The organism is Microbacterium sp. A93 (assembly GCF_051842835.1).
In genome coordinates, this window is record NZ_JBPXMT010000003.1 from 461374 (window position 1) to 519044 (window position 57671).

At 70.5% G+C, this 57671-nt stretch carries 47 protein-coding genes (2 of these 47 only partly in view); 19 read left to right on the top strand and 28 right to left on the bottom strand.

Features of this window, described 5'->3' with window-relative positions:
* Both ACSU1G_RS10175 and ACSU1G_RS10180 read left to right on the top strand, forming a co-directional pair.
* Positions 1–816 carry the final stretch of a DUF349 domain-containing protein gene (locus tag ACSU1G_RS10175; protein ID WP_439279803.1) on the top strand. It extends 903 nt beyond the left edge of the window, so only the last 816 of its 1719 coding nucleotides appear in the window; its start codon lies beyond the left edge, outside the window; it ends in the stop codon at positions 814–816.
* A 92-nt stretch (positions 817–908) separates the two neighbouring features.
* Positions 909–1511, top strand: coding sequence for a hypothetical protein (locus tag ACSU1G_RS10180; protein ID WP_439279804.1), 603 nt, complete (start codon positions 909–911; stop codon positions 1509–1511).
* A 31-nt stretch (positions 1512–1542) separates the two neighbouring features.
* On the opposite strand, the gene ACSU1G_RS10185 is transcribed toward ACSU1G_RS10180, so the two are convergent.
* The 8 genes from ACSU1G_RS10185 to ACSU1G_RS10220 all read right to left on the bottom strand — a co-directional run bounded on the left by ACSU1G_RS10185 (position 1543) and on the right by ACSU1G_RS10220 (position 10802).
* Positions 1543–4002 carry a RelA/SpoT family protein gene (locus ACSU1G_RS10185; RefSeq protein WP_439279805.1) on the bottom strand — a complete coding sequence of 820 codons (2460 nt, stop codon included), beginning with the start codon at positions 4000–4002 and terminating at the stop codon, positions 1543–1545.
* Positions 4003–4141: 139 nt separating this feature from the next.
* On the bottom strand, positions 4142–5137 hold the full coding sequence (secF, locus tag ACSU1G_RS10190) for a protein translocase subunit SecF (RefSeq protein ID WP_439279806.1): 996 nt from the start codon (positions 5135–5137) through the stop codon (positions 4142–4144).
* Positions 5134–6897, bottom strand: coding sequence for a protein translocase subunit SecD (gene secD / locus ACSU1G_RS10195; protein WP_439279807.1), 1764 nt, complete (start codon positions 6895–6897; stop codon positions 5134–5136). Before secD ends, secF begins: the two co-directional genes overlap by 4 nt.
* Positions 6898–6954: 57 nt before the next feature.
* Entirely contained in the window at positions 6955–7413 is a 459-nt protein-coding gene (gene yajC / locus ACSU1G_RS10200; protein ID WP_439279808.1) for a preprotein translocase subunit YajC, read from the bottom strand.
* Positions 7414–7462: 49 nt separating this feature from the next.
* Positions 7463–8596: a Holliday junction branch migration DNA helicase RuvB gene (ruvB, locus tag ACSU1G_RS10205; protein WP_439279809.1), complete on the bottom strand. Its 1134-nt coding sequence runs from the start codon at positions 8594–8596 to the stop codon at positions 7463–7465.
* A gap of 18 nt (positions 8597–8614) precedes the next feature.
* Positions 8615–9256, bottom strand: a complete 642-nt coding sequence (ruvA, locus tag ACSU1G_RS10210; protein ID WP_439279810.1) for a Holliday junction branch migration protein RuvA — start codon at positions 9254–9256, stop codon at positions 8615–8617.
* An 83-nt stretch (positions 9257–9339) separates the two neighbouring features.
* Positions 9340–10038: a crossover junction endodeoxyribonuclease RuvC gene (gene ruvC, locus ACSU1G_RS10215; protein ID WP_439279811.1), complete on the bottom strand. Its 699-nt coding sequence runs from the start codon at positions 10036–10038 to the stop codon at positions 9340–9342.
* Between the two features lie 8 nt (positions 10039–10046).
* Positions 10047–10802, bottom strand: coding sequence for a YebC/PmpR family DNA-binding transcriptional regulator (locus ACSU1G_RS10220; protein WP_439279812.1), 756 nt, complete (start codon positions 10800–10802; stop codon positions 10047–10049).
* A 193-nt stretch (positions 10803–10995) separates the two neighbouring features.
* On the opposite strand from ACSU1G_RS10220, the gene ACSU1G_RS10225 reads away from it, so the two are divergent.
* Positions 10996–13056, top strand: a complete 2061-nt coding sequence (locus ACSU1G_RS10225; protein ID WP_439279813.1) for a M3 family metallopeptidase — start codon at positions 10996–10998, stop codon at positions 13054–13056.
* A gap of 15 nt (positions 13057–13071) precedes the next feature.
* On the opposite strand, the gene ACSU1G_RS10230 is transcribed toward ACSU1G_RS10225, so the two are convergent.
* Complete coding sequence (locus ACSU1G_RS10230) at positions 13072–14421, bottom strand: alpha/beta hydrolase family protein (RefSeq protein ID WP_439279814.1); 1350 nt, start codon at positions 14419–14421, stop codon at positions 13072–13074.
* A gap of 97 nt (positions 14422–14518) precedes the next feature.
* Here ACSU1G_RS10230 and msrB point away from each other — a divergent pair, with 97 nt between their 5' ends.
* From msrB to ACSU1G_RS10260, 6 genes are all read left to right on the top strand, one after another.
* Complete coding sequence (gene msrB / locus ACSU1G_RS10235; RefSeq protein ID WP_439279815.1) at positions 14519–14980, top strand: peptide-methionine (R)-S-oxide reductase MsrB; 462 nt, start codon at positions 14519–14521, stop codon at positions 14978–14980.
* The gene (locus tag ACSU1G_RS10240; RefSeq protein ID WP_439279816.1) at positions 14977–16044 is read left to right on the top strand and encodes a threonine aldolase family protein; all 1068 of its coding nucleotides are present in this window, start codon (positions 14977–14979) and stop codon (positions 16042–16044) included. The genes msrB and ACSU1G_RS10240 overlap by 4 nt, the downstream gene beginning before the upstream one ends.
* 90 nt (positions 16045–16134) lie before the next feature.
* Entirely contained in the window at positions 16135–16707 is a 573-nt protein-coding gene (locus ACSU1G_RS10245) for a DUF3000 domain-containing protein (protein ID WP_439279957.1), read from the top strand.
* Between the two features lies 1 nt (position 16708).
* Positions 16709–17962, top strand: coding sequence for an HRDC domain-containing protein (locus tag ACSU1G_RS10250; protein WP_439279958.1), 1254 nt, complete (start codon positions 16709–16711; stop codon positions 17960–17962).
* Positions 17963–18050: 88 nt separating this feature from the next.
* A complete protein-coding gene (locus tag ACSU1G_RS10255) occupies positions 18051–20195 on the top strand; it encodes a 3-hydroxyacyl-CoA dehydrogenase NAD-binding domain-containing protein (RefSeq protein ID WP_439279817.1) in 2145 nt (714 codons plus the stop codon).
* A gap of 156 nt (positions 20196–20351) precedes the next feature.
* A complete protein-coding gene (locus tag ACSU1G_RS10260; RefSeq protein ID WP_439279818.1) occupies positions 20352–20909 on the top strand; it encodes an aminotransferase class V-fold PLP-dependent enzyme in 558 nt (185 codons plus the stop codon).
* A gap of 24 nt (positions 20910–20933) precedes the next feature.
* Here the strand turns inward: ACSU1G_RS10260 and ACSU1G_RS10265 are convergent, their stop codons facing one another.
* On the bottom strand, positions 20934–21854 hold the full coding sequence (locus tag ACSU1G_RS10265; protein ID WP_439279819.1) for a cation diffusion facilitator family transporter: 921 nt from the start codon (positions 21852–21854) through the stop codon (positions 20934–20936).
* Positions 21855–21953: 99 nt separating this feature from the next.
* On the opposite strand from ACSU1G_RS10265, the gene ACSU1G_RS10270 reads away from it, so the two are divergent.
* Positions 21954–22469, top strand: coding sequence for a ubiquinol-cytochrome c reductase iron-sulfur subunit (locus ACSU1G_RS10270; protein WP_439279820.1), 516 nt, complete (start codon positions 21954–21956; stop codon positions 22467–22469).
* Here the strand turns inward: ACSU1G_RS10270 and ACSU1G_RS10275 are convergent.
* The 7 genes from ACSU1G_RS10275 to ACSU1G_RS10305 all read right to left on the bottom strand — a co-directional run bounded on the left by ACSU1G_RS10275 (position 22459) and on the right by ACSU1G_RS10305 (position 32881).
* Complete coding sequence (locus ACSU1G_RS10275) at positions 22459–22749, bottom strand: PLD nuclease N-terminal domain-containing protein (protein WP_439279821.1); 291 nt, start codon at positions 22747–22749, stop codon at positions 22459–22461. The genes ACSU1G_RS10270 and ACSU1G_RS10275 overlap by 11 nt on opposite strands.
* Positions 22749–23723 carry an aldo/keto reductase gene (locus ACSU1G_RS10280; protein ID WP_439279822.1) on the bottom strand — a complete coding sequence of 325 codons (975 nt, stop codon included), beginning with the start codon at positions 23721–23723 and terminating at the stop codon, positions 22749–22751. Before ACSU1G_RS10280 ends, ACSU1G_RS10275 begins: the two co-directional genes overlap by 1 nt.
* 2 nt (positions 23724–23725) lie before the next feature.
* Complete coding sequence (locus ACSU1G_RS10285; RefSeq protein ID WP_439279823.1) at positions 23726–24223, bottom strand: hypothetical protein; 498 nt, start codon at positions 24221–24223, stop codon at positions 23726–23728.
* Positions 24220–26217 carry a 1-deoxy-D-xylulose-5-phosphate synthase gene (dxs, locus tag ACSU1G_RS10290; RefSeq protein WP_439279824.1) on the bottom strand — a complete coding sequence of 666 codons (1998 nt, stop codon included), beginning with the start codon at positions 26215–26217 and terminating at the stop codon, positions 24220–24222. Before dxs ends, ACSU1G_RS10285 begins: the two co-directional genes overlap by 4 nt.
* Before the next feature lie 150 nt (positions 26218–26367).
* Positions 26368–29070 carry an aconitate hydratase AcnA gene (gene acnA / locus ACSU1G_RS10295; protein ID WP_439279825.1) on the bottom strand — a complete coding sequence of 901 codons (2703 nt, stop codon included), beginning with the start codon at positions 29068–29070 and terminating at the stop codon, positions 26368–26370.
* A 257-nt stretch (positions 29071–29327) separates the two neighbouring features.
* Positions 29328–30785, bottom strand: a complete 1458-nt coding sequence (locus ACSU1G_RS10300) for a class I SAM-dependent RNA methyltransferase (RefSeq protein WP_439279826.1) — start codon at positions 30783–30785, stop codon at positions 29328–29330.
* An 89-nt stretch (positions 30786–30874) separates the two neighbouring features.
* On the bottom strand, positions 30875–32881 hold the full coding sequence (locus ACSU1G_RS10305) for an APC family permease (protein ID WP_439279827.1): 2007 nt from the start codon (positions 32879–32881) through the stop codon (positions 30875–30877).
* 128 nt (positions 32882–33009) lie between these two features.
* Here ACSU1G_RS10305 and ACSU1G_RS10310 point away from each other — a divergent pair, with 128 nt between their 5' ends.
* From ACSU1G_RS10310 to ACSU1G_RS10320, 3 genes are all read left to right on the top strand, one after another.
* Positions 33010–33738: a potassium channel family protein gene (locus ACSU1G_RS10310; protein WP_439279828.1), complete on the top strand. Its 729-nt coding sequence runs from the start codon at positions 33010–33012 to the stop codon at positions 33736–33738.
* Complete coding sequence (locus ACSU1G_RS10315; RefSeq protein ID WP_439279829.1) at positions 33735–34403, top strand: potassium channel family protein; 669 nt, start codon at positions 33735–33737, stop codon at positions 34401–34403. Before ACSU1G_RS10310 ends, ACSU1G_RS10315 begins: the two co-directional genes overlap by 4 nt.
* Positions 34404–34551: 148 nt before the next feature.
* Positions 34552–36492 carry a DUF222 domain-containing protein gene (locus tag ACSU1G_RS10320; RefSeq protein WP_439279830.1) on the top strand — a complete coding sequence of 647 codons (1941 nt, stop codon included), beginning with the start codon at positions 34552–34554 and terminating at the stop codon, positions 36490–36492.
* A 110-nt stretch (positions 36493–36602) separates the two neighbouring features.
* Here ACSU1G_RS10320 and ACSU1G_RS10325 read toward each other — a convergent pair whose 3' ends face one another.
* From ACSU1G_RS10325 to dut, 4 genes are all read right to left on the bottom strand, one after another.
* Complete coding sequence (locus tag ACSU1G_RS10325) at positions 36603–37313, bottom strand: DUF3159 domain-containing protein (protein ID WP_439279831.1); 711 nt, start codon at positions 37311–37313, stop codon at positions 36603–36605.
* The gene (locus tag ACSU1G_RS10330) at positions 37297–37644 is read right to left on the bottom strand and encodes a hypothetical protein (protein ID WP_439279832.1); all 348 of its coding nucleotides are present in this window, start codon (positions 37642–37644) and stop codon (positions 37297–37299) included. The genes ACSU1G_RS10325 and ACSU1G_RS10330 overlap by 17 nt, the downstream gene beginning before the upstream one ends.
* A 7-nt stretch (positions 37645–37651) precedes the next feature.
* Entirely contained in the window at positions 37652–38428 is a 777-nt protein-coding gene (locus tag ACSU1G_RS10335) for a DUF3710 domain-containing protein (protein ID WP_439279833.1), read from the bottom strand.
* Positions 38429–38504: 76 nt separating this feature from the next.
* Complete coding sequence (dut, locus tag ACSU1G_RS10340) at positions 38505–38957, bottom strand: dUTP diphosphatase (RefSeq protein ID WP_439279959.1); 453 nt, start codon at positions 38955–38957, stop codon at positions 38505–38507.
* 169 nt (positions 38958–39126) lie between these two features.
* Between dut and ACSU1G_RS10345 the strand changes: the two genes are divergently transcribed.
* A complete protein-coding gene (locus ACSU1G_RS10345) occupies positions 39127–39639 on the top strand; it encodes a DUF3093 domain-containing protein (RefSeq protein WP_439279834.1) in 513 nt (170 codons plus the stop codon).
* 122 nt (positions 39640–39761) lie between these two features.
* Here ACSU1G_RS10345 and ACSU1G_RS10350 read toward each other — a convergent pair whose 3' ends face one another.
* Positions 39762–40061, bottom strand: a complete 300-nt coding sequence (locus tag ACSU1G_RS10350) for a DUF4193 domain-containing protein (RefSeq protein ID WP_439279960.1) — start codon at positions 40059–40061, stop codon at positions 39762–39764.
* A 323-nt stretch (positions 40062–40384) separates the two neighbouring features.
* On the opposite strand from ACSU1G_RS10350, the gene sepH reads away from it, so the two are divergent.
* On the top strand, positions 40385–41695 hold the full coding sequence (gene sepH / locus ACSU1G_RS10355; protein WP_439279835.1) for a septation protein SepH: 1311 nt from the start codon (positions 40385–40387) through the stop codon (positions 41693–41695).
* A 27-nt stretch (positions 41696–41722) separates the two neighbouring features.
* Here the strand turns inward: sepH and ACSU1G_RS10360 are convergent, their stop codons facing one another.
* From ACSU1G_RS10360 to ACSU1G_RS10370, 3 genes are read right to left on the bottom strand one after another with little or no spacing between them, the layout of a single operon-like run.
* Positions 41723–42943, bottom strand: coding sequence for an alkaline phosphatase family protein (locus tag ACSU1G_RS10360; RefSeq protein WP_439279836.1), 1221 nt, complete (start codon positions 42941–42943; stop codon positions 41723–41725).
* On the bottom strand, positions 42940–43665 hold the full coding sequence (locus ACSU1G_RS10365) for a DUF5998 family protein (protein ID WP_439279837.1): 726 nt from the start codon (positions 43663–43665) through the stop codon (positions 42940–42942). The genes ACSU1G_RS10360 and ACSU1G_RS10365 overlap by 4 nt, the downstream gene beginning before the upstream one ends.
* A 22-nt stretch (positions 43666–43687) precedes the next feature.
* Positions 43688–46411: a bifunctional acetate--CoA ligase family protein/GNAT family N-acetyltransferase gene (locus ACSU1G_RS10370; protein WP_439279838.1), complete on the bottom strand. Its 2724-nt coding sequence runs from the start codon at positions 46409–46411 to the stop codon at positions 43688–43690.
* A gap of 51 nt (positions 46412–46462) precedes the next feature.
* On the opposite strand from ACSU1G_RS10370, the gene ACSU1G_RS10375 reads away from it, so the two are divergent.
* Complete coding sequence (locus ACSU1G_RS10375) at positions 46463–49108, top strand: DNA gyrase/topoisomerase IV subunit A (protein WP_439279839.1); 2646 nt, start codon at positions 46463–46465, stop codon at positions 49106–49108.
* Here the strand turns inward: ACSU1G_RS10375 and cydC are convergent.
* From cydC to ACSU1G_RS10390, 3 genes are all read right to left on the bottom strand, one after another.
* A complete protein-coding gene (gene cydC / locus ACSU1G_RS10380; RefSeq protein WP_439279840.1) occupies positions 49095–52373 on the bottom strand; it encodes a thiol reductant ABC exporter subunit CydC in 3279 nt (1092 codons plus the stop codon). The two genes, ACSU1G_RS10375 and cydC, sit on opposite strands and share 14 nt — an antisense overlap.
* A 203-nt stretch (positions 52374–52576) precedes the next feature.
* Positions 52577–53614 (bottom strand): cytochrome d ubiquinol oxidase subunit II, encoded by a 1038-nt coding sequence (cydB, locus tag ACSU1G_RS10385; protein WP_439279841.1) that lies wholly within the window; start codon positions 53612–53614, stop codon positions 52577–52579.
* Positions 53615–53628: 14 nt separating this feature from the next.
* Complete coding sequence (locus tag ACSU1G_RS10390) at positions 53629–55224, bottom strand: cytochrome ubiquinol oxidase subunit I (RefSeq protein ID WP_439279842.1); 1596 nt, start codon at positions 55222–55224, stop codon at positions 53629–53631.
* 138 nt (positions 55225–55362) lie between these two features.
* Between ACSU1G_RS10390 and ACSU1G_RS10395 the strand changes: the two genes are divergently transcribed.
* From ACSU1G_RS10395 to ACSU1G_RS10405, 3 genes are all read left to right on the top strand, one after another.
* Positions 55363–55701 carry a BlaI/MecI/CopY family transcriptional regulator gene (locus ACSU1G_RS10395; RefSeq protein ID WP_439279843.1) on the top strand — a complete coding sequence of 113 codons (339 nt, stop codon included), beginning with the start codon at positions 55363–55365 and terminating at the stop codon, positions 55699–55701.
* Positions 55702–55757: 56 nt separating this feature from the next.
* The gene (locus tag ACSU1G_RS10400; protein ID WP_439279844.1) at positions 55758–56735 is read left to right on the top strand and encodes a M56 family metallopeptidase; all 978 of its coding nucleotides are present in this window, start codon (positions 55758–55760) and stop codon (positions 56733–56735) included.
* Between the two features lie 176 nt (positions 56736–56911).
* Positions 56912–57671: the 5' portion of a 3-oxoacyl-ACP synthase III gene (locus tag ACSU1G_RS10405; RefSeq protein ID WP_439279845.1), read on the top strand. The gene runs 263 nt beyond the window's last position; the window shows 760 of its 1023 coding nt (coding positions 1–760); it begins with the start codon at positions 56912–56914; its stop codon lies off the right edge, out of view.

A 57671-nucleotide genomic window follows, 5' to 3' on the forward strand; every position in this document is an offset into this window, starting at 1 on the left:
AAGCACGCCAGCGCCCGCATGGCCGAGCTCTTCGAGAACTGGAAGGCCGCCCAGAAGGCCGGTCCGCGGCTGGGCAAGTCGGTGGAGGACGGGCTGTGGAAGCGCTTCCGCACCGCCCGCACCACCCATGACAAGCACCGCCGCGCCTTCTTCTCGCAGCTGGACGCCACCAACGCGACGGCCAAGCAGGCCAAGGAGAAGCTGATCGCCCGCGCCGAGGCGCTGTCCTCCTCCACGGACTGGGGACCGACCGCCGGTGCCTACCGGGACCTGATGGACGAGTGGAAGGCCGCCCCGCGCGCCTCCCGCAAGGAGGACGACGCCCTCTGGGCCCGCTTCCGGGCCGCCCAGGACGTGTTCTTCAACGCCCGCAAGTCCCAGAACGAGGAGATCGACCGGGAGTACGGCGAGAACCTCAAGGTCAAGGAGGAGATCCTGGCCGAGGGGCAGAAGCTGCTACCGGTGAAGGACGTCAAGGCGGCCCGCAAGGTCCTCAACGACCTCCGCGGACGGTGGGAGGACGCCGGCCGGGTTCCGCGCAAGGACGTTTCCCGGATGGAGGCGGCCTTCCGCAAGCTGGAGGACGGCCTGAAGTCCGCCGAGGACGACCACTGGCGCCAGACCAACCCCGAGACCAAGGCCCGGACGAACTCCGCCCTCAGCCAGCTCGAGGACAAGGTCGCCGAGCTCGCGGACGCTCTCGCCAAGGCCCAGGCCCAGGGGAACGCATCGTCCATCGCCAAGGCCCAGGAGGCCCTGGAGGCCCGCAAGATGTGGCTCGAGACGCTGCAGAAATCAGCTCAGGGACTGCGCTGACCCCTGCACCGGACCCCCAGCGGTCCTGAGGTTGTCCACAGCAGTGGCCCGGCCGGGTGCCGGCCCACTGCTGTCTCTGCCACGCTGGGACGGTGACCGCCGCCCCGACCACTTCCCCTGCCGATGACACCGTGGAGTTCCTGGTGCCCGGGCTGCCCTACTCAGCGCCGGAGTTGCGGGGCATGGAGATCGCCGGGCTGGTGGACCACGTGATCGGGGACCTGTACCTTCCGGCCGACCACGGCACGGATCCCGCCCGGCTGCGCGCGGCAGCCGTCCACCGGCTGGCGGCCCCCGTGCTCACGGGACGCTGGACGATCATGGGGCTGACGGCTGCGTGGATCCTGGCGGGCGGGCCAGCACCCCCGGTGCTCGAGGCCGCGGTGGACCGATACCACCGGATGCCGTTGCGGCCGCTGTCCGTCCGGTTGAGCCTGGAACAGACGGACGTGGTGGACGTCCCGGATGATGTCATCCGGCTCGGGGGGTTGCCGTGCACCGGGCCGGCCCGGACGGTGGAGGACCTGCTGCGCCGTGCCGAGGACCCCGCCCGGGCCGCGCCGGCCCTGGCGGCGGCGGCCCGCCTGCTGCCGCTGACCCCCGCGGCGCACCTGCGGGACCGCTTCGAGCGGAACCGCAGACGGCCCGGCATGGCCGGTGCCCGCCGGGCCCTGGAGAGGCTGCTGACCGGCTAGCCGCTGGCCCGCAGCCGGCAGCCGTCAGTCGTCAGTCATCCGCCGGGACGGCGTTGCGGCCGCCGGCCGTGCGGTACACGTCATAGACCCCGTCGATGCGGCGGACCGAGGACAGCACGTGGCTGAGGTACTTCGGGTCCCCCATCTCGAACACGAACTTGCTGATGGCCACGCGGCTGCGGGAGGTGTTCACCGAGGCGGAGAGGATGTTCACGTGGTGCTCGGCCAGCACCCGCGTCACGTCCGAGAGCAGGGACTTGCGGTCCAAGGCCTCGACCTGGATCTCCACCAGGAACACGGAGGACTGCGTGGGTGCCCAGGAGACCTGGACCATCCGGTCCGGCTCCGCCTTCAGGTGATCGATGTTGCGGCAGTCCTTGCGGTGCACGGAGACCCCGGATCCCCGGGTGACGAATCCGATGATCTCGTCCGGGGGCACGGGGGTGCAGCAGCGGGCCAGCTTGGCCATGACGTCCCCGGAGCCCTGGACCATGACCCCGGAGTCCGAGGTCCGGGTGGGGGTGGCGATGCTGGTGATCGGGATCGAGGCGGTGTCCAGCGAACCGTCATCCGCGGACGGCGCCGCGTGCAGCCGCTCGAGGTGCTCGATGACGTTCTGCACCGAGACGTTGCTGTCCCCGATCGAGGCGTACAGGGTGGTGATGTCCGGCAGGCTCAGCTCGGTGGCCACGGCGGTGAGCGAGTCCGGTCCCATCATCTGCTGCAGGGGCAGGTTCATCTTGCGCAGCTGGCGCGTCAGCTGCTCCTTGCCCTTCTCGATGGACTCCTCGCGGCGTTCCTTCGAGAACCAGTGCCGGATCTTGTTGCGGGCCCGCGGGCTGCGGACGAAGCCGAGCCAGTCCTGGCTGGGACCGGCGCTCTCGGTCTTCGAGGTGAAGATCTCCACCCAGTCCCCGTGGTGCAGCTCGGAGTTCAGTGGCACCAGCTTCCCGTTCACGCGCGCGCCGATGGTCCGGTGGCCCACCTCGGTGTGGACCGCATAGGCGAAGTCCACCGGGGTGGAGCCGGCGGGCAGCGCCATGACCTCACCCTTGGGGGTGAACACGAAGACCTCGGCGGCGTCGATCTCGGCCCGCAGCGAGTCCAGGAACTCGTTCGGGTCCGTGGTGTCCTTCTGCCAGTCCATGACGGACCGCAGCCAACCGGGCGTCTGGTCCCCCGCACCGGCGGCGCCCTGGGCGGCCTGGTCCTTGTACTTCCAGTGCGCGGCCACGCCGTACTCGGCCCGGCGGTGCATCTCATAGGTGCGCAGCTGGATCTCCACGGGCTTGCCCCCGGGGCCGATCACCGTGGTGTGCAGGGACTGGTACATGTTCAGCTTGGGCATGGCGATGTAGTCCTTGAAGCGGCCCGGCAACGGGCTCCACTTCGAGTGCAGCACGCCCAAGGCCCCGTAGCAGTCCCGGACCGAGTCCACGAGCACACGCACGCCCGTCAGGTCATGGATCTCGTCGAAGTCCTTACCCCGCACGATCATCTTCTGGTAGATCGAGTAGAAGTGCTTCGGGCGGCCCGTCACCGTGGCCCGCACCTTGGCGTCCTTGAGGTCCTTCTCGATCTGCCCGCGCAGCATGGCGAGGTTCTTCTCCCGCTCGGGCGTCCGCTCCCCCACCAGCCGGACGATCTCCGCATACACCTTGGGGTACAACGCCGCGAAGGACAGGTCCTCCAGCTCCCACTTGATGGTGTTCATGCCGAGCCGGTGGGCCAGGGGCGCGTAGATCTCCAGCGTCTCCTTGGCCTTGCGCGCACTGGACTCGGGGGCCACATAACGCCAGGTCCGCGCATTGTGCAGCCGGTCGGCGAGCTTGATGACCAGCACCCGCACGTCGTCCGCCATGGCCAGCACCATCTTGCGGACCGTCTCGGCCTGGGCGGCGTCCCCGAACTTCACCTTGTCCAGCTTGGTGACCCCGTCCACCAGCAGGGCCACCTCATCGCCGAAGTCACGCCGCAGCTGCTCCAGGGAGTAGCTCGTGTCCTCCACCGTGTCATGCAGCAGGGCCCCGGCCAGGGTGGTCCCGGTCATCCCCAGCTCGGCGAGGATGGTGGCCACGGCCACGGGGTGGGTGATGTACGGATCGCCGCTCTTGCGCTTCTGCCCGGCATGGGCCTTCTCGGCGACCTCGAAGGCCCGGATGATCAGGTCGAGGTCTTCCCTGGCGTCCTTGGGCTGGCGGACCTTCAGCGTGCGGACGAGCGGTTCCAGGATCGGCGAGTAGTCGTTGGCCACCCGGCCGGTCAGCCGGGCCAGCCGGCTCCGCGGGCGCCGGGAGACGATCGCGGTACCCGAGGGGGTGCGGGCCGAAGTGACGGGCGCCGGAGGTACCGGGGCCGCGGCAGGTGCGGGGGCCGGCGTCGTGCCCGTCTTCTCCTCGCCGGGCACCGAGGACGAGTAGGTCCGGTTGGGCGTGGCCGCCGGGACGGCATCCGCGTCTGAGGTCTGCCTCACGCGGGGATCCTCACCCATGGTTGCCGTCCTTCCCACGGTCCGCGCCGACCGTGGCGCTGCGCCGTTGTCCTGCCACCCGCACGGGAGGTAGTGGTTCATTCTACTGCCGCCGGCACGCCGGCCGGCGCCGCCCGGATCAGAGAAGCGCCGGTCCGGCTCAGGCGGTGGCGGAGACCTCGTCCTCGCGGCGTTCCAGCACCGTGGTGTCCGCCTCCTTCACGGCCGGCTCGTTGCGCCGCAGTAGCGCGTAGAGCGGGGCCTGGATGAAGATCGTCGCCAGGGTGCCCACGATGATGCCCACGAACAGGGCCAGGGCGATGTCCTGCAGGGTGCCCGCCCCGAGGAGGAAGGCGCCGATGAACAAGATGGAGCCCACGGGCAGGATGCCCACCATGGAGGTGTTGATGGAGCGCACCAGGGTCTGGTTGATGGCCAGGTTGACCATCTCGCTGAAGGTCCTGGTCGAATCGCCCTTGAGGTCCTGCGCGTTCTCCCGGATCTTGTCGAACACCACCACCGTGTCATAGAGCGAATAGCTCAGGATGGTCAAGAAGCCGATGATGGCGCTGGGGGTGACCTCGAAGCCGGTGGAGCCGTAGATCCCGGCCGTCAGGGCCACCACGTAGAACAGCCCGATCACGGCGGCCACGGACATCTTCCACGTCCGGAAGTACAGGGCCATCAGCAGCGTCACGAGCACGATGAAGATGACCAGGCCCAGGCCCATCTGCTGGGAGATGTTCTGCCCCCAGGTGGGTCCCACGAAGTTGGAGGTCACCCGGTCCTGTTCCACCTCATAGGCGGACTGCAGGTTCTCGGCCACCGCGAGGGTCTGGGTGTCGTCCAGCCGGTCCGTCTGGACCCGCATGGTGCCCGGGGCGATGTTCGTGACGGTGGCCACGGCCTCCGGGACGGCATCCGTCACGGCCTGCTCGCCGGGCGCCACGTCCGTGTTCTGCACGGCGGACACGGTGAACTCGGAGCCGCCGCGGAAGTCGATGCCGAGGTTGAAGCCGCCCCGGGCCATGGTCAGCCCGCCGGCGATCACCAACAGGATGGCGGCGATGGAGAACCAGAGCTTCCACTTCTCCACGAAGGGGTAGGACGTCTTGCCGGTGTAGAGCCGGTTGCCCCACTGGGCCAGTGCACTCACTTCTGCTCCTCCGTCCGGTCCGGACCGGCCTGGTCGCCGGTGGACAGGCCGACGGCGGCCATCCGCTCCTCGCGGCGCCGCTCGGCGATCGTCTGGCGCTTCACCGCCTCCATGGATGACTTCTGGTTCTTCTTGGCGCGGACCACCGTGGGCTCGGCCTTGAACTCCCGGACGCGCCCGGCCCCCTTGTAGAGCGGCTCCACCCCCAGCAGTGACGGGTCCAGCCCGGAGAGCTTGTGCCCGCCCCCGAAGAACCGGGTGTGGGCCAGCATCTGCATGACCGGGTGGGTGAACATGAACACGATGATGAGGTCCGCCACGGCGGTCAGGCCGAGGGTGAAGGCGAAGCCGCGCACGTTGCCCACCGCCACGAAATACAGCACGACGGCGGCCAGCAGGTTCACTGCCTTGGAGGCCGTGATGGTGCGCTTGGCCCGGGCCCAGCCGTACTCCACGGCCTCCGGCAGCGGGCGCCCCGACCGCAGCTCGTCCTTGATGCGTTCGAAGTACACGATGAACGAGTCCGCCGTGAGCCCGATCGCCACGATCAACCCGGCGATGCCCGCCAGGGAGAGCCGGTAGTTGTCCGACCACCCCAGCAACACGATCGCCAGATAGGTCAGGACACCGGCCACCACCAGGGACGCCATGGTCACCAGGCCGAGCACGCGGTACTGGAAGAAGGAGTACAAGGTCACGAGGGCCAGGCCGATGAGGCCGGCGATCAGTCCCAGGCGCAGCTGGTCGGCGCCGAGGGTGGCGGAGATCTGCTGCTCGGACTCGATCGAGAAGCTGATCGGCAGCGCGCCGTACTTCAGCTGTTCGGCCAGGGCCGCCGCGGTGACCTCCGTGAAGTTGCCGGAGATCTGCGCGCGGCCGTCCGTGATGACGGCGTTGGAGTTCGGTGCGGAGACCACCTGGCCGTCCAGCACGATGGCGAACTGTTTGCGCGGATCGCCCTCCTGGAACGGCGTCAGGCGCTGGGTGACCTCGCGGAACTTCTCCGCGCCGTCACCGTTGAAGGACAGGTTGACGGCCCACTGGTTCGTGGACACGCCGGTCGCCGTGTTGACCATGCCGTAGTCCGCGCCGGAGATGTCCGTGCCGGGCACTTCCACGGGGCCGACGATGTACTTCGTGCCGGGCTGGCCCGTCTCCTCATCCCCCGGCTCGCACACGATCACGGCCTCGTCCTGCGGCAGCGCCTCCCGGTTCGGGTCGCTCAGCACGGCAGGACAGTCATAGGCCTCGAACTCGGCGGCCAGCTCGGGGCTGATCCAGGTCGGATCGGAGCCGTTCTCCGGTTCCGCGGTGGGTTCGGGGAACTCCTCCACCGGGGTGCGCTGATCCTCCGGGAGGGCCTCGAAGGGCCCCCGGGTGATGACCGGCCGGAACTCCATGTTGGCGGAGGCCTGGATCAGGGCGCGGGTCTCCTCGTCCGGGATGCCCGGCAGGGAGACCACCACGTTGGACCCGCCCTGCGTGGTGATCTCGGCCTCGGCCACGCCGGAGCCGTCCACCCGCTGGCGGATGATCTCGACCGCCTGGTCCAGCTGCTCCGCGGAGACCTGTTGGCCACCGGTCGCCTCGGGGGTGAGCACCATCTGCGTGCCACCCTCCAGGTCGAGGGCGAGTTTGGGGGCCAGTTGGGCCTGTCCGGTGAACACGCCCACGCCCAGGATCGCCGCAAGGGCGATGGTCAGGCCGGCGAGCCACCAGAGGCTGCGTTTCGCACGTCCCCGGGGGGTCTTATCTGCCATGGAGGATTTGGCTTTCCGTCAGTCGGAGATCCGGAGATCAGGAGGGGTCAGCGGGGCTCAGGCGCGCCCGGTGCCGGGGCGCTGATCGTCCGGACCGTTCTCGTCCCGCAGGGTCGGGTCCTCGTCCAGGCCGGCCGGGGAGTCCGGCACCGTCGGTTCGGACGCCGCGTCGGCGGCCGGGGGGTTCACGGCCTTGCCGATGGCCTGCAGGTGCACCGTGGCGGTGTTCCCCGGGGAGATCTCGATGACGGCCTTGTTCTCGTCCTTGTCAACGGACAGGATGGTGCCGAACAGGCCCATGGTGGTCATGACCTCCACGCCGGGGGCCAGGGTGTCATGCAGCTGGCGCTGCTGCTGCTGTGTCTTCTTGCTGCGGCGGAACATGCTGAAGATCAGGAAGCCGAAGACCACCAGCATGATCAGCAGGAAGGGATCGAAGGGCAGTCCGCCACCGCCTTCCGCGTTCGCGCCTTCGGCAACGATCGAGACGGTGGTCGGGGCATTCAGCTGGGTCACGTCGGGGACACCACATTCCAGGTTCGGGGCACAGGGCAACCCGGCCAGTCTAAGGGGTGCCCGGACCGAACAGCGTGTCCGCCTCCCCGGCCGCGTCGTCGCGCGGCGCGGACGCCGGCTGGGCGGCGGATGCGGCGGGTGCGGCGACCGTCCAGAAGGCCGCGCCCGGTGACTCCGGCGGGGGCGTGAGCCCCAGGTGCTCCCAGGCTGCGGGCATGGCGATGCGTCCGCGGGGGGTGCGTCCGAGCAGGCCCTCGCGGACCAGGAAGGGCTCGGCCACGGTCTCCACCGTCTCGGTCTCCTCCCCCACCGCGATCGCCAGCGTGGACAGGCCCACCGGTCCACCGGCGAACTTGGAGCACAGCGCCTGGAGCACGGAGCGGTCCAGGCGGTCCAGCCCTCTCGCGTCCACCTCGTACATCTCCAGGGCGGCGGAGGCGGCCCGGGAGTCCACCTGGTCCAGCCCGCCGACCAGGGCCCAGTCCCGCACCCTGCGCAGCAGCCGGTTGGCGATGCGCGGGGTACCCCGGGACCGGCTGGCGATCTGGGTGAAGCCGGCAGAGTTCACCTTCATGTCCAGCAGCAGGGCCGAGCGGCGCAGCACCAGCTCGAGCTCCTCCGTGCTGTAGAACTCGAGGTGCCCGGTGAAGCCGAAACGGTCCCGCAGCGGCCCCGGCAGCAGCCCGGCCCGCGTGGTCGCGCCGACGAGGGTGAAGGGTGGGATCTCCAGGGGGATGGACGTGGCGCCGGCCCCCTTGCCCACCACGATGTCCACGCGGAAGTCCTCCATGGCCATGTAGAGCATCTCCTCGGCCGGGCGGGACATCCGGTGGATCTCGTCCAGGAACAACACCTCCCCCTCGGTCAGGGAGGAGAGGATGGCGGCGAGGTCACCGGAGTGCTGGATGGCCGGTCCGGAGGAGATCCGCAGCGGTGCGTTCATCTCACCGGCGATGATCATGGCCAGGGTGGTCTTGCCCAGGCCGGGCGGGCCGGACATCAGGACGTGGTCCGCGCTGCGTCCGCGGATCCGGGCCGCCTCCAGCATCAGGGAGAGCTGCCGGCGGACGCGCTGCTGGCCCACGAAGTCGTGCAGGTTCTTCGGCCGCAGGGCCGCCTCGAGCTCCCGCTCCTCGCCCTCGGCTGCGCCGGCTACGATCCGGCCGTCTGGTGGTTCGGTCATGCGCTGATCCCCCGCGTCCTAGCGTCCCGACCGGGAGGAGTGCCCCTGGCCCAGATGCCGCAGCGTCGCCTTCAGCACGCTGGCCACGTCACCGGACTCCTCCAGTTCTGGCTCGTGCCGGAGGGTGTCCCGCACCGCCTTCTCGGCATCCTTCTCGGTCCAGCCCAGGCTGGTGAGGGCCTCGAGGACCTGCTCCATCCACGGTTGTCCCACGGCGGAGGACACGCCTCCGTCCGCGCCGGCGGCCACCGGGGCCCCGGTGGGGACCAGCTTGTCCGTCAGCTCCAACACGATGCGCCGGGCCCCCTTGGGTCCGATGCCCGGCACCTTGGTGAAGGCCTTGTCATCCCCCGTGGAGGCGGCCACCCGCACGGCTTCGGGCTCGTACACGGCCAGCACGGCCAGGGCCAGCCGCGGCCCCACGCCGGAGACCCCGAGCAGCACGTCGAAGACCTCCCGCTCGTCCTCGGTGGCGAAGCCGAAGAGCGTCATCGAGTCCTCCCGCACCACCATGGAGGTCGAGACCCGGCCCGACTCCCCCCGCCGGAGCCCCGCGAGGGTCTGCGGGGTGGCGGAGAACCGCATGCCGAATCCGGACACCGTGATGACGGCGTGGTTCAACCCCACGGATTCGACCGTGCCGGTCAGGGACGAAATCATGCTCAACTCGCTCAGGTCGGGTACCGGGCAGGCCCGGTCAGAAGTTCGAACGTATCTACGAAGACCCTAGCCCATGGCCGGGCTCAGATGCGGGACCCGCCGCCCCACCCGTTGGACCCCTTGGCGCCGCGGCTGCGCTGTTCGGCGGCCAGCCAGGCCTTCTGGGCCGCGGTCGCCGAGGTGCCCGGCGCACCCTGGCGCCCGGCCGCCGTCGGGAACCGGGACGCGCGCTGCGGGCTGGTGAGGTTGCCGGTCTCCAGTCCGCGGCCCATCAGTCCGCCGCGCCACGCGTGGGTGATGGCCAGCGCCAGGGCGTCGGCGGCGTCCGCGGGCCTCGGGGGCGCCTCGAGGCGCAGGATGCGGGTGACCATGGCCGTGACCTGGTCCTTGCCGGCGGTGCCACTGCCCGTGACCGCGGCCTTGACCTCGGAGGGGGTGTGCAGGGCCACGGGGATACCGCGCCGGGCCGCCGCCGCGATCGCCACGCCCGAGGCCTGTGCGGTGCCCATGATGGTGGGCGTGTTGTGCTGGGCGAACATGCGCTCCACCGCCACGTGGTCCGGGGTGTGGCGATCGAGCCACTCGTTGATGGCCTCATCGATCGCCAGCAGGCGCCGGTCCAGGGACTGCTCGGCCCCCGTCCCGACCACGGTCACCCCCACGAGCGTGGCGGTGCGGTTGGGGGCCACGTCCACCACGGCGATGCCGCAGCGGGTCAGCCCGGGGTCCACCCCGAGCACCCGCAGCGGCCCCGGCTCGCGGCGCGCCGTCCGGCCGGTCACGGAGACGGTCAGTCCTCGTCCAGCTGGGCGAGGACCTCGGGGGCGATGTCCACGTTGGAGTACACGTTCTGCACGTCCTCCAAGTCCTCGAGCGCGTCCTCAAGCCCGAAGTACGTCTTGGCACCCTTGACGTCCAGGTCCACCTTCATGGTGGCCACGAACTCCATCTCATCCGTGTCGTACTCGATGCCGGCCTCCTCCAGGGCGGCGCCCACGGCACGCAGGTCCGAGGGATCGCACATCACCTCGAAGACACCGCCGGACTGCACCACCTCATCGGCGCCGGCATCCAGCACGGCCATCAGGATGTCGTCCTCGGTGTGGCCCTCGGCCGGCAGACGGACCAACCCGGTGCGGTTGAACAGGAACGCCACCGAACCACTGTCCGCCATGGTGCCGCCGTGCCGGGTGACGGCCGTGCGGACATCCGCCGCGGCACGGTTCTTGTTGTCCGTCAGACACTCGACCATCAGGGCCGAGCCCTGGGGACCGCGGACCTCATAGATGATCTCGGTGTACTCGATGACCTCGCCGGTCAGTCCCGCCCCGCGCTTGATGGCGCGGTCGATGTTGTCATTGGGCACGGACTGCTTCTTGGCCTTGGTCACCGCAACCTCGAGGGCCGGGTTGCCGTCCAGATCGGCCCCGCCGGCGCGGGCGGCCACCTCGATGCCTTTGACGTACTTGGCGAAGGCCTTGGCCCGCCGCGAGTCGATGATGGCCTTCTTGTGCTTGGTGGTCGCCCACTTGGAATGCCCTGCCACGTGTTCTCCTCCCCTCGCCCGCCGCGGTGTTCCCGCGCGCCGGCGCTGGCTGTTGGTGATGATCGGGTGGTCCCAGCCCGGCCAGCAACCACCGGGCCCTGCCGGTGACGGCAGAAGTCTGGTGCCGATTCTACCGGGACCGCCATCCGGCACCCCTGTCCCCCGCCCGCGGATTGTGAAACAGTTGCTGACTATGACCGAGAACCCCCTGCTGACGCCGTCCACCCTGCCGTACGGCCTCCCCGATTTCGCCGTGATCGAGGACGATCACTTCCTGCCCGCCTTCCGCTCCGGCATGGCCCGGCACCGGGCCGAGCTGCAGGCGATCGCGGCCGACCCCGCCGAGGCCACCTTCGAGAACACCTTCCAGGCCTTCGAACGCTCCGGGGCGTTGTTGCGGTGGGTCCAGATGGTCTTCTCGAACCTCGTGCCCGCCGACGGGACCGAGGTGCGCCACGCGATCGATGAGGAGATCAGCCCGGAGTTGGCGGCGCACGCCGATTCGATCTACCTCGATGAGGACCTCTACCGCCGCCTGGCCGGGGTGGATCTGGATGCAGTGGAGGTCACCGCCGGTCACCGGCTGGACGCCGAGGACCGCCGGCTGGCCGAGGAGACGCTGAAGTCCTTCCGGCTGCTCGGCGCGGACCTGGACGCGGATTCCAAGGAGCGGCTGGCCGCACTCAACGAGCGGCTGGCCGTGCTGTCCTCCCAGTACGGCCGGCGGATGGTGGCGGAGAACGCGGCCTCGGCCGTCTGGTTCGCCACCGCCGGGGAACTGGCCGGGCTCTCGGAGCAGGACCTCGCCTCGGCCGCGGCGGCGGCGCGGGAGTCGGGCCACACCACGGGGCACGACGGCGGCTACCTCCTGACGCTGTCCATGTTCACCTCCCAGCCCTGGCTGGAAGTCCTCGAGCACCGCGACTCACGCCGGCGCGTCCACGAGGCGGCGTGGCGCCGGGGCACGGTCCCCGGTGGGAACTACGCCCTGGACCTCGCCGTGGAACAGGCCACCCTGCGCGCCGAGAAGGCGGCCCTGCTGGGGTACTCCAGCTGGGCCGAGTACGCCCTGGTGGACCGCACCGCCCCGGACCTCGCAGCCGTCCGCGGACTCCTGGACCGGGTCATCCCCGCCGCCACCGCGAATGCCCGGCGCGAGCGCGAGACCGTCGAGGCCTTGGCCGGCCACCCCATCGAGCCGTGGGACTGGCCCTTCTACGCCGCCCGCGTGGAGCGGGAACAGTACCGCGTGGATGCCGCCGCACTGCGGTCCTACTTCGAGTTGGACCGCGTGCTCGAGGACGGCGTGTTCGCCGCCGCCGGCGCGCTCTACGGGCTCTCCTTCCGCGAGCGTGACGACCTGCCGGGGTATGCCCCGGGGGTGCGCGTCTGGGAGGTGTTCGACGACGGCCCGTCCGGTTCCCCGGACGGCCTGGGCCTGTTCGTGGGAGACTTCTTCACCCGCCCCACGAAGTCCGGCGGTGCGTGGATGAACTCCTTCCGCGAGGCCTCGACCTTCCTGGACGAACGGCCCGTGGTCAGCAACAACCTGAACATCCCGCAGCCGGCGGACGGGGAGCCGGCCCTGCTGACCGTGGACCAGGTGAACACCCTGTTCCACGAGTTCGGCCACGCCCTGCACGCACTGCTGTCCACGGCCCGGTACGCCACCCTGTCCGGCACCGCCGTACCCCGGGACTTCGTGGAGTTCCCGTCCCAGGTCAACGAGATGTGGATGTACTGGCCCGAGATCGTCACCGGCTACGCGCGGCATGTCCAGACCGGAGAGGTGATCGATCCGGACCTGCTGGAGGCGATCGAGGCGTCCTCCCTGTGGGGTGAGGGCCACCGCACCACGGAGTACCTGGGTGCCGCCCTGCTGGACCTGGCGTGGCATGCGCTGGCCCCGGGCACCACGGTGGCGGATCCCCTGGCCTTCGAGGCCGAGCACCTCGCGGCGGCCGGGCTGGACCCGGAGCTGGTGCCGCCGCGCTACCGTTCGAGCTACTTCAAGCACATCTTCGCCGGCGGCTATGCGGCCGGGTACTACTCCTACCTGTGGTCCGAGGTGCTGGACGCGGATACCGTGCAGTGGTTCCGAGCGCACGGTGGGCTGACCCGCCAGAACGGCGAGCGCTTCCGCACCGAGCTGCTCGCCCGGGGCAACACGAGGGACCCGTTGGAGTCCTACCGTGCCTTCCGGGGGCAGGATGCCGATCCGGAGCACCTGCTGCGGAGGCGGGGCCTGCTCTAGGACTCCCGCTCCGCCCTAGGACGTCAGCTGTGCCAGCCCCGGCCGGGGTGAGGTGAGCACGGCGTGCAGCCACACCCGCACGGCGCGGTCCCACTTCACCGGGTCCACGTTGTACTCGCGGGTGTGGCGGGCCAGGTGGAACCGGACGAAGCTCACGAGCTGGGGGACCTTGGCGGCCAGTTCCATGGAGGGACCGACCGGGACGAAATCGTCGTCCTCGGAGTGCAGGATCAGGGTGGGCACCCGCAGCTGGTCGGCCCGGGTCAGCCAGTCCATGGCCTTCAGGTCCACGGGGGCGGCCAGCCCCGTGGCCCACCGTCCGGCCTTGTTGCTCATGAGCCACTGGCCCAGCTGGCCGATGGCGTCCGGCAGCCGGTTGAGCTTGGCCTGGTGGGCCAGCACGTCGATCCAGTTGATGACCGGGCCGTCCAGCACCATGGCGGCGACCATGGAGGACAGCTCGGAGCGGTCAGCCATCTGCAGGCATACCGCCCCGCCCATCGACCAGCCGAACAGGACCACCTCGCGCGCCCCCTGTTCGAGGGCATAGGCCACGGCGGCCTCCACGTCCTTCCACTCGGTGCTGCCCAGTCCGTAGCGGCCGTCCCCGGCGGCCGGGGCCTCACCGTCATTGCGGTAGGAGATCAGCAGGGAGGTCATCCCGAGGGCCTGTGCCGTGGCGATGGCCCGGATCCCCTCGGTGCGTTTGGAGCCACGGCCGTGCACCATCACGGCCCACACGCCCTGCCCGGCGGGTGCGGGGGTGGTCTCCTCCTCACCCGGACGGATGAGCCAGGCCGGCGCCGAACCGTTCTCCACCGGGATCCGCACATCCTCGGTCTCATAGCCCAGGGTGCGGGGGCTGGGGTAGATGAACCCGGTCCACCGGCCGCGGATGACCCCCCGCAGCTCGCCGGTGTAGACCTCCTCGACCTCACGCTGGACGGTCCCGTCCCGCGGGTCGAACGAGGTCACCGCGCCGATCCGCGCGAGTCCCGCGCCGCCGTCGAACACCAGGGAGTACGTCCCGGGCACGGTGGTCTCCTCGGTCACGGGCAGGATGACCTCGGCCCCGGACTCCCCCTGCACCACGGCGAGGATCTCGAGCTCCTCGGCCGGCGTCCGCACGGGGGTGACCACCGTGCGGGCGAAGAGCCCCGCCAGCCCGGAGACGGTGCCCGCCGCCACCGAGCCGACCACGATCCCGCCGACCGCGGCGAAGGAGGACCACCGCATCACCGGTTCGGCCTGGCCGATGGACTTCTTGAGCCGCGCGCGGCGGTTGCCGTCGCGCGAAGAACGCGAAGAACGCGAAGAACGGGGAAGGCGGGGTGAACGGGAGGTTCGGGACGGACGAGAGGTCATGCCCCATTCTGTCCATGTCCCTGCCGAGTTCGCCAGCGGCGGGCACGGAAGGCGCGGCGTGGGAATCATCACGGTGGTCCGTGGTGTTATGGCTGTCATGAGTGAAATCCCCTCCCCCTCCTCCCCGTCAGAGCAGCCCAGCACCACCGATCCAGCCGTCCGCGGCCGTTCCGAGGCCGAATGGCGCGAGCGGCTGAGCCCCGAGGAGTTCCAGGTCCTGCGCCAGGCCGGCACCGAACGCCCCTTCACCGGCGAGTACTGGGACGCACAGACCGAGGGCGTCTACGCCTGCCGCGCCTGCGGCTCCGAGCTGTTCCGCTCGGACACGAAGTTCGACGCCCAGTGCGGTTGGCCCTCCTTCTTCGCCCCGCTGGCCGAGGACCGGGTGGAGTACATCCGGGACACCGACCTGGGCATGGAGCGGATCGAGGTGCGTTGCGCCAACTGCGGCTCGCACATGGGCCACGTCTTCCAGGGTGAAGGCTTCGACACCCCCACGGACCTGCGCTACTGCATGAACTCCCTGTCCCTGACCCTGGCCCCGAAGGCCGGCGCGTGAGGGGCTTCGCCTCAGACAACTACGCCGGCGTCCACCCCGAGGTCCTGGCCGCACTGGCCGAGGCCAACACGGGACACCAGCCGGCCTACGGCGACGACTCCTGGACCGCCCGGCTCCAGGACCTGGTCCGCACCGAGTTCGGCGCGGCGGCGGAGGGCTTCCCGGTCTTCAACGGCACCGGCGCCAACGTGGTGGCCCTGCAGTCCCTGCTGCCGCCGTGGGGTGCCGTGATCTGCGCCGAGTCCGCGCACATCCACCAGGACGAGGGCGGGGCCCCGGAGCGGATCGCCCACACCAAGCTCCTCACCGTGCCCACCCCGGATGGCAAGCTGACCCCCGAGCTGATCGACCGCCAGGCCCACGGTGTCGGCTTCGTGCACCGGGCCCAGCCCGCCGTCGTCGAGATCGCCCAGGTCACCGAACTCGGGACGGTCTACACCCCGGACGAGATCAGGGCCGTCACCGAACACGCCCATGCCCTGGGCATGGGCGTCTACCTGGACGGGGCCCGGTTGGCGAACGCGGCCGCCGCCCTGGGGACTGACCTGCGGTCCTTCACGGCCGACGTCGGGGTGGATGTGGTGTCCTTCGGCGGCACGAAGAACGGCGCCCTGGGTGCCGAGCTGGTGGTGGTGCTGGACCCCGACGCCGTGGCGTCCGGTCCCGGAGGCCGGCGCGCCGAGGGTGCATCCCAGGCGGTGGGCTACCTGCGGAAGTCCTCCATGCAGCTGGCCTCCAAGATGCGCTTCCTCTCCGCCCAGCTGGTGGCCCTGCTCACGGACGGGCTGTGGCTGCGATCCGCCCAGCACGCCAATGCGATGGCGGCCCGGCTGGCAGCGGGGGCCCGCACCCTGGACGGCGTCACGCTCACCCAAGAGCCGCAGGCCAACCAGGTCCTGGCCGTCCTCGATCCGGCCGTGGCCCAGGCCGTGCGTGCCGACTATGCCTTCTACGACTGGGACGTGGCGCGGCATGAGGTGCGCTGGATGACCTCCTGGGACACCACCGAACAGGATGTGGACGGCTTCGTGGCGGCCCTGGGCGCGGCACTCAGGAACCTCTGATAGGAGCCCCCACGGCGCGCCGTCCCGGTATCCACCGGGCGCGCCTTTAACCTTGAGTCTGTGACTGCGCTTGGCCACCACCCCCCAGAGATGCAGCGCCTTCCCGGAGAGTTCCGCGAGGCGCTGGCTGGGTTGCGCCGGGCGCGGCATCGGCAGGAGATCACGCTCGACGAGATCCCCGCCCCCGGTCGCCTCGCACCCTTCGCCGTGGCACTGGCCGCAGAGGTCCGCGATCCCACAGCTGAGGACGATCAGGAGCTCGCCACCGGACGGTTCATCCTGCTCCACGATCCGGCCGGCTCACCGGTCTGGAAGGGCACGTTCCGGGTGGTGACGTACATCCGCGCCTCCCTGGAGTCAGACCTCGGCAACGACCCGATGGTCGGCGCCGTGGCGTGGACCTGGCTCGTGGAGGCCCTGGAGAATCACCGGGCCGGCTACGCCGAGGCCGGCGGGACCGCCACCCGGGTGCTCTCGGAGAGCTTCGGGGGGCTGGCAGGACGTCCGGACACCATCGACATCGAACTACGGGCCTCGTGGACACCGACCGGCCCGGACAGCACCGACCACCTGGAGGCGTGGGCCGACATGGTCTGTGCCTTCGCCGGCCTGCCACCGGTCCCGGAGGGCGTCACGCCCTTGCCCCGCATCAGGAGGAACTGACATCACAGCGGACACCACCGCCACCCCGGACCTGACCGACTCCGAACCACCCCGACTCCTCACCGAGCCGGAGGGCGGCGTCCCCTTCGTCACGAACTCCCGCCAGGAACTCGAGCGCTGCGCCCGACTGCTGGCGGCGGGCAGCGGGCCGGTGGCCGTGGACGCCGAGCGGGCCTCCGGGTTCCGGTACGGCCAGCGGGCGTTCCTGGTCCAGATCAAGCGCGAGGGCGCCGGGATCTGGCTGATCGACCCGGAGGCCTTCGAGGACCTGGCCATCATCCAACAGGCCCTGAGCGGCGTGGAGTGGATCCTGCACGCCTCCACCCAGGACCTGCCCTGCCTCTCCGAGCTCGGGCTGTGGCCGGACCGGCTCTTCGACACGGAGCTGGCGGGCCGGCTGCTGGGACTGCCCCGCGTGGGGCTGGCCTCCGTGCTGGAGCAGCTGCTCGGGGTCACCCTGGCCAAGGAACACTCCGCGGCGGACTGGTCCACCCGCCCGCTGCCCGAGGACTGGCTGCGGTATGCGGCGCTGGACGTCGAACTGCTCGTGGAGCTGCGGGCCGCCATGCTCGAACTGTTGGCGGAGGCCGAGAAGCTGGAATGGGCCGAGCAGGAGTTCGAGGCGATCCGCACCGCCCCGGCCCCCGGGCCCCGCAAGGACCCGTGGCGGCGGACCTCCGGCATGCACCGGCTGCGCAAGCCCCAGCAGCTGGCCGTGGTCCGTGAGCTCTGGGAGACCCGTGAGGCGCTGGCCCGGAACCGTGATGTGGCCCCGGGGCGGTTGATCCCGGACTCCGCCATCGTGGCCGCCGCCACCTCCCAGCCGAGCACCGTGCCGGCCCTGTTGAAGACCCAGGGCTTCCACGGGCGCGCCGCCAGCAAGGAGGGCCCCCGCTGGGTCCGCGCCATCCAGGCCGGCCAGGCGGCCGCCCAGACCCGGGAGGGCCTGCCGCCACTGCACCTGCCCCTGGACGGTCCCCCGCCCCCGCGGGCCTGGCGGGACCGCAACCCCCTGGCCGACCGGCGGCTGAAGACGGCCAAGGCCTGGATCGGCAACAAGGCCGAGGAGCTCTCCGTGCCCCTGGAGAACCTGCTGACCCCGGACACCCTGCGGCGCCTGTGCTGGACCCCGCCGGAGCAGATCGACCCGGACTCGGTCGCCGAAGCCCTCACCGGGCTCGGTGCCCGCCCCTGGCAGGTCTCCATCGCGGCCCCCATCCTCACCGTGGCGCTGCTGGACCCCGACCCCGCCTGACACTAAGTTCCTGGCCTACTGATCACGAGTTCCGGGACTGTCGGTTATCGTGGGATTCGTCTCCACCCGAAACCTATCCAGGAGCACCATGACCGACCGCTTTGCCCCGTACCGCGACCTCGCCGCCCTGTTCCCGGATGAGGTCATCACCCAGGCCGAGGTGACCGACGTCGAGCTGCCCGGCGGGGCCGGGACCCTGGCGCTGGTCACCCTGGACAACCACGCGGGGCCGAAGCGGCCCACCACGCTGGGACCGAACACGCTCATCGGCCTGGGCCGGGTGCTGGACGCCCAGGCCGAGCGCGCGCGCTCAGGCCAGCTGGCCGGCGTCGCGATCACCGGGAAGCCGGGCTTCCTGGTGGCCGGGGCGGACCTGGGGTCCGTGAGCAGTCTGAAGGAGGGCGCCGAGGGCTCGCTGCTCGCCCGGCTGGGCCACGACGTCTACAACGTGCTGAGCGATTTCCCGGTCCCGTCCTTCGCCTTCATCAACGGCCTGGCGCTCGGCGGGGGCCTGGAGATCGCCCTGGCCACCCACTACCGCACGGTGTCCTCCCGGGCGAAGGGGCTCGGCCTCCCGGAGGCCCACCTGGGTCTGGTGCCCGGCTGGGGTGGGGTGTGGAAGACCCCGCGGATCATCGGTCCGCGGGACGCCATGACGCTGATGATCAAGAACCCGCTGGCCAACAACCGCACCATCGACGGCCGCACCGCCTACTCGATCGGCCTGGCGGATGCGATCCTCGATCCGGCCCAGGACCCCGCGGACACCGGCGTCTTCGTCCAGGCCAGCCTGGACTGGGCCGCCCGGGTGATCACCGGCGACACCGAGACGGTCTCCGCGCTGGCCACCCAGCGAGAGCGCGACACCTCCGAGACGGCCTGGGACGAGGCCATCGCCGAGGGCCGGGCGATCGTGGCGGCCAAGACCGGCGGTCAGGTCCCGGCCCCGACCACCGTCATGGACCTCTTCGAGGCCGGGCGCCACCGGACGCGGGAGGAATCCGCCGCCGCCGAGTGTGAGGCCTTGGCCGAGTTGATGCTGACGCACGAGTTCGCCAACACCGTCTACGCGTTCCTGGACGTGGTGCAGAAGCGCTCGAAGAACCCCGCCGGGGCGCCGTCGGCCGAGCTGGCCCGCCCGGTGCAGAAGGTCGGCGTGGTGGGCGCCGGGCTGATGGCCGGGCAGCTGGCCCTGGTCTACGCGCAGAAGCTGACCGTGCCCGTGGTGATGACGGACATCGACCAGGAGCGGGTGGACCGCGGCGTGGGCCTCGTCCACGCCCAGGTGGACCGGCTCGCCGCCAAGGGCAGGCTGAGCGCCGAGTCCGGCGAGCAGCTGAAGGCGCTGGTGACCGGCTCCGTGTCCAAGGACGTGTACGCGGACGCCGACTTCGTGATCGAGGCCGTCTTCGAGGAGATGGGCGTCAAGAAGACCGTGCTGGCCGAACTGGAGCAGATCGTCTCCCCCGAGTGCATCCTGGCCACCAACACCTCCTCCCTGTCCGTCACCGAGATGGCCTCGGACCTGCAGCACCCGGAGCGGCTGGTCGGATTCCACTTCTTCAACCCGGTGGCCGTGATGCCGCTGGTGGAGATCGTGCGGGGGCCCTCCACCATGGACGAGGTGCTGGCCACGGCCTTCGCGGTGGCCGCGGGCCTGGGCAAGACCGCCGTGCTGGTCCAGGACGCCGCCGCCTTCGTGGTGAACCGGATCCTGCTGCGCATGATGGGCGAGGTGCAGCACTCCTTCGACTCCGGCACCGACGCCGAGGTGGCCGACCACGCGTTGGACCCGATGGCCCTGCCGATGACCCCGTTCACCCTGTTGGCCATGGTGGGCATCCCGGTGGCCCAGCACGTCACCGAGTCGCTCAACGCGGCGTTCGGGGACGAGCGGTTCCCGGTCTCGGCGAACCTGCAGCGCCTGATCGATGCCGGGATCACCTCGATCTGGGCGCAGGACGGGAGTCGGGGTATTCCGGCCGAGACCCGCGCGGTGCTCGAGTCCGGGAACGCCCCCGAGACCTCCGAGCAGCTGCTGGTGCGGGTCCAGGACGCCCTGGCCCAGGAGATCGGTCTGATGCTGGAGGAGGGGGTGGTGGCTGATGCGCAGGACATCGACCTGTGCATGATCCTCGGCGCCGGCTGGCCCCTGCACCTGGGCGGCATCACCCCGTACCTGGACCAGGTGGGCGCCTCCGAGCGCGTCAACGGCAGGCCCTTCCACGGCTGAGGGCTGAGCACCACCAGAACCTGGGGCCCGACGGCGGCCCGCACCTGCCCGGTGCGGGCCGCCGTCGCGCTGTGGCCGGAGGCCTTCGCCACGCACCGTCCACCGTCCGGCCACCCGCAGGGCACGAGGTGCTCTCCCGGTCAGCTCGACTTCACCGTGACGGATCTGGCCAGCCCGTTCGTCGGGTTCAACCTCCACAAGTGGATGGGCGCACCACTGGGCTGCGGTTTCATGTATATCCGGAAGGACCGCCTGGCCAGCATCGACCGCCACTTCGGGGACCGGGACTACGGCGCGGAGGACGTCCGCTCCCGGATCCACACGGGGACGGCGAACTCGGCCAACTACCTGGCCGTCCCCGCCGCCCTGGACTTCCACGTGGCCCTGGGCATCCAGAACAAGCAGGCCCGGCTGCGCCTGTTGCGGGACCGCTGGGTGCAGCAGGTCCTGGACGTGCCGAACCTGCAGATCCTCACGCCGGAGGACCCGCTGACCTACGGGGCGATCACCGCCTTCCGCCTCGACGGGAACAACACCTCACAGCAGACCACGGCCATCACGGACTACCTGCTGGCGGAGTGGGGTGTCTTCACCGTCCGCCGCGGCGGCGTGGGGGCCGGCGAGGTCATCCGTGTCTCCCCGGCGCTGTACAACGACGTGCGGGACGCCGACCTGGTGGCCCGGGCCGTCCGAGCGGCCGCCCGGCGCTTCTGAGTGCGTGGTGGACGGCTCCGTGCCTCAACGGGCGGTCCTCTCGATGTCGGGTTCGATGTAGATGAGGCGGGCCCACGGCACCGTGGCGCGGATCCGGCGTTCCGCCTCGTTGATCCGGTCCACGAGGTCCTGTGCCTGCGTGCACTCGTCCACGCTGATCTTGGCGGCCACGAGGATCTCCTCCGGGCCCAGGTGGACGGTCTTGAGGTGGATGATGCGATTCTGGCCCTCGCCCTCCAGGGCGGCGCGGATGGCGGCCGTGTTCTGGCTGCTGGCCGATTCGCCCAGGATCAGGGATTTCATCTCGACGGCCAGCACGGCGGCGACCAGGACGAGGAGCACACCGATGCAGGCGCTGCCGGCGGCATCCCAGAGCCCGTTGCCGGTGATCACGGTCAGGGACACGGCGATCAGGGCCAGGACCAGACCGATGAGGGCGGCGAAGTCCTCCAGCAGGATCACCGGCAGTTCCGGGGCCTTGGCGGTGCGGATGAACCGGCCGTACGACTGCTTGCCCTTGATCTTCCGTGCCTCGGTGGCGGCGACGTAGAACGACCGGCCCTCGAGGGCGATGCCGCCGAGCAGCACCGCGAGGGGCACCCACCACCACGCGCCGTCGATGGGGTGGGGATCCTGCCATTTGTGGTACGCCTCGTAGAGGGCGAAGAGCCCGCCCACGCTGAACAGCACGATGGCGACGATGAACCCGTAGATGTAGCTGTTGCGTCCATACCCGAACGGGTGCTCCACGTCGGCCCGCTTCCGGGAGGCCTTCCGGCCCACCAGCAACAGCACCTGGTTGCCGGAGTCGGCGACCGAGTGGATCCCCTCGGCCAACATGGAGGAGGATTGGGTCAGGAAGAAGGCCACGAACTTCAACACGGCGATGCCCAGATTCGCGGTCAACGCCGCGAAGACGGCCTTGTTTCCTCCACCATCGGACATGAGACTCTCCTCCACGGGTCCTGGCCGTCATCGTAGGCCTGCTGCCAGGGGGATGCCACCTGGTGTGGCCGGTGGCCTCGGACGGCGGATAATGGGGGGATGACCTCTGCATCCCCCACCCCCCAGAACCAGCACGACGGCGGCGCCTCCTGCCGCGGTTGCGGCACCTCCGGCCCGTCCCGGCGGTCCTTCCTGGAACGCGGCGCGCTGATCGGCGCCGTGGGCGTGGCCAGCACGTTGGGGCTGACGGCGTGCACGAGCGATATCCGGGACGAGGACAACGCCCCCTCGCACCACCTCGGCGGCACGCCGACCGAGGCGGTCCGGGTGGCGGACCTGCCCACCGGCGGCATGACGAGTGTGCGCCTCCAGGGGCGCACCCTGCTGATCAGCCGGCCGGCGGAGGACGAGGTGCACGCCTTCTCGGCCGTCTGCACCCATCAGGGCTGCACCGTGGCCCCGACCGAGGAGAACGGCGAGGACGTCTTCGCCTGCCCCTGCCACGGTTCGCACTTCGACGTCACCACGGGCGAGCCCTACGCCGGTCCGGCGAAGAAGCCCCTGACCGGGTACACCGCCGCGATCGACGGTGACTGGGTGATGGTCACGCTCTAGAGTTAGGCCGCCGCGGCGGGTTGACGATGACCCGGTTGCTGTTGGGGTCCCAGTCCGGCTGCTCGGCCTTGCGCCGCTCGTAGTAGTAGAACCGCCACCACATCCAGACGGCCGGGCCGAGCACGGGCAGCAGGAACATCACGAAGGCCCACGGGATCCTCCGCCCCGGGCTCAGCGGCGAGTGCGAGAGGGAGACCAGGGACCACACCAGCAACACCAGGATGGCGATCACCAGGATCCACATCAGGATCTCGGTGGCGTTGACGGCGAGGCCTCCCACTAGAACAGCGCGACCTTCGGCACGGTCGGGAAGATCTCGTCCATCTCGGCCCGCTCCGCCTCGGTGGGCACCCAGCGCACGGCTGCGGCGTTCTGGCGGACCTGCTCCGGCCGGGTGGCCCCGGCGATCACGGAGGTGACCGGGTCCTGGGCGGCCAGCCAGCAGAACGCCAGCTCCACCTCGGTCAGCCCCCGCTCCCGGGCGAACTCACCGAAACGGCGCAGCTGCTTCAGGTCCGCCTCCTGGACCATATGCTGACGCGAGTGCGAGAGCCGCGAGCCCTCGGGCGCCGTGCCGGCGGAGTACTTGCCGGTCAACATCCCGTTGGCCAGCGGGAAGTACGGCAGCACGCCCAGACCATAGGCCCGCGCCGCGGGCAGCACCTCGAGCTCGGCCCGGCGGTCCAGCAGGTTGTAGTGGTTCTGCGCGGAGATGAACCGCTCGGTGCCCAGCTCGCGGGCCACGAACTCGGCCTCGGCGATCTGCCAGCCGGCCCGGTTGGAGTGCCCGATGTACCGGACCTTGCCGGAGCGCACCAGGTCGTCCATCGCGGAGAGCGTCTCCTCGATCGGGGTGGCCTCGTCCGGGGTGTGGAACTGGTACAGGTCGATCCAGTCCGTCCCCAGCCGCCGCAGAGAGGCCTCCACGGCCCGGACGATGTACCGCCGGGAGCCGCGGGCACCGAAGTCGTTGCCGTTGGCACCGCGCATGTCCATACCGAACTTGGTGGCCAGCACGATCTCCCCGCGCCGGTCCCCCAGCGCGCGGCCGAGCCGCTCCTCGCTGAGCCCCGGGGTGGCCCCGTAGGTGTCCGAGACATCGAAGAGGCTCACCCCGGCGTCCAGGGCGGCGTGCACCACGGCGTCCGTGCCCTCCTGCTCGAGGGTGGCGGTGCCGGGACGGCCGAGATTGTTGCACCCCAGCCCGACGACGGAGACGGACAGACCGGAGTGGCCGAGACGGCGATGTTCCACCGTCACACCCCCGTGGTCACGCGCGAGGGCTGGACCTGCGCGAACTTCGCGGCGGCCGGGATCTCGGCGGCGGCCTTGCGGGGGTGCACCGTGGCCACCTCGAAGACGACCCGACCGGACTCCAGCTGCTCCCCCACAACCTCGCCGAGGCCCCGCCAGGCCAACTGGTTGGTGATCTCCCCGCGCAGTCTCTCCACGAGGGACGTCTCCACGGTCGTCGGCGCCGTGCCCTTGAGGCGGTAGGAGACCTGCAGGGTCTTCACCTGGTCCTCCGTCAGCTCGGCGAAGCCGTCCTCGGCGCACTGCGTGGCGAATCCGGCGAGCAGCTCCTCACCGGCGGCGTCGTCCGCGACCTTCTCGGCCGTCGTCGTGCCCGTGGTTCCGAGGCGCCCGTGGTGGACGACCACCTCGCCGCTGCCCGGCGCGAACCAGGCCTCGCGGTAGTCCACCCGCTGCTGGCCGTCCTGCTCGGACCGCCGATACGTGCGTACAATGCTCACTTCTTGCCCTCCGTGGTGGGGGTGGTGGGGATCTGACTCATCTGGCCGGTCAGCGGCCGGGCGAAGGGGACCTTGGTGCCCAGCACCTGCGCCACCGTGTCCTGCGCCACCTGGCGCGCGGTCAGCCCGGTGCGTTCCAGCACCTGCTCACGGGAGCCGTGGGCGAGGTACTGCACCGGCAGGCCGACCTCGTTCAGGGCGGTGTCCACGCCGCGGGCGCGCATCTCCTGACGGATCCGGGAGCCGACGCCGCCGGCCTTCACCCCGTCCTCCAGGCACACCACGATCCGGTGGCGGGCGGCCTGGCTGATCACGGAGTCCCGCACGGGCAGCACCCAGCGGGGGTCGATCACGGTGGCGGAGATGCCCTGGTCCGCCAGCCTCGCGGCCACATCCAGGCCCATCTCGGCCAGGGATCCGACGGCCACGATCAGCACGTCCCGTTCGGCCCCGGGTTCAGCGGAGGCCGTGCCGAGGCGCAGCAGCACGTCCACGCCGTCCTCGAGCCGCTCCAGGGCCGCGATCTCCGGGCCGACGGAGCCCTTGGAGAAGCGCACCACGGTGGGGGCATCCTCCACCGCCACCGCCTCGCGCAGCTCCTCACGCAGCCGCTCCGCATCCCGGGGTGCGGCGATCCGCAGGGTGGGCACGGACTGCAACAGGGCCAGGTCCCACATGCCGTGGTGGCTGGGGCCATCCGGGCCGGTGACACCGGCCCGGTCCAGCACGAAGGTGACCCCGGCCCGGTGCAGGCCCACGTCCATGAGCACCTGGTCGAAGGCGCGGTTGAGGAACGTGGCGTAGACGGCCACCACAGGGTGCAGCCCGCCGAAGGCCATGCCGGCGGCCGAGGTGACGGCGTGCTGCTCGGCGATGCCGACGTCATACACGCGGTCCGGGTGGCGTTCGGCCATCAGGCCCAGACCCACCGGGATCCTCATGGCGGCGGTGATCGCCACGATGTCCTCACGCTCGTCCGCGATCGCGGCGATCTCCTCGCCGAACACGGACGTCCACGAGGGACCCGAGCTGGAGGCCACCGGCTCCCCCGTCTCCGGGTCGATCCTGCCGATGGCGTGGAACTGGTCGGCCTGGTGGGCCACGGCGGGGGCATAGCCGTGGCCCTTCTCCGTCATGGCGTGCACGATCACGGGGCCGGCGTAGTTCTTGGCATCCGCCAGCGCCTCCTCGAGCTCGTCCTGGTCGTGGCCGTTGATGGGGCCGATGTACTTCATCCCCAGGTCTTCGAACAGGCCCTGGGGCGCCCACCAGTCCTTGAGGCCCTTCTTGGTGGCGTGCAGCGACTTATAGACGAAACGTCCGGCGGTCCCGGTGTTCTGCAGCCGCGTCTTCCAGAAGTCGAGGGTGTCCTCGTAGCCGCGGTGGGTGCGGAGCTTGTCCAGAAAGGCCCGGCGCAGACCGGAGAGCTGGTTCGCCAGCCCGCCGACGGTCGGGGCGTAGGAACGGCCGTTGTCATTGACCACGATCACCACGCGGCGGTCCCGGTCCGCGGCGATGTTGTTGATGGCCTCCCAGGCCATGCCGCCGGTCAGCGCGCCGTCCCCGATTACGGCCACCACGGTGCGCTCGCCCTGACCGCGCAGGGCCCAGGCCCGGGAGATCCCGTCCGCCCAGGACAGGGACGAGGAGGCGTGGGAGGACTCGACCACGTCATGCACGGACTCGGCACGGTCCCCGTACCCGGAGAGCCCGTCCTGTTGGCGCAGGGTGGAGAAGTCCTGCCGGCCGGTCACCAGTTTGTGCACGTAAGACTGGTGGCCGGTGTCGAAAATGACGGCGTCCTGCGGCGAGTCGAAGCTCCGGTGGATCGCCAGGGTCAGCTCCACCACGCCGAGGTTCGGTCCCAGGTGTCCACCCGTGCGGGAGACGTTGGCGATGAGGAAGGCTCGGACCTCGTTCGCCAATTGCCGCATCTGGCCTCGGGTGAGGGGGTGCAGGTCCTGCGGGGTGCGGATCGTTTCGAGAAGGCCCACGGGCAAGCGGTCCTTTCGGCCGGGAGGGAGGGTCACAACAGCTTCCCCCAGAATAGCGCGCCGTCGCGGTGCGGCTGGGAGGGAGGGGCACGACGCCGGCGGGCCGGGTCCCCCGTGTGGGGAACCCGGCCCGCCGGTCGGAGTGGTGAGCTACTTCTTTGCGGCGATCTGGCGCAGCACGTACTGCAGGATGCCGCCGTTGCGGTAGTAGTCGGCCTCACCGGGGGTGTCGATGCGGACGACCGCGTCGAACTCGGTGACGGTGTCGTTCTCATGCGTGGCGGTGACCTTGACGGTCTTCGGGGTGGAGCCCTCGTTCAGGGCCGTCACGCCGGAGACGCTGAAGGTCTCGGTGCCGTCCAGTCCCAGGGAGTCCGAGGACTCGCCCTCGGGGAACTGCAGCGGCAGCACGCCCATGCCGATCAGGTTCGAGCGGTGGATGCGCTCGAAGGACTCCGTGATGACGGCCTTCACGCCCAGCAGTGCGGTGCCCTTGGCGGCCCAGTCACGGGACGAGCCGCTGCCGTACTCCTTGCCGGCCAGCACCACCAGCGGGGTGCCGGCGGCCTGGTAGTTCTGCGCAGCGTCGTAGACCGCGGCCTGTGGGGAACCATCCTGGGTGAAGTCGCGGGTGAAGCCGCCCTCCACGCCGTCCAGCAGCTGGTTCTTGATGCGGATGTTCGCGAACGTGCCGCGGATCATCACCTCGTGGTTGCCACGGCGGGAGCCGTAGGAGTTGAAGTCCTTGCGCTCCACACCGTTCTCCAGCAGGTACTTTCCGGCCGGGGTGTCCGACTTGAAGGAACCGGCCGGGGAGATGTGGTCCGTGGTCACGGAATCACCGAGCTTGAGCAGCACGCGGGCGCCCGAGATGTCCTCGACCGGTGTCGGCTCGGCCGGCATACCGTCGAAGTACGGGGGCTTCCGGACGTAGGTGGACTGCTCGTCCCACTCGAAGGTATCGCCCTCGGGGGTCTCCAGCGCCTGCCAGCGGTGATCGCCGTCGAAGATGGTCTCGTACTCACGGGTGAACATCTCGGTGTCGATCGAGCGGTCGATGATCTCCTGGACCTCGGTCGGCTCCGGCCAGATGTCTTTGAGGAACACGTCCTGGCCCGCGGAGTCCTGGCCCAGTGGATCGTTCTCGAAGTCGAAGTCCATGGTGCCGGCCAGGGCGTAGGCGACCACCAGTGGCGGGGACGCCAGGTAGTTCATCTTCACGTCCGGGTTGATGCGGCCCTCGAAGTTGCGGTTGCCGGAGAGCACCGAGGTCACGGACAGGTCGTTGTCCTGGATGGCCTGGGAGATCTCGGGCTCCAGCGGACCGGAGTTGCCGATGCAGGTGGTGCAGCCGTAGCCCACGATGTTGAAGCCCAGGGCGTTCAGGGAGGGGATCAGCCCGGACTTCTCGTAGTACTCGGTGACCACGCGGGAGCCGGGGGCCACGGAGGTCTTGACCCAGGGCTTCGAGGTGAGGCCCTTCTCCACGGCGTTGCGGGCCAGCACGGCGGCGGCCATCATCACCGAGGGGTTCGAGGTGTTGGTGCAGGAGGTGATCGAGGCGATCGAGACGATGCCGTGGTCCAGCTGGAACTCGCGGCCGTCCTCCATGGCCACGCCCACGGACTTGGACGGGCGGCCGGAGCCGGCCTCGTCCTCGGTGGCGTAGTGGTGGATGTCCTTGCGGAACTGCTCCTTGGAGTCCGTGAGCTCGATGCGGTCCTGGGGACGCTTCGGGCCGGAGATCGAGGGGACCACGGTGCCCAGGTCCAGCTCGAGGTACTCCGAGAACTGGATCTCCTTCGAGGGGTCGTGCCAGAGGCCCTGCTCCTTGGCGTAGGCCTCCACCAGCGCGATGCTCTCCTCGGAGCGGCCGGTCAGGCGCAGGTAACCCAGGGTGACATCGTCGATCGGGAACATGGCGGCGGTGGAGCCGAACTCCGGGGACATGTTGCCGATGGTGGCGCGGTTGGCCAGCGGCACGGAGCCGACGCCCTCACCGTAGAACTCCACGAACTTGCCGACCACGCCGTGGGCGCGCAGCTGCTCGGTGATGGTCAGCACCACGTCCGTGGCGGTGGCGCCGGCCGGGATGGACCCGGTCAGCTTGAAGCCCACCACGCGCGGGATGAGCATGGAGACCGGCTGGCCGAGCATGGCGGCCTCGGCCTCGATACCGCCGACGCCCCAACCCAGCACGCCCAGGCCGTTGACCATGGTGGTGTGGGAGTCGGTGCCGACGCAGGAGTCCGGGTAGGCGCGCAGCACGCCGTCCACCTCGCGGGTCATCACGGTGCGGGCCAGGTTCTCGATGTTGACCTGGTGCACGATGCCCATGCCCGGGGGGACGACCTTGAAGTCGTTGAACGCCGTCTGGCCCCAGCGCAGGAACTGGTACCGCTCGCCGTTGCGCTGGTACTCGATGTCCATGTTGCGCTCGATGGCCTGGTCGTTGCCGAAGGAGTCGATCTGCACCGAGTGGTCGATCACGAGCTCGGCCGGGGCCAGCGGGTTCACGCGGGAGGCATCGCCGCCGAGGTCCTTGATGGCCTCACGCATGGTGGCGAGGTCCACGATGCAGGGCACACCGGTGAAGTCCTGCATGAGGACGCGGGCGGGGGTGAACTGGATCTCGGTGTCCGGCTGGGCGTTGGCGTCCCAGGAACCCAAGGCCTTGATGGACTCGGCGGTCACGTTCGCACCGTCCTCGGTGCGGAGCAGGTTCTCCAACAGGACCTTCAAGGAGTAGGGGAGCTTGTCCGCACCCTCCACCTTGTTCAGCCGGAAAATCTCGTACTCAGCGCCATTGACGTCCAGGACGCCCTTGGAGCCGAAGCTGTCAACAGTAGTCACGGGGACTCCTCTTCCCGCCCTGGGTCAGGGCGATTGGCCGGTCTGTCAGTGCCATGCCCGGTCCACCGTTTGCTCCGGTACCGCGTGCGGGCGATTTCCGGCCGATGGTGGCAGCCACATGCCGATCCCGTGCCGATCGTCTGACGACACCGTCACAGGGGGCTCGCCTCCCATCCTAGCCCGATGGTCGGCACGATCCCGCGCTTGCCGCGCACAGATGTCCTGCCCACGTCCTGCAGACCTGTACCGAGGCGGCGTCAGGGCCGGGTGAGGACCGCCACGGACTCCATATGGTGCGTATCCGGGTAGAGGTCGAAGACCCGGACCGACTCGGTGACCCAGCCGGCCTGGGCGAGCAGGCCCAGGTCCCGGGCGAAGGACGCCGGGTCGCAGGAGACGTAGACGATCCGGCCGGGGTCCAGCCGGTGGATCCGTTCCACGGCGGCCTTTCCGGCGCCCGCCCGGGGCGGGTCCAGGACCACCGTGTCCACCGAGCGGCCGTCCAGGCCGCCGTCGGCCACGGGCTTCTCGGGATGGTTCAGCCAGCCGCCGAGGATCCGGTCCGTCATACCGTTGAGGACGGCGGCCTGGGTGATGCCGTGCAGGTTGCGCCGTGCGTCCCGACTGGCCCCCGGGGAGGCCTCCACCGACAGCACCAGGCCTACGGGCCCTACGGCCTTCGCCAGGAAGGCCGAGAACAGCCCGGCACCGGCATACAGGTCGGCGACCACCTGGCCCGGCTGCGGCGCGGCGGCCTCCAGCACGGCGTCCACCAGCAGGGTGGGGGCCGAACGGTGGACCTGCCAGAAGCCGTCGCCGGTGATCCGGAACGGGTGCTGGTCCCCGCGGGCAGTGGTGACCTCCTCCTGGGTCCACGTGCGCCCTCGGAGCCGGTGCACCTCGGGGCGGTCCTCCGGGGTCTTGCCCGGCACGGTCAACGCCACGGAGGTGCCCTCCGGCAGTCGGCTCGTCTGGCGGTGCATGCGCCCGCCCAACGATGACGGGTCCGTGCCCTCGGTCGGCGTCAACAGCACCAGGGACGGTTCGCCGGTCCCGGGGGTGGCCACATCCACCCGGGCGATCCCGGTGAAGTCGAGTTCCCAGAGTTTCAGGGCGTCCAGCCCATGGACCCCGAGGGGCATGTTCCGGACCGGGACCAGCACGTTGGAGCGGTGGGCGTGCATGGCCAACCGGCCCGTGGGCGTGACGGCGAAGGCGTTGCGGGTGCGCCAGTGCAGACCGGAGGGCTCATCCCCCTCTGCGCCGGTGACCTGCACGTCCAACTGGATCCCGGCGATCCGCGCCACCGTGTCCCGGAACACCTGGGCCTTGAGCCTGCGCTGGTACGGCAGCACGATGTGTCCGTACTCGGCCCCACCCACGGGCAGCCGGCCTGCGGCGTGGGCACGCAGCGAATCGGCCAGCTTCCACTGATGGGTCCGGCGGAACTCGGAGCCGTGGAGGACCTCGACCGTGTCCGCCCGCCAGAAGCGGGCCCCCTCCCCCGCCTCGGTGACCACGGCCCGGACCACCTCACTGGGGATGGCATGCCGGACGAACACCACCCGGCCCTCGTGACGGGCCACGCAGTGGCCGCCGTGGGCCATGGGCCCGATCTCCAGTTCGAGGATCCGGGGGGCCTCCGGCACCACCGCCGCATCACGGACCTGTGGGCGGGTCCTCTCGGCCTTGCTGGTCTCCCGGGTGGGCGTCATCGTGGCCGGCCTCCTTCAGGGGTCATGGTCTCCGGGATCCTTCCGGCCCGTTTGTCCGGCAGAGATTCGGAACACCTTTGTCCCCGACTCTACTGGTCCGGCCCCGTTCTCGTCTGGCCCAAGGGAGATTCAGGTAGGCGGTGCGTACCGCCACCCGCGCTGGAGAGCTGCCACGGCACGGAGGCGACCATCACCCCGGGCTCGCGGTGCAGCCGGTCCTTGAGGCGTTTGGTCGTCCTGTTGTGCAACAGGCGCTGCCAGCCGCGGGCGACCACATATTCCGGGATGTACACCACCACCAGGTCCCGCGGGGAGGTCCTCCGGTGGGCCCGCAGATGGCGGATCAGGGGTTCGGACATCTCCCGGTAGGGCGAGGCCAGCACGGTCACCGGCACCGGCAGCTCCAGGCGGTCCCAGGCCGCCAACAGCTCCTGCGTCGATCCCTTGTCCAGGTCCACCACCACGGCCTCCGCACTGGAGGGGCGTGAGGCCCGGGCATAGGCCACGGCCCGCAGCGTGGGCCGCTGGACGGACATCACCAGGATGACGGCATGGACGCGGGACGGCAGGGCCCGGGCGTCCTCCGCGGGGGTCAGGTCGAGTTCGGAGGCCACCGCGTCATAGTGGTTCCGGATGCGGGACATCACCAACACCATGACCGCGATGGCCAGGAGCGCGACCCACGCCCCCTGGCCGAACCGGGTCACCAAGACCACGAGCGCCACCAGTGCCGTGACCACGAGCCCCACCAGGTTCACCAGCCGCCGGGTCCGGACCGACTGCCGGGCCCTCGTCCCCGGGGTGTGGGCCAGCTGCCGCCCCCAATGCCGCACCATGCCCAGTTGGCTCACCGTGAACGAGAGGAACACCCCGATCACGTAGAGCTGGACCAGCAGGGCCGTCTGGGCCTGGAACATCCACACGAGCCCCAGCGCGGCCAAGGTCAGCAGCACCACCCCGTTGGTGTAGCCCAGCCGGTCCCCGCGCGTGAGGAGTTGACGTGGCAGATAACCGTCCGCAGCGAGCCGGGACGCCAGTTCGGGGAAGGACTTGAAGGCCGAGTGCCCGGCCAGCACCAGCAGCACGACCACCAGCAGCATCAGGGCCCCGCTCAGCAGGCTGCCGGCCCCGAGGACCGTGTTGGCCAGCTGAGCCAGGACAGGATGCTGCACGTAGTCCGCCGGCACCGGTCCCCCTCCCACGGACTGCAACGCCGCCGGATCCAGGACGAAGACCACGGAGGTGCGGTCCGCCAGGTACATCACCCCGAGGGTGGAGGCCGCGGCGATCAGGCCCATGGTCAGCATGACGAACCGGGCCGTGCGGATGCGGGGATTGACCATGGCCGCCACGTTCGAGGCCGGGACCTCCACACCGGTCGCCAGCGCCGATCCCGAGGAGAAGGCCCGGAGGACGAGCACGGCCATCGCCAGAGGACCCAGCCCCGCCGCGAAGGCGGGATCGGGCACCGGTTCCAGCGCGGCCGACGTCGCCGGTTCCAAAACACCCAGGGCATCCTGGACGAGGCCGGTGACGATCATGCCGAAGAGCAGGACCAACAGGCCGAAGGCCAGGAGGGCGGGGGTCCGGCGTCCGCGACCGGCACCGCGGATGCTCGCTAGGGCCAGAAGCACGACGCCGGCCACCGCCACCGCGGACTCCGCACCTCCCAGCACGGGGAAGACGGCCGTCAGGTAGTGGGACATCGCCGCCACGGACACGGCCACCGTGAACACGAAGTCGAGCATCTGCGCCGCCCCGACCGTCACTCCGGCCCACGGGCCCAGGTTCGCCCGGGAGATGGCGTAGTCCCCGCCCTCCGGGTAGGCCCGGATGGACACCCGGTAGGACAGCACGATGAGCAGCATCACGGCCACCACGGCCACGCCGATCTCGGGGCCGAGGGACAGCGCCGCCGTGCCGCCAAGGGCCAAGGTCAGTAGGATCTCGTCCGGGGCATAGGCGACGGAGGACCAGGCGTTGGCCGAGAACACGGGTAGCGCCGTGAACCGGCCGAGGGGCCGGCGGTTCAGCCGTTCCGTGTCATAGGGCCGGCCCACCACGAGCCGGCGGAGGGATTCCAGGACCGTTGCCACGCCACCACGGTACCCCCGGAAGAGCGCATCCACCGGCGCGTGGCACACTGGACTCGCCGGCCAAGCCGGCAGCACGGCCGCACCCCGCCGGGAGCGACCAATGAGGGCAAGGACCGGGAGGGAATCGGATGGCCCACTTCGTGATCATGGGCTGCGGCCGCGTGGGCTCGTCCCTCGCGCTGACCCTGGAGCGTGGCGGCCACTCGGTGGCCGTGGTCGATCAGGACGAGCAGGCCTTCCGGCGCCTCGGACGGCATTTCGGTGGCCAACGGGTCACCGGCGTCGGCTTCGACCGTGATGCCCTGACCAAGGCCCGCATTCAGGATGCCTATGCCTTCGCCGCCGTGTCCTCCGGGGACAACTCGAACATCATCGCGGCGCGGGTGGCGCGGGAGACCTTCGGTGTGGAGCACGTGGTGGCCCGGATCTATGATCCCGGCCGCGCGGAGATCTTTCAGCGGCTCGGGATCCCCACCGTGGCGGCCGTGCGCTGGTCCACCGATCAGGTGCTGCGCCGCATCCTGCCGGATGCTGATCTGTCCGGCGACTTCCGGGACGCCTCGGGGCGGATCGTGATGGCGGAGGTGCGGGTCTCGCCCGGATGGATCGGGCGCCGCCTGTCCGAGCTGGAGGCCGAGGCCGGCCTCCGGGTCGCCTTCCTCACGAGGATGGGCGAGGGGACCGTGCCCCGGGCGGACACCCTGTACCAACAGGGAGACATCGTGCATGCCGTGCTGTCCGTGGCCGGGCAGGACGAGTCCGAACGCATCCTGGCCGCCGACCCGCCGACCGGCACGGACCGGTGGGACGAAGAGCATGACGGGAACAGCGGGGGGCACGGGGTGGTGCAGAGGTGAGGGTCGTCATCGCCGGATCCGGATCCGTGGGTTCCTCGATCGCCCGTGAGCTGCTCGCCAACGGGCACGAGATCCTGCTCGTGGACACCAAACCCGAGGTGGTCTCCCGGTCGGGTCTGCGCGGCGTCAAGTGGCTCATCGGGGATGCCTGTGAGCTCGCGGTGCTGCAGGAGGCCCACCTCGAGACGGCGGACGTGCTTGTGGCCGCCACGGGAGATGACAAGGCCAACCTGGTGGTCTCCCTGCTGGCGAAGTCCGAGTTCGGGGTCGGACGGACGGTGGCCCGCGTCAACAACCCGAAGAACGACTGGCTCTTCGACGAGTCCTGGGGCGTGGATGTGGCGGTGTCCACCCCGCGGATCATGACCGCCCTGGTGGAGGAGGCCGTGGAGACGGGCGACCTCGTGCGCCTGTTGACCCTGAAGTCCGGACAGACCACCCTCGTGGAGTTCACCGTCCCCAGCAGCCACTGGACCGACGGGCGTCGACTGGGTTCGGTGTCCTGGCCTGCGGATGTCTCCGTGGTGTCCATCATCCGCGACACCCGGCCCATCACCCCGAGCGACGACGACGTCCTGGAGGCCGCCGACGAGGTGTTCTTCCTGACCACCGTGGAGTCCGAGGAACGCCTGCGCGGGCTGCTCGTGGCCGAGGACGGTTCATAGCCGGGGCTCCCCTCGCGGCGTGGCCCTCGCCGGTAGCCCCCGCCCGGCTGAGTAGCCCCGGACCGGGTGAGAACGCCTTCTCAGATCTTGTCCACAGGCTGACGGGCAGTCCTTTACCGTGTCCGGGGCACGGCTTAGAGTAGTACACATGTTCGAAGACGCGGATCGTGCTCCAAGGGTCACCACCCTCCACGGCCGCGCCCCCGTGGGCTCAACCACCCCCGCCGCTCCCACGGACCCAGCTATTCCCCACATTCCTGCCATTCACGCGACCGCCGCCGCACCTGCCGCGCCTGCTGTCCCTGCCGCCCCTGCCGCGCCTGCTGTCCCTGCTGTCCCTGTTCTGGAGGACGCCCGGGACATCATCGCCCTGCGGGAATCCCTGGCCGGCATGGTCCCGGCAGCCTCCCCGGCCGCACTCCAGACCGCCAGCACTGCCAGCACTCCCGCCGTTCCCGCTGACCGCAGCACTCCTGACACTCCTGACACTCCTGACACTCCTGTGGGTCGTACTCCGGCGGGTCGGTTCGGGCCGACCGCGGAAGAACTGGCCGCCGTGACCTGCGAGGCCGAGGCCATCCACCGCATCCGCGTCCTCGAAGACCTCAAAGCCGCCTGCGCCGCCGCCCAGGCCCGCGAAACCGCAGCCCTGCACCAGCACCGGATCCTGGACGAGGCCGCCCGCGGCATCCCCACCTCCCGTCGCGGGCTCGGACTGGGCTCCGAGATCGGCCTGGCCCGTCGCCAGAGCCCGCAACGCGGCAGCAACCACCTGCGGCAAGCCCGCCACCTCACCGAAGACCTGCCGCACACGCTCACCGCCCTGCAAACAGGTCAGATCAGCGAGGAACACGCCGCCACCGTGGAACGCCACACCCACTGGCTGCCCGCCCCGGCCCGCCGCCACGTCGATGCCGTCTTGGCCGAGCGGCTGCCGGGTCTGGGGATCCGTGAACTCACCCGCCAGGTCCAGGCCCTGGCCCACCAGCAGGACCCCGAAGCCGCCGCCGAACAATACGACCAAGCCGTGACCACCCGACACGTACGCATCAAACCGGCAGAACACGGGATGGCCTACCTCACCGCCCTACTGCCCGCCCTGGAAGCAGCAGCCTGCTTCAACGCCCTCACCGACCAGGCCGCCACCACCGTGGCCTCCGGAGAAGCCGGAGGACGCAGCCCCCAACAAGTCCTGTCCGATGTCTTCGTCGAACGCCTCACCGGCCGCACCCCCGATGAGGCCTCCCCAGTGGAGATCCAACTCATCATGACCGACACCACCCTGCTCGCCGGCAGCAACGACCCCGCCTGGATCCCCGGCCACGGACCCCTCCCCGCCACCACCGCCCGCACACTCCTCACCGACGGCACCGTAAACCCCGCAGACCCCCACCCACGCCGGGAGGCCGAGGCCCGCGTGTTCCTGCGCCGGCTCTACACCTGCCCCGAGACCGGACAACTGGTGGCGATGGAATCCCAACGCCGGGAGTTCACCGGAAAACTCCGGAGCATGATCATGCTCCGGGACAACACCTGCCGCACCCCGTACTGCGGGGCCCCGATCCGACACGTCGACCACGCCACCCCCTACCGAGACGGCGGACCCACCAGCTACGCCAACGGCTCCGGACTCTGCGAACGCTGCAACTACACCAAAGAACACCCCGGCTGGAAACATCAAGCCACACCAGACCAACTCCACGTCACCACCCCCACCGGCCACAACTACACCAGCCGACCCCGACCCCTCACCACCCCACCCCACACACCAGAGACCACCGAAACACCAGTGCCCCCTGAGAACCACGAACCAGGACCCCAGCATGCATATGGGCCACGTGGGCCACGGCCACGCGACATCCCCTGCACCACCGACACCCACGTCACCGCACCAGTGACCGTGAGACTGCCACCGAGACTGCCACCGCCCTCACCACCCACGACCACAACCCGACCCCACCCCGACGCCTCGACCTCGCCTGGCCCCCACATCACCGAAGCACCACGGCAGCCACGGGTGACACGGAGACCCCGGAGACCTTGGAGACCCCGGCAACCCAGGTGGAGCACGCCCGGGCCGCCTCGATGAGAAGATCGTGAAACCCTCGTACTCCCTGAAGAGCGGAACGGGCCCCGGCGCTACTGCCGAGGCCCGTTTCCACACCCAGGCAAAGCCCAGGCGACAGAGGGTTCATCTATCTAGGTGCGGGGTTTACTCGCGGACACCAGCCAGCCGAGCCACAGGGCCAGCGCGTAGAGGGGTAGCCCCATGACCAAGCGGGCCGTCCCCAACGCCGTCAGCAGATCAGCGAGGTACAGCGGCACCTGGACCACCAGGCGCAGTCCGAGTGCGGTCACCAGGATCCAGGTGGCCAGCGCATACCGACGCCGTCGTCCGGGGTGCTGCCGCCACTGGAGTCCCTCATTACGGACCATCCCGAACACCAGGCCCAAGAGGGGCCAGCCGACGAACACGGACGCCGAGAGGGCGAGGATGTAGACCGCGTTGGTGACGAATCCCCACAGGTAGTAGTCCCGGGCCTCGCCGGTGTTCAGGGCCACCACCACGCACAGGGCCACGGCTGCCAAACCGGCCAGCGCCTGGACGGGGCTCTGGCGCTGGATGAACCGGAGCGCGCTGAACACGGCCGCCACCGCCACGGCGGCGATGCCTGCGCCCCACAGGTCTTCGGTGATGATGAAGGCCACGAGGAACACCGCCGACGGCAGTACCGATTCCGCCAGTCCGCGCCAGCCGCCGATCGTGGCGAGGACGTCGATCTGGCCGGTGTCCGTCACAGCCGTGCCGGCACCGACCTTGCGCAACGCCGCGTCCAGCTGGGACGGCGTCTCCTCGGGGGTCCTCCCCCGGGGCGTCTGGTCGTCGGCAGACTCAGGATCGGTGCTCATGCGGTGCTCCTGCCAGCAGTTCGTATCGGGGGTTGTAGACGGTGGGGACGTCTTGGTGGACAGAGAGGAATCCCTCGATGCGGAGCCACCGTCCAGCCGTGATCCCCGGTACCCGGCGCTGACCGATCCAGACCAGACGGATCCGCTCCCCGCCGGCGGAGATCTTTCCGGGACTCGGCGCCTGTGTCACCAGGTCCACCGCGAACCGGGCCGGCGCCCCCTGGTCCTGAAGCCGCACCGCCGCCACCATGCCCTCCCGGTGGACCGTGGCCCCATGGGCGCCGCTGCGGGCTGCCGGGTTGCCTTCGGAGCCGGTCGGCGGAGTGATCACGACCGGATCAGCGGACTTCCGTGATTTCCGGTCCGCGCTCGGGTGCCGGCGTGGTGCGCCCGGTCTGCTCTGCTGGGCCGGTCTGGCTGGCCTGGCCGGACTGGCTGGCCCCCGCCGTCGGGCTGGCCTGACCCGGCTGCGGCACGGGACGCATGTTCTCCGGCGGCGTGAGCGGGAGCAGCTCCCTCGGCGGGTGGGGGTCGTCCCCGCGCCGGACCACGATGCGGGAGAACAGGTCGTTGATGGCGCTGGCCGCCTCATCCTTGAACGCGGCCTCACCGCCCACCACGCCGCGCAGGAACCAGCGGGGGCCGTCGACGCCCACGAACCGAGCCACCCGCCATCCGGGCGAGCCGTCCGGCATGGCGGCGGGAATGCGGGCGGCGACCTCGGTGCCGAACGCCCCCTCCTGCTCACCCACCTGGGCTCCCTCGGTGGCCGCCACCGACTCGAGGATCTCGGCCCGGATCTCATCCCAGAGGCCGCCGGAACGCGGGGCGGCGAAGGCCTGGGCCTGGATCGAGGACTGTCCGAGCTGAAGGGTGACACCGATGATGCGCTTGGTCGATTCCTCCAGGTCGAGCCGGACCTTCAGGTCCTGGACCATCGGGATCCGCAACGACCCCACGTCGAGGTAGCCGTCCGTCTCGGGGCGCTCGGTGATGTCGAAGGGTCCGGTCGCCTCGGGGACCGGTTCGGCGCCGGCCTGATCCCGGGAGTCCTGGAGTTCCTCCGGAAGCACGACCGTTTCGGTCTTGACGTTCCGGTTACGTCCGAAGATCATGAGCCTGCCTGCCAATCCGTGTCATGCATGGGAAGTAGTCGTTCAAAGCCATTCAGAGCGGCCAGTCCAGCTTAGGTCAGCGCGACGCCCGCGTTGAACCGTCCTGCCCCGCGCTGAACCCGCCCGTGGATCCGAAGCCAGCCACACCGCGGTCGGAGGCCGGCAGCGCGTCCACCACCACGAAGTCGGCCTGGGCGACCCGCTGGATGACCAACTGGGCGATCCGGTCTCCCCGTTGGAGATGGACGGCCTCGCTACGGTCCGTGTTCAGCAGGGGTACCTTGATCTCGCCCCGATAGCCGGCGTCGATGGTTCCGGGAGCGTTCACCAGACTGAGGCCATGCCGCACCGCCAGCCCGGAGCGAGGATGCACCAGGCCGACGAACCCCTCGGGGAGGGCCAGCGCCACCCCGGTCGGCACCAGGGCCCGCGCGCCAGGCTCCAACACCACATCCACGGTGGTTCGCAGGTCGGCACCGGCATCGCCCGGCAAGGCATAGCTGGGAGGTTCGATGCCGTCGTCGAGCATGGTCAGGGCCACCGCCGGACGCTCGATGGGGGCGGGTACGACGGGGAGATCCTGGGGAACTGCTGGCTGATTCACGCGGCCACTGTACTGCAGATCCCGTGCATCACCCTGACCGGGCACCTGCGGGCCCGATTCACCCTGCCACGCCAAACATGGGATTCTAGGGGGTATGCATGATTCCTCCGCCTCCGCCCCGGCAGCCCCAGTCCTGTACGAGGAGAAGCTGCGGCCCTCACCCTGGATCTGGTTGATCGCCGTGATGATCTCCAGTCTGTCCATCCTCGTCTTCGTCCCGATCGGAGTGGAGATCGGGTTGATCGCGGCCGTGGTGGTGTTCGCCATCATCGCCCTGCTGCTGACCGTCTCCACACCGAAGATCGTGGTCACCGAGAGGACGCTCCAGGTGGGCCGCGCCGGCATCGAACGCCAGCACGTGGGGCTCGTGACCGGTTATCGGGGCGACGACGCCACCCACCAGCGCGGCCCCGCGCTGCACGGCCTGGCCTTCATGTGCCTGCGCGGATGGATCGACCCGGTGGTCCGCATCCAGATCGACGACCTACGCGACCGGACCCCGTACTGGCTGACCAGCACCAGGAATCCCGAGCAGCTGGCCGAGGTGCTGGGCGGCACCATGGCCCGTGAGGCCGACGCCGAGGACCACCCGGGCGCCGCTGCCTAGACACAAGCCGACGGCTCCGGCACAGGACACCCCGGCACAGACACCGCAGGCCGGCCAGGTTGCCCTGGCCGGCCTGCGGTGTCTGAGAGGTGTCTGAGACGTCTTCGGTACTGAGGGTGAGATCAGCCCTCGCAGTCAGTGCAGAACAGCAGGCCGTTCTTCTCCTTGGCGACCTGCGAGCGGTGGCGCACGAGGAAGCAGGAGGCACAGGTGAACTCGTCGGCCTGGGCGGGAAGCACCCGGACCATCAGCTCCTCACCGGAGAGGTCGGCGCCGGGGAGCTCGAATCCCTCGGCTGCCTCCGCCTCATCCTCATCCACCACAGCGGACTGCGTGTCCGTGCGGCGGTTCTTCAATTCCTCAATGGAGCTCTCGTTGGGCTCGTCGTCGTTCTTGCGTGGCGCGTCGTAATCGGTGGCCATAAGGGGTGTGTTCACGCTCCGCTGGTGTGGCCGGAGGGGACCGACCGTGGGTGGGATGTTGCCAAGATGACGCCGGATTCCTCGGGGGACAGCTAGGGGAACCGGCCGCGAAAACCTCTGGTGGCGGGCCCGCCGGGCCCGTCTGTGGTCTGCGCGTCGTGGAGATTGTTCCCCACACCCGGGCAAAAGCCAAATCGCTGAGAGCGGACACGGGGCATGGATCCACGCCACACCGAGGGCGCGTGGTGCACACCGACCCATAATCGTGGCAAAGTCGGGGTGAGAGTGGGTCAACGGGCCCTAGTCGACCGTGGAGGACAGACATGCAGGAACTCCGTCTCGTTGGTGTCCAGGAGGATGGTGGACACCTGCTGCTCAGCAACGAGGCCGGTGAGGAGTTCTCCCTGCCGGTGACCGAGGCCTTGCGGTCCGCGGCGACCCGCCCCATCGGCCGACCCTCCGCCCAGGCCGCAGACGCCGCCCAGGGGGTGCTGACACCCCGGGACATCCAGGCCCGCATCCGTGCCGGAGCGACGGCCGAGCAGGTCTCCGCCGAGTCCGGCGTGGATCTGGACCGCGTGCGCAAGTACGAGGGCCCTGTGCTGGCGGAGCGTGATTGGATGGCGCATCAGGCCCGTCGGGTGGAGGTTGCAGCTCCCCAACCCGGTCATGACCTGTACCGCAGCACCTTCGGTGAGGAACCGGCCCTGCTGGCTGACATGGTTCGCCACCGGCTGACCTCTCTGGGCATGGATCCGGCGACCTCCCATTGGGATGCCTGGCGCAACGCGGAGGGATCCTGGACCATCACCCTCGATTTCTCCACCGACGGCCTGGAGGGATCCGCCTCCTCGATCGGTGACCGCCCGCCGGCCCGCTGGTCCTACCGCCCCTCCAGCCAGCACCTGGACAACCAGAACCGCTGGGCCCAGGTGCTCTCCGAGCTCGACCCCCTGGACGGGCCCTTCGGCGGCCGGCGGCTCTCCGCCGTCGGGGACCGCCCCTTCAACGTGGAGGAGGACGAGGACCCGGCTCCGCCTGCAGGGTCCCGCACCCCGCGCGCTGCCTTGGACCAGGACTCGCAGGATGAGCTGCTGGACGTGCTGCGGGCCCGCCGCGGCCAGCGCCTGGGCGTGGACGAGGACGGAGATGACGAGCTGGCCCTCATGCTGACGCGTGACGAGCAGCCCATCAGGGACCAGGACCGGCCACGGCTGACCGTCGCCTCGGCCCCGGCCCACGACGGAGACGGCGCCAGTGACGGCGCCGAGGACCGCACTGGTGACACCACCGAGACCGATCGTGACGACTGGACGGCCGCTGAGGTCGAGTACACCGATCCGGCGGCGGACCGGGACGGCGAGGACGAACCGGACGCCGACCCCGCCGACCCCACCGATCACGACCCCGGCAGTGCGGCGGCTGCCGAGGACACGGTCCCCGAGACCCTGCCGGGGCAGATCGCGCTGGACCTCGGGGCATCAGACCCCTCGGCAGGATCCGAGTCCTCGACGGGCTCCGACAAGGGCCGCGGCCGGTCCCGTAAGCCGGGCGGGCGCACGGCCGGCGCCAAGTCGAAGCGTCCCTCCGTGCCCAGCTGGGATGAGATCGTCTTCGGCCGCAAGGGCGACTGAGCGCCCGGCCGTCAGTTGGTGCGTCGGTCAGCGCCGTGGCCGCTGCAGGAACAACAGCGGGACCTCACGTTCGGCCCGGGTGGGCGATCCGTGGTGTCCCACCATCTCGAAGACGGCCGGCGACACCCGCCGGCCGTCATACAGGGCCACCGGGCCGTGGGCGGCCACGATCAGATCGCCCAGCCGGGGAGCCACCCGGGCGGACACCTCCCCGAACCAGCCGGCCTCGACGGCCTCGCGGCGCGTCAGGATCCACGTCTGGTCCCCGAAGGCGGATCGCCAGGCGGCCGTGGTCCTCTCGCGCACGGCCGGGGAGGCATCCGCGGCCCAGTGCAGCTGGACGAACCGCGGTTCACCCGCGGTGTGCCGGATCCCGTCCACCAGTCCCGGCAGCTCGGCATAGTCGATCCGGCCGGCCTCGGGCACATCGACCATCCCGTGGTCTCCCGTGAGCAGCAGCACCGTGTCCTTCGGCAGGGCGGTGCTGAGGCGGCGGGCGGCGCCGTCGATCTCCTCGAGGGCGTAGAGCCACTGCTCCGAGCCCAGCCCGTGCTGGTGACCGGCCTTGTCCAGTTCGTTGAGGTAGAGGTAGAGCAGCACGGGCCCGGAGGCCGCGTGCAGCTCCTCCTTGGTCTTCTGGAACCGCGCCTGCAGGGTCCTCGCCCCCACGAAACGGGAACCGCGCAGGGATGCCGTGGTCAGGGCCGAGGACTCGAAGGCCGGCAGGGACACGGTCACGGCCTCGACACCCGGATCGTCGAAGGCTGAGACGGGTCCTTCGGGCCGTCCCGAGGCCTCCGGCCGGGTGGCGGCGAGCCGCTCGAAGACCGTGGGGTGCGGCTGCCAGGCCCGTGGCTCGGTCTGCGGGTCCCAGCCGCCGAGCTGGTTGATGACGGTGTCCCGGTCCGGGTCCAGCACGTCGTACCCCACCAGTCCATGCTGACCCGGCGCCAGACCGGTGCCGAGGCTGGACAGGGAGGCGGCCGTCGTCGTGGGATAGGCCACCTGGAGGGTCCCGGAGTCCCGGTCCAGCACGGATTTCAGGAACGGGGCGTGGCCCGCGTAGCGCTTCAACAGCGCCTTGCCCAGGCCGTCGACCATCACGACGGCGGCGCGCCGGGTCCGCGGCAGCTGCAGGGTGTTCGTGAAGTCGGCGGCGCCCAGGGCGGCGGCGGCTGAGGTCAGGACTCCGGCGAGGTTCCGGCCGGCGTAGGCGGGACCCGCGGGGATCGGTGCTGCGGAACTCACCGTCCGGACCGGCCCCCGGGATCCTGGACGGTGGCGCGGCGCAGCTCGCGGTAGAACGCCAGGGCCTGGTTCACGGCCTGTTGCCCTTCGGCCTCGGCCGCCACCCGCAGCACGAGGTCCTCGCGCGTGGAGGTCCCGGTGTAGCCGTGGTCGGCTTCGCAGTTCGGGTCGCCGCAGGCGGCGGGGGCCAGGTCCAAGCGTTGCCCCCCGGCCCAGGTCACGGAGAGGGTGACCTCGGCGATGGGGTCTCCGCGCCGGAAGGTCTGCGGCTGCGGGTGCATGGTGGTGGCCACCACCGAGTCGATCCGCCACAGGGGCACCATCTCGGTGGAGACCTGGGCCATCACCTGCTCGCCGGCCTCGTCCATGGCGTGGTCGTCCAGGTGGAGGGCGGCCATCACCTCCCCGGCCAGGGCGAGGACGGTGATGTGACGGTGGATCTCGTCATAGTCGAAGTGAGTGTCCACGTGGACGAGGTGGCTGGTGACCTCCCGGCCGTCCAGCACCGAGTCCAGGACGTCGGCCACGAGCTCCGGGTAGAACCCGGCCCGCTCGATGTCCGATCCGAGGGTGGGCCCCTCGGTGCCCGGGGTGCTGGGCGCGGGGGCGGTTGGCCGCCGGGCGGCCTCCTGTTCGGCACCGGAGGCGGAGTTGCCGTTGCCCGAGGAGTGATGCCCCGAGGGGTGCTGGCCCGAACCGGGGTTCCTGCGCAGTGGAGTCATGACTCCATGCTATCGGCAGCTCTCAGTCACGCATGGCACGGCGGGCGGAATCCGTCCGTTGGGCCGCATTGGCCACGTCCACCTCGACGGAGAGCACCGTGACCGACTGGTCCGAGGCCAGCACCGGGTTGAAGCGCAGCCGGGCCACCTGCGGGTGGTCGTCCTTCAGGGCGGCCACCCGGGCCAGCAGGTCCTGCAGGGCTCCGGTGTCCACCGAGGGCAGCCCGCCGTACCCGAAGAGCTTGGCCGAGGCCCGCGGAGCGCGGATCATCCGGTCCAGGTCCTGATTCGTCAGCGGCGGGACCCGGTGCACCCAGTCATCCAGCAGGTCCACCGCGTCCCCGGCGATCCCGAAGGACACCACCGGGCCCAGCAACGGGTCCTCGAGGGCCGTGATGGTGCAGGCCTGCCCGGGCCGCGCCATGGACTGCACCTCGAGGTCCGGGCTGCCGTAGGGCTCAAGCACACGGCGCATCTGGGACACGTTGCGCCGCAGGGACTCGGCGTCCACGATGTTCAGCCGCACCCCGCCCAGGTCCAGCCGATGCCTCAGATAGGTGTCCACGGCCTTCACGGCCACCGGCCAGCCGAGCTGTTCGGCCGCGCGCACGGCCTCGTCCTCCGTGCTGAAGCGGACCGAGGGCAGCACGGAGATGCCGTAGCACCCCAGCAGCTCGCCGGCCTCGGCCGAGGAGAGCCGGAGCAGGTCCGTCCCCGTGGCCCGGGCGGTGAACTCCTCGATCAGCTGCTCGGCGCGGTCACGGTCGATGCCTTCCGGTTCCGCCGGCACGCCCGCCTCCGCCTCACGCCACCGGCAGTACCAGACCAGCCGGGACAGGACCCGGGCGGCCTGTTCCGGCGAGGAGAAGAGGGGCAGGCCCTGCTGGAGGCCGCCGTCCTCGGAGGCCGGCCCGGGCTGGCGGACGGTGGTGGAGCGGTAGCCGGGGTCCAGGACTCCCGTCAGGGACGCCAGCACGGTGACGTCACGGTCCCGCGAGGCCTCCTGGATCGCCGCCGCCAGCCGGTCGGCGTCTCCGGGCTGTTGGTGCATTCCGGTCTGGGTGGCCACCAGCAGCGCGTCCACCTCGCCGGAGTCGATGACCGAGGTGACAGCCCGGCCCACCGCGTGCACGGACTCGTCCACCGTGTGTTCAGCGTCCAGGTCAGGGACGAACTGCGTGCGCGCCACCGTCAGGCCGTGGCGTTCCGCGGCATCCACCACCACGCGGTTCAGGGCCAGCGAGTTGCCCACCACGCCCACGCGGGACCCCGCCGGCAGTGGCTGGCAGGAGACCAGCTGCATCAGGTCCATCAGGTCCTCATGGTTGTCCACCTGGATGACGCCGGTCTGCTCCAGCATCGAGTCGACCGCGCCGAGGGGCGCCTGGGTGGTGCGTGTCTCGTGTCCCGGGGGCAGCCGGCGGCCCATGACATCCGAACGGGCCACCACCACGGGCTTGGAGCGGGACAGCCGCCGGGCGATGCGGGAGAACTTGCGGGGGTTGCCGAAGGACTCGAGGTAGACGCCCACGGCGGCCGTGGCCGCGTCATCCTCGAAGTACTGCATCGCGTCATTGCCGGAGACATCGGCCCGGTTGCCGGCGGAGAGCATCGAGGACAGGCCGATGCCCCGGCGGTGGGCCGCCGCGAACAGGGTCACCCCGATCACCGCCGACTGGGAGAACAGCCCCACCGGGCCGCGCAGCGGCAGGAACGGCGAGACCGAGGCGTTGAGGCTGACCCCGGGCGCGGTGTTGACCAGGCCGGCCGAGGCCGGGCCGATCACGCGCATGCCGTTGGCCCGGGCCTGACGGACCAGGGCGCGCTGGTGCACCAGGCCGTCCTGGCCGGCGTCGGCGTATCCGGTGGTGACCACCAGGAGGCCTTTCACCCCGTGGCGGGCGCAGTCCTCCACCACGGCCGGGACCTCGGCCGCCGGCACGGCGATGACGGCGAGGTCCACCGGGCCGGGGACTTCGGCCAGGGTGCCCCGGGAGATCATCCCGGCCACCTCCATGGCCTCCGGGTTGATGCCGTAGACCGGGCCCGTGAACCCCCCCTCGATGATGTTCTCCAGCAGGGCGAACCCCACGGAACCCCACTGCCGGCTGGCCCCGATGACGGCCACGGACTCCGGGGCGAGCAGTTCGGCCACGGACCTCGCCTCCGCGCGGTGCTCCCGCGACTCCATCACGGCCCGGACCTTGGCGGTGGGGTCGATGGAGAAGGCGACGGCCACCACGCCGTCATCGAAGTGGCGTTTGACCTCGAAACCGGACTCCTGGAACACGGAGAGCATCTTGCGGTTCTCCGGCAGCACCTCGGCGATGAACCGGCGGATGCCGTTCTCGCGGGCGGCCACGGCCAGGTGCTCCATGAGGATGGAGCCGATGCCCTTGCCCTGGGAGGCATCCGAGATGTTGAAGGCCACCTCGGCCTCCAGCGGATCGGACAGCCGGTCGTAGCGGCCGATCCCGAGGATCTCCGTGCCGAGCAGCACCACGAACGCCACCCGGTCGCGGTAGTCCACGTGCGTGAACCGCTCCATCTCCTTGCGGGACAGGGAGGACTTGAACGTGAAGAACCGCAGGTAGATGGAGTTCTGCGACTGCGACTCGTGCATGCGGGCCAGGCCCTCGGAGTCCTCCGGTCGCACGGGGCGCAGATGGGCCGTGGTGCCGTCCCTCAGGACGACATCGGCTTCCCAGTAGGCCGGATATTCGAGGGATTTCGGCGTCTCACCCATAGGATCACAGTAGACAATTCCCGCCCGCCAGCAAGGACCCCCGGCAGAATCATGGCCCGTACCCCCAAGAAATCCTCCGCTCCGGCCACCCAGGCCATCCCCTTGGAGCAGGAGAACATCGTGGACATCGACGTCTCCGCGGAGATGGAGACCTCCTTCCTCGAGTACGCCTACTCGGTGATCTACTCCCGGGCCCTGCCGGACGCGCGGGACGGGATGAAGCCCGTGCAGCGGCGGATCCTGTACATGATGAGCCAGATGGGGCTGCGGCCCGATCGCGGGCATGTGAAGTCCGCCCGCGTGGTCGGTGAGGTGATGGGCAAGCTGCACCCCCACGGTGACACCGCCATCTACGACGCCATGGTGCGTCTGGCCCAGCCGTTCTCCCAGCGCCTGCCGCTGGTGGACGGCCACGGCAACTTCGGCTCCCTCGACGACGGCCCTGCCGCCCCGCGCTACACGGAGGCCCGGCTCGCCCCGGCGGCCCTGGCCATGACCACCTCGCTGGACGAGGACGTGGTGGACTTCGTCCCGAACTACGACAACCAGTTCACCCAGCCGGCCGTGTTGCCCGCCGCCTTCCCCAACCTCCTGGTCAACGGCGCCTCCGGGATCGCCGTGGGCATGGCCACCAACATGGCACCCCACAACCTCCGGGAGGTCATCTCGGCGGCCCGGCACCTGCTGGAACATCCCGAGTCGACCCTCGAGGAGCTCATGGAGCACGTGCCCGGGCCGGATCTGCCCTCCGGGGGGCGCATCGTCGGCCTGGACGGGGTGCGGGACGCCTACGCGTCCGGACGCGGCTCCTTCAAGATCCGTGCCAAGGTCGCGGTGGAGCAGGTGACGGCCCGCCGGACGGGGCTCGTGGTCACCGAGCTGCCCTACGGGGTCGGGCCGGAGAAGGTGATCGAGAAGATCAAGGACGCCGTCAACGCCAAGAAGCTCACCGGCATCGCGGACGTGCTCGACCTCACGGACCGCAAGAACGGACTGAAGCTCGTCATCGAGCTCAAGAGCGGTTTCAACCCCCAGGGCGTGCTGGCCCAGCTGTACAAGACCACGTCGATGGAGGAGTCCTTCGGCATCAACAACGTGGCACTGGTGGAGGGTCAGCCCCGCACCCTCGGGCTGGTTGAGTTGCTCCGGGTCTATGTGGACCACCGGCTGGAGGTGGTCCGCCGGCGCAGCACCCACCGCCTGAACAAGAAGAAGGATCGCCTGCACCTGGTCGAAGGCCTGCTGCTGGCCCTCGTGGACATCGACGAGGTCATCCAGATCATCCGGACCTCTGATGACACCGCCGCCGCCCGGACGCGGCTCATGGGCGTCTTCGACCTGACGGAGATCCAGGCCAACCACATCCTGGAGCTGCGCCTGCGTCAGCTGACGAAGTACTCCCGGCTCGACCTGGAGACGGAGCAGGAGGAGTTGCTGGCCGCCATCGCGGAGCTGGAGGCCATCCTCGCCTCCGACCAGCGCTTGCGGGACCTCGTCTCCGGCGAGCTGGCGGAGGTGGCCGCCGAATACGGGGACGACCGCCGCACCGTGCTGCTCGAATCCGAGAACCTCGCGCCCCTCAGCGCCACGGCGGGTGCCTCTCCGGCGGCCGGCCGGGGCGGTGCGGCCCAGGCGGTGCTGCCCGGTACAGCCGGCGCGGAAGGCCTGATGGTGCCGGACACCGCCTGCTTCGTGGTCTTGACCACGGCGGGTCAGCTGGCCCGGACGGCCGATGACACGCCGCTGGCCACGGCCGGTCGCCGTCAGCGGCATGATGCCTACCTCTCGGTGGTGCCGACGACGGCGCGTGGGGAGATCGGTGCCCTCACCTCCGCCGGGCGCATCCAGCGCGTGCAGGTCGTGGACATACCCGCCCTGACGGACGCCTCCCCCACCCCGAACCTCGCCGCCGGGGTGAAGGTCAAGGACTTCCTCACCCTGCAGCGCGGCGAGGCCCTGGTGGCCCTGGTCCCGTTGGGGGCTGTCCTGGCCCTGGGGACCCGGAACGGTGTGGTCAAGCGGGTCAATCCGGAGTGGCCGTTGAACCGTGACGATTTCGACGCGATCGCCCTGAAGGACTCCGACGTGGTGATCGGCGCCGGTCCCGCCGGGGACGAGGACCAGCTGGTCTTCATCACCCGCACGGGCCAGCTGCTGCGTTACGCCGCCGCGCTGGTGCGTCCGCAGGGCCGCACGGCCGGTGGCATGGCCGGCATCAAACTCGCCGCCGGTGACGCCGCCATCTCCTTCTCGGCCGTCCCGGCTGACTGCCTCGAGGGCGAGCACCGGGCCGTCGTGGTGACCGTGACGTCCGGCGAGGACACGCTGCCGGGCACCGTCCCCGGGTCCATGAAGAAGACGCCGCTGGACGAGTACCCGGCCAAGGGCCGGGCCACCGGGGGCGTCCGGGCGCACCGGTTGCTCAAGGGCGAGACCGAGCTGCAGCTGGCCTGGTCGGGGCCCCAGCCGGCGCTCGGGGCCTCGGCGAACGGCGTGGCCCGTTCCCTGCCGGCGGAGTTCGGCCCCCGGGACGGCTCCGGGCTGGCCATGGACCAGCTGGTGGAGGCGGTCGGGACCGGGGCGTCACCGGAGGTCGCCGCCCCAGACCCGGTGGACCCACCGCGTGGCCTGGTCGCGGCACCCACGGACGCGACGCCCTTCGATGACGGCTCCGACGCCGTGATCACCGGGGACTGAGCAGCTCCAGGTGCACCTCACCGCTGGAGGCGAAACGGCGGTCGTGGGTGACCATGACGGCGATCTTCTCCGCCAGGGCCGCCCGCAGGTCCACCACCAGTGCGGCGGCCTCGTCCGCCCCCAGGTGCGCGGTGGGCTCGTCCAGGAGCACGACGTCGGCCCGGGCCAGTAACGCTCGGGCCACCGCCACCCGCTGGCGCTGGCCACCGGAGAGGTAGTGCCCCGCCGGTCCCAGGCGCGTGTCCAGTCCCCGTGCCGTGCCGTGCAGCCAGCCCCCCAGCCCCACCAGGTCCAGCACGGCCAGGAGTTCTGGCTCCGTGGGACGGTCCTGCGGGTCGCGGGCGAGGTTGAGGTTGGCGCGGAGGGTGGAGTCGAACAGGTAGGCGTCCTGAGGACACCAGGCCACGGAGCCGAGGGCCGCCTCGAGGGAGTAGCTTCCGCGCCGCAGCGGCAGGAAGCCGAGCAGCACCGCCAGCAGGGTGGATTTGCCGGACCCCGAGGGGCCGGTGACCACGGCGAGTTCTCCGCGCCGGACGGTCAGGCCCAGGCCGGTGAAGACGTCCCGGTCCGTCCCCGGATACCGCACCGCGGCCGAGGACAGCTCGAGCGCCGTCACGGTGCCGCTCGGGCTGGAGGCCGCCCCGCCGGCGCCCGGACGGAGACCGCCGCCCGCCACGAGCAGCGGTGCCGTCTTGGCCAGTTGACGTGTCAGCACGGCCGCCTCCTGGCACGCGGTGCCGTACAGCCCGAGGGGTTCGGCCAGGGCCAGCATCAGGAACACCAGCATGGCCGTGACGGGGGCGGTCACGCCGTGCTGGAAGCACAGCACCAAGGTCTGCACCGCCGCCCAGCCCGAGAGCAGTGAGGTGAGGCCCTGCCCCAGTCCGGAGGCCGCGGCCTGACGTCTCAGAGGCCGGTGGGCTGTCCGGTCGGCGGCGGCGAACCGGTCCGCGGCGAGGGTGGCCACCCCGTTGCCGGCCAGGTCCGGGGCGGCGGCGAACAGGGCGGAGGTGCGCTGGAGCAGCCCCGTGCGGTGGTCGGTGAGCGCGCGGGTGGTGTTCCGGTCCGCTGTGGCCACCACCAGGGGCACCAGCACGAGGCCGGCCACCCCGGCCACCACGGCCGGCCACCACGCCGCCGGGGCCATCAGGACCACGATCAGCACCGTGACCAGCCAGCTGATCACCGCGGCGGGGATCGGGACGATCACCCGGGGCACGGCGTCGCGCAGCTCGTCCACGTCCGCCACCAGCACGGACAGGGCACCACCGGAACGGGTCAGCCGCCCCCAGTGGGCCGCTTGGGTGCCCAGCGCATCCCAGAGCCGCAGCCGGATCCGGTTGGCCCAGCCGAGGACCGCGTCATGGGTGTCCAGCCGTTCGAGGTAGCGGAACAGTGCCCGGCCGATCCCGAAGAAGCGCACCATGACGATCACGGACAACAGGAACAGCACCGGCGGCTGGTAGGCCGCCTGCACGATCAGCCAACCGGAGAGGGCGGACAGCAGGGCCGCCGCCAGGGTGGCCGCGGCGGCCCAGAGCACGCCGGTGATGAACCTCCGGTCGGTCAGCGGCAGCAGGCGCAGCCACTGGCGCCAGCCGCCGGCGGCGCGGCTTCCGGCCGGCTCGTCATCGGCTCCCGCTTCGTCACGGTGCGGGCCGAGGTGACTGGTCATCTCCGCCCGCACAGTGGGATCTGTGGCGGTGGCCGGGAGGGTGGGTGCGGGGGTGGCGCCGAGGACCGTGTCCGCCACCCGGTGCAGGCGCCGATCATGTGAGGCCACCACCAGCAGGGCCCGGACCGGTCGGCCGTCCGGCAGCCGGCTGGAGCGCAGCTGTCCGATCACGGCGCGAATCGTCTCGGCATGACCCGGGTCCAGGTGGGCGGTGGGCTCGTCGAGCACCACGAGCCAGGCGGGGCCGGTCTGAGGCCCGGACGCCGCCATCAGCCGCACCAGCACGCGGGCCAGGCCCAGCCGGCGTCGTTCCCCGGGGCTGAGCTCATCCGGGTGGCGCGCGCCGAACCCGGCCAGGCCGCAGGCGGCGAGCGCCTCCTCCGTGCCCCGGACGGAGCCGGCGGCTGCCGCATACAGCTCGAGTTCCTCGCGGACCGTGGGCTCGCTGAAGGAGGGGTGTTGGCCGAGCCAGGCCACGGGCCGGCCCGCCAATCCGCACACCTGCCCGGAGAACTCGGCCTCCCCCTCCCGCAGGACGCCGGCGAGGCCCGCGAGCGCTGTGGTCTTGCCGGTCCCGCTGGGCCCGCCGAGCACGGTCAGCCGCCCCGGTGCCAGATCCAGGTCCAGGGGCCCGACGGCGGCGGCGGGCGTGCCGCCCTCAGCGTCCCGGTAGGCGATGCCCAGGTTCCGCACCGTGATGCCGTCCTCGGGCATCACCAGGAACGGGGAGGTGGGCGTCGGGCTCAGGACCTGGGCCAGCGTGGCGGGGACCGGCCGCTCGGTCTCGGCGCGGGCCCGGCGCAAGGCCTCCACCCCGTCCTCGGAGGCGTGGTGGGCGGAGCCGATCTCCCGGAACGGCAGGTAGACCTCGGGGGCCAGGGTGAGCACGAGCAGCCCCGTGTAGAGGTCCAGCTCCCCGTAGACGAGGCGAACCCCGATGAAGACGGCGACCACGGCCACGGACAGGGTGCTGATGAGTTCGAGAGCGAAGCCGGACATGAAGGCCGTCTTCAGGGTGGTCATGGTGGTGGTGCGGTATCGCTCGGAGACCCCCGCGAGCGCCTGGCGCTGGGTGCCGGCCCGGCGCAGGCCCACGAGCACCGGCAGGCCCCGGGCGAGCTCCAGCACGTGGTGGGACAGCCGGTCCAGTCCGGCCGCGGCCTGCGCCACCCGGTCCTCGGTGTACCGGCCGATGAGGATCATGAACACGGGGATCAGCGGGAGGGTCAGGGCCACCACGAGGGCCGAGACCCAGTCGTGGCCCAGGATCCACAGTCCCAGCACCAGGGGCATGATCGCTGCGGTCAGCAGGGCGGGCAGGTACTGGGTGAAGTACTTGTCCAGGCCGTCGAGTCCGGTGGCGGCCAGTACGGAGTCCTCCCCGGCGCGTTCCGAGCCCGCCCCGGCCCCGGTCAGCCGGTGCGCCACCAGGCGGTGACGCAACTCCTCCTTGGCGCCGAGCGCGGCGCGGCGGGCGAACACCTGCTGTCCCCAGGTGGCCACGGCCCGGGCCAGTACGCCCGCCAGTCCCAGGGAAGCGGCCGAGGCGAGGGTGGCCACGGCGTGCTCCGAGGTCAGCCCGTGCGCCACCGGATCGTAGGCGGCCGGATCGGGGGTGAACAGCAGGCCGAGGAGGTTCTCGCTGTCCGGTGCGGGCAGCCGCTGGGCCAGCCAGGCGAGCCCGCGGGCCAGCGCCGTGGCCAGCAGGATCCAGCCGGCGGCCTTGAGACCGGCCAGCAGGGCCAGGACGGCGAGCGCGGCCCGGCCGGAACGGGAGGTGGGCAGTTCGGGTTTCAGACCGGCGTCACCACATGCGATTCGGGGATGTGGGTCTCCGCGAGCCGGCGCCGGAACACCCAGTACACGTAGGCGGAGTAGGCCAGGATCAGCGGCACGAACACCACGGCCACCCAGGACATCACGGTCAGCGTGTAGTCGGAGGAGGAGGCGTTCTGGGCCGTCAGGTGGAAGGCCGGATCCAGGGTGGAGGGCAACACCACGGGGAACACCGCCAGGAAGACGCCGGCGGCCCCGGCCACGAGGGAGCCGGCCAGCCCCACGAAGGTCCAGCCCTCACGACGGTACCGGGCCGCGGCCCGGGCCCCCAGGGCGGCCACCAGGGCCAGCGTCAACAGCGCCCAGGGCAGCAGGCCACCGTCACGGGAGACGACCAGTGCACCCCAGGCTCCCATCGGCAGCAGGTACAGCGGCAACCACCGGGTGAGGTGACGGTGGGCGGCCTGCCGCGGGCCGCCGTCGGTCTTCAGCCCGATGTAGGCCCAACCCATGGCCAGGGAGAAGCCGACCACGGCGAAGCCGCCGAGGATGCCCTCCCAGGTGAGCCAGGCGAACGGTCCGCCCACCCGGTCCCCGTTGGCGTTCAGCGGCAGCCCGGTGGTGCACACGGCCAGCATCAGGCCCACGCTGAAGGCGGCCACGGCGGATCCACCGGCCAGGCACCAGTCCCACAGTCTGCGGGTCCGGGCCGTGCGGGACTTGCCCCGGTACTCGATGGAGACGGCCCGCAGGATCAGCGCCAGCAGGGCGATGGTCAGGGGCAGGTAGAGCCCGGCGAACAGCGCCGCGTACCAGTGCGGGAAGGCGGCGAAGGTGGCTCCGGCGGCGGTGATCAGCCAGACCTCGTTGCCGTCCCAGACGGGGCCGATGGTGTTCAGCAGCACCCGGCGCTGGCTCTCGTTGCGGGCCCAGCCCCGCATCAGCATGCCGACGCCCAGGTCGAAGCCGTCCAGGACCAGGTAGCCGGTCCACAACACGGCCACCAGCACGAACCAGAAGGCCGGCAGGAACTCGGTGGTCATCTCAGCGGTCATCTATCTCCGGCTCCTTAGTAGGCGAAGGCGAGCACGTCGGCATCGTCCCGGGGGGCACCCGGGCCGCCCGGGCCGCCGTCGGGCCCGTCCTCCGCAGTGAGTTCGGGCATCCCGGCCGGCACGCCACCCTTGACGTAGCGGGTGAGCAGGACGACCTCGACCACCATCAGCACGGCGTAGACCGTGGTCAGCGCGATCAACGAGAACAGCAGCTCCCCGGCGCTGACCCCCGGCGAGACGGCCGCGGCCGTGTACATCCAGACCTGGTCGATCCCGGTGGGGTCCGGGTTGGGGACCACCACGAAGGGCTGGCGGCCCATCTCCGTGAAGATCCAGCCGGCCGCGTTGGCGCCGAAGGGGGCCAGGATGCCGAACACGGCCAGGCGCATCAACGGCTTCGAGGCCGGGACGGTGCCCTTGCGGGTCACCCACAGGGCGAGCGCCGCCGCCAGTGCCGCCAGTCCGCCGAAGGTGATCATGATGCGGAAGCCCCAGTAGGTGACCTCCATGACCGGCAGGTAGTCGATCTCCTGTCCGGCGCGCTCGCCGTACATCGGGTCGTCCGGCAGGTGGGTGCCGTAGGCCTCCTGGTACTGCGGGATCAGGGTGTTCACCCCCGCCACGTCGGTGGTGAAGTCGTTGTACGCCAGGAAGGACAGCAGGCCCGGGACCTCGAAGACCCCCACCACGTCGTCACAATCGGTGGCCCCGTCACTGCGCAGGTCCGCCACGGCGAGCACGGAGAAGGCCGTCCCGTCATGGCAGGCCGCCTCCGCCGCCGCCATCTTCAGCGGCTGCTGGTGGATCATCAGCTGGGCTTGGGCGTGCCCGGAGAAGGCGGTGCCCAGGAAGGCGACGAGCGCGATCCACGCGCCCCAGCGCAGCGAGCGGTACCAGACGCGGTAGTCGGTCTGATCGCGCCCCTTGGACCCGGTGGTGCCCACCACCACGGTGCCGTCCGCCGCCACGGTGTCGATGCCGTCCCGGCGGCGCTTCCACAGGTGGAACCAGGCGATGCCCAGCAGGAAGCTGCCGGCCACGGACAGGGCTCCGGCCAGGGTGTGCGGGAAGTGCACGAGCAGGGTGTTGTTGGTCAGCACGGCCCAGATGTCATTCATCACGGGGCGCCCGTCCACCATCTCGATGCCCACCGGGTGCTGCATCCAGGCGTTGGCGGCCAGGATGAAGTACGCGGAGAACACGGAGCCGATCACGGCGCACCAGATCGCCGCCAGGTGGACCCTGCGGGGCAGGCGCTTCCACCCGAAGATCCACAGTCCCAGGAAGACGGATTCCATGAAGAACGCCACGAGGGCCTCCATGGCCAGGGGTGCACCGAAGACGTCACCGACGAAGCGGGAGTACTCCGACCAGGCCATCCCGAACTGGAACTCCTGGACGATCCCGGTGGCCACGCCCATGATGAAGTTGATCAGGAAGAGCTTGCCCCAGAACTTGGTCATCCGCAGGTATTCCTCGCGGCCCGTCCGGTGCCACATGGTCTGCAGGGTCGCGACCACGAGCCCGAGTCCGATGGTCAGGGGCACCATCATGAAGTGGTAGACGGTGGTGATGCCGAACTGCCACCGGGCGATGTCCAAGGGATCCATGCGTTTTCCTTCCCGGCCGAGACCACGACTTCTACAACGTGTAGAAGACAGCGTATCCGTAAGTTCTACATCCTGTAGAATAAGAGCAGTCCACAGGGACGATTGTGGTGAACATCATCGGCATCAGGGAGGCACCCCATGGCACTGGGAGATTTGGAACGGTCCGTCATGGACCTGCTGTGGGACCACCAGGGGCCCCACACCGCCAACGACGTCCGCGACGCCCTGACCGGGGATCTGGCCGTCACCACCGTGCTGACCGTGCTGTCCCGGTTGGAGAAGAAGGGCCTGGTCCGCCGCGACGGCGGCCGCCGCCCCCACCGCTATGCCGCCGTCTCGTCCCGCGAGGAGCACACCGTCGGCCTGTTGAACGACGTCCTGGGATCCGTCCCGGACCGGGAGGCCGTGTTGGCCCGCTTCATCGGCGGCATCGGCCCGGACGAGGCCGCCGCGGTGCGCCGGCTGCTGGGATCCTGAGTACGCCGGGATCCGGCCGGGGCAGCCGGGACGGCCGGCACGCCTAGAATCTGATCGTGTCCGTCCTGCTGCTCGCCGCACTGGCCGTGATCCTGGCCTGGCCGGTTCCGGTCCTGCTCGGACGTGCCCGCTGGGTCCGCCGCGCCCCGGCCGCCGCCATGGTCCTCTGGCAGTCCGTGGCGCTGGCCGGCGGGCTCTCGCTCATCGGCTTCCCGCTGCTGTGGGGGCTGGCACCCTTCGGTGACACCGTGCTGGACGCGGCGCCGGCCTTCATCACCGCCCTGGCCGACGGCTCCTGGATCCCGCGGTTGGAGCAGGACCCCTGGCTGCCCACCCGCATCGCCGCGGCCACGCTGGCGCTGGCACTCTTCGCGCACCTGGTGTTGACCCTGGCGGTCACCGCCGTGAAGACGGTGGCCAACCGCCGCCGGCACCGGCAGATGGTGGAGTTGCTGGCCGCCCCGCCCTCGGAACGCAGCCGGCTGGCGGAGCGCACGGCTGGCACGCCCACGCGGGTGCTGCCCCACGATGTACCGCTGGCCTACTGCCTTCCCGGGCTGACCGGTTCCCTGACGGTCCTCTCCCGCGGCCTGCTGGAGCAGCTCTCCGCGGGTGAGGTGGCCGCCGTCGTCACCCATGAACGGGCCCACCTGCGGCAGCGTCACGATCTCCTCCGTCTGGCGTTCGAGGCGTGGCACCGGGCCGTGGCCTGGCTGCCGACCACGTCGACCGCCCAGGGGGCCGTGGCCGGACTGACCGAGATGATGGCGGACGACTCCGCCCTCGCGGCCCACGGACGCGACGACCTGATCCGTGCCATCGTCCTGACCGGCGAGGCCGGCACCCTCCCGCCCGGTCGCGGGGAGGCCCCGCCGACAGCCAACATCCAGGGCGACGGGGCGGTGCCCCTGACCCTGCGCCTGTACCGGCTGCTGTCCCCCAGTGCCCCCCTGCCCGCCGCGGCACGTCTGGCCGTGGTGCTCGCCGCCCTCTGCCTCGCCGCCTTTCCCTTGTGGCTGCTGCTGTGGCCCTGACGGCCTCGCATCCGGTGGGCAACTTGTCGGTAGGCTCTCAGGTCTCTCCCAGTGGACACCCGGCGTGCCATCGGCTGGGTTTCGATAGGCTGGGGTGCTGGTGGCGTCCGCCGGCCCCACCGCATCCCTCGATCCCCCGACCCCCTCGACCCCCCACGAACGGACCAGGCCCCATAGTGCAAGGCAATGCGATCTTCCGCCACTCCAACGCTTCCCTCCTCTCGGTGACGGAAGTACTGGCGCCTGTCACTGTGACGAGTGCGCAGATCGACCAGGAGCTGGCCCCCGTGTTGAAGCGCCTGCGCCTGCCCCAGGGATTGCTGCCGCGCGTGGCGGGCGTGACGGCCCGCCGCAACTGGGAGCATCCGGGCCACTTCCAGGAGGGTGCCGCCGAGGCCGGCCGCCGCGCCCTGCAGCAGGCGGGCGTGGAGCCCGGGCAGATCGGGCTCATGGTCAACACCTCGGTCACCCGGGAGTCTCTCGAGCCTTCCGTGGCCGTGCGGATCCACCACGAGATGGGGCTGCCCACCTCCGCCACGAACTTCGACATCACCAACGCCTGCCTGGGCTTCGTCAACGGCATGACCCTGGCCGCCTCGATGATCGACGCCGGCCAGATCGACTACGCGATCGTGGTGGCCGGCGAGGACTCCGTCAAAGTCCAGCAGGCCACCTTGGAGAACCTCAAGGCACCGGACGTGGACCGCGCCTCCTTCATGGAGCAGTTCGCCTCGCTGACCCTCGGCTCCGGCGCGGCCGCCGCCGTCATCGGCCGCACGGACCAGCATCCTGAGGGCCATCGGATCCTCCGGGGCGTCACCCGAGCTGGAACGGACCACCACGACCTGTGCGTGGGAGACCACAAGGGCATGTTCACGGACTCCACCGCCCTGCTCAACGACGGACTCGAACTCGTCATGGACGCCTGGAACGACG

What these genes read in the sequence shown, in the direction of transcription:
- ACSU1G_RS10185 (WP_439279805.1), bottom strand. Translation starts at nt 4,002, where the DNA reads ATGGGTGAGGATCCCCGCGTGAGGCAGACCTCAGACGCGGATGCCGTC.
- secD (WP_439279807.1), bottom strand. Translation starts at nt 6,897, where the DNA reads ATGGCAGATAAGACCCCCCGGGGACGTGCGAAACGCAGCCTCTGGTGG.
- ruvB (WP_439279809.1), bottom strand. Translation starts at nt 8,596, where the DNA reads ATGACCGAACCACCAGACGGCCGGATCGTAGCCGGCGCAGCCGAGGGC.
- ruvA (WP_439279810.1), bottom strand. Translation starts at nt 9,256, where the DNA reads ATGATTTCGTCCCTGACCGGCACGGTCGAATCCGTGGGGTTGAACCAC.
- ACSU1G_RS10225 (WP_439279813.1), top strand. Translation starts at nt 10,996, where the DNA reads ATGACCGAGAACCCCCTGCTGACGCCGTCCACCCTGCCGTACGGCCTC.
- ACSU1G_RS10230 (WP_439279814.1), bottom strand. Translation starts at nt 14,421, where the DNA reads ATGACCTCTCGTCCGTCCCGAACCTCCCGTTCACCCCGCCTTCCCCGT.
- msrB (WP_439279815.1), top strand. Translation starts at nt 14,519, where the DNA reads ATGAGTGAAATCCCCTCCCCCTCCTCCCCGTCAGAGCAGCCCAGCACC.
- ACSU1G_RS10245 (WP_439279957.1), top strand. Translation starts at nt 16,135, where the DNA reads ATGCAGCGCCTTCCCGGAGAGTTCCGCGAGGCGCTGGCTGGGTTGCGC.
- ACSU1G_RS10255 (WP_439279817.1), top strand. Translation starts at nt 18,051, where the DNA reads ATGACCGACCGCTTTGCCCCGTACCGCGACCTCGCCGCCCTGTTCCCG.
- ACSU1G_RS10265 (WP_439279819.1), bottom strand. Translation starts at nt 21,854, where the DNA reads ATGTCCGATGGTGGAGGAAACAAGGCCGTCTTCGCGGCGTTGACCGCG.
- ACSU1G_RS10270 (WP_439279820.1), top strand. Translation starts at nt 21,954, where the DNA reads ATGACCTCTGCATCCCCCACCCCCCAGAACCAGCACGACGGCGGCGCC.
- ACSU1G_RS10300 (WP_439279826.1), bottom strand. Translation starts at nt 30,785, where the DNA reads ATGACGCCCACCCGGGAGACCAGCAAGGCCGAGAGGACCCGCCCACAG.
- ACSU1G_RS10310 (WP_439279828.1), top strand. Translation starts at nt 33,010, where the DNA reads ATGGCCCACTTCGTGATCATGGGCTGCGGCCGCGTGGGCTCGTCCCTC.
- ACSU1G_RS10320 (WP_439279830.1), top strand. Translation starts at nt 34,552, where the DNA reads ATGTTCGAAGACGCGGATCGTGCTCCAAGGGTCACCACCCTCCACGGC.
- ACSU1G_RS10325 (WP_439279831.1), bottom strand. Translation starts at nt 37,313, where the DNA reads ATGAGCACCGATCCTGAGTCTGCCGACGACCAGACGCCCCGGGGGAGG.
- ACSU1G_RS10335 (WP_439279833.1), bottom strand. Translation starts at nt 38,428, where the DNA reads ATGATCTTCGGACGTAACCGGAACGTCAAGACCGAAACGGTCGTGCTT.
- dut (WP_439279959.1), bottom strand. Translation starts at nt 38,957, where the DNA reads ATGCTCGACGACGGCATCGAACCTCCCAGCTATGCCTTGCCGGGCGAT.
- ACSU1G_RS10345 (WP_439279834.1), top strand. Translation starts at nt 39,127, where the DNA reads ATGCATGATTCCTCCGCCTCCGCCCCGGCAGCCCCAGTCCTGTACGAG.
- ACSU1G_RS10350 (WP_439279960.1), bottom strand. Translation starts at nt 40,061, where the DNA reads ATGGCCACCGATTACGACGCGCCACGCAAGAACGACGACGAGCCCAAC.
- sepH (WP_439279835.1), top strand. Translation starts at nt 40,385, where the DNA reads ATGCAGGAACTCCGTCTCGTTGGTGTCCAGGAGGATGGTGGACACCTG.
- ACSU1G_RS10365 (WP_439279837.1), bottom strand. Translation starts at nt 43,665, where the DNA reads ATGACTCCACTGCGCAGGAACCCCGGTTCGGGCCAGCACCCCTCGGGG.
- ACSU1G_RS10370 (WP_439279838.1), bottom strand. Translation starts at nt 46,411, where the DNA reads ATGGGTGAGACGCCGAAATCCCTCGAATATCCGGCCTACTGGGAAGCC.
- ACSU1G_RS10375 (WP_439279839.1), top strand. Translation starts at nt 46,463, where the DNA reads ATGGCCCGTACCCCCAAGAAATCCTCCGCTCCGGCCACCCAGGCCATC.
- cydB (WP_439279841.1), bottom strand. Translation starts at nt 53,614, where the DNA reads ATGACCGCTGAGATGACCACCGAGTTCCTGCCGGCCTTCTGGTTCGTG.
- ACSU1G_RS10390 (WP_439279842.1), bottom strand. Translation starts at nt 55,224, where the DNA reads ATGGATCCCTTGGACATCGCCCGGTGGCAGTTCGGCATCACCACCGTC.
- ACSU1G_RS10395 (WP_439279843.1), top strand. Translation starts at nt 55,363, where the DNA reads ATGGCACTGGGAGATTTGGAACGGTCCGTCATGGACCTGCTGTGGGAC.